Raw genomic sequence first — 57,671 nt, forward strand, 5'->3', positions numbered from 1 at the left:
TCGAATTATTCGAATTCGTATTGCCATTGGATTGGGTTGAATTATTCGAGTTATTCGAATTCCGCGACGAAGTGCCGCCGGAGCCCGTCTTCGACCCATCGATCCTGGTGACGGTGCCGCTGGATGCGGTGTACTTGCTGGAAGGCTGTCCGTAGTTGTTGTCGATCGGCAGCTGCTTTTTGGCGGCGTAGGCGTTCATGAAATTACGCCATGCCGGCGCGGCGATCGTGCTGCCGTCCCAGTAGGAGTGGTATTCGCCGTTGATCGCGATGTTGGCGATCGGATTGCCGACCGGGTTCTGCACGTCGCCGACCAGAACGAAGGTGGCGATTGCGTTCGGAATGAAACCGCCGGTGGTCACCAGCTGGTCTTCATGCGTACCGGTTTTGGCGAAGGTCTTGCGGCCGCCGTCGAGCTGGGCCGTGCCGCCCGCGCCGTCGGGACGGACCACGCCCTGATTCAGCGTGTAGGCAAGCGTTTGGATGATCTCCGGATCGATGGCCTGATGGCAATTGGCCGACGGCACTTCCAGATCATTGCCGTTCTTATCGGTCACCTGAGTCATGGCGACCGGATCGCATTGCACGCCGTTGGACGCGTACACCGCGAAGATGCTGGCCATGGTCAGCGGGGAGACGTTGACGTTGCCCACCAGCATGGCGGGCACGAAGGAGGACGGGGACTGGTCCAGCGTCGCTCCCGTGTAGGCGTCGTGATATCCGAGCTTCGTGGCGGTGTCGGCGATCGCGCACAATCCGATGATGGCGCCCATCGACGCCTGCGTGGTGTTGTGGGAGCGGACCAGACCGAGGAACGGGCTTTCCGGATTGACCGTGCCGTTGGTCAACGCGTTGGTGACGTTCCACACCTCGGTGCCGCCGGTATACCTGTCGCAGCTGAATTCGCTGGTCGGGTAGCGTGTGGTGGTCTGCAGATTCTCGTTGATGGAATGCCCGGCCTCCATCCATGAAATCAGATTGACCGGCTTCCATGAGGAGCCGATGGAGAAGCCCTGGCCGCCGCCGTCCACATAGTCCACGGCATAATTCATCGAATCAAGCGTCTGATCGGTTTTCGCCGCATCGGTCACATCGTAGGTACGGTTGATGCCGAAGCCAAGCACCTTTCCGGTGCCGGGCTCGACGGATGCCATGACGATTTCCATGCCGCTGGGGTCGGTGGGCGGGATGGTGTTGCGCGCGGTCTCATTGAGCAGCGTGTTGGCGTCGATATCAAGCGTGGTGACGATCTTCAGGCCGCCTTCCCTCAGCAAGGCGTTGCGTTCTTCCGCGGTATCGCCGAATTCTTCGGAATTCTGAATCTTGTGCACCACATAGTCGCAGAAATAGCCGGCATCATATTCGGCGGCCATGCAGCCGCTGGCCACCGATTGAACGTTCAGCGTATCCACCAGCGGCGTATTGACCGCATCCTGATATTCCTGTTCGGTTTCGATATAGCCCTGCTCATACATCAATTGCAATACGATATTGCGCTGCTTTTCGGCCTCGGGCTGATTCGCCTCAACGGAAGGATCGAAATTTTCCGGATTCTTCGTGATGGCCGCGATCGTGGCCGCCTGCACCACGTTCAATTCGGATGCGGGAACATTGAAATACCGTTCCGCCGCGGCTTCCACGCCGTACAGGTTATTGCGGCCGAACTGTGCGATATTCAGGTATCCCTGCAGGATTTCGGGCTTGGAATACACCTTTTCCATCTGCACCGCGATCAGCATTTCCCTGATCTTACGGGCGATGGTGTCTTCGGAGGCATGGTATTGGGCGATCGGATCGTTGTCTTCCTCGGCCTGCATGATCAGCACGTTCTTCACATACTGCTGGGTCAGGGAAGAGCCGCCCTGCTGGTCTTCCTTCATCATGTACGTCATGATGAACGCGCGCATCACGCCCTGCACGTCCACGCCGGAATGCTGCCAGAAACGCTTGTCCTCTCGCGCGACGACGGCCTGCTGCATCGGTTCGGAAATATCCTTCAGCGGCACCACGGTGCGATTCTGTTCATAGAATTCCGCGATGACGGTCGTGCCGTCGCTTGCATACATCGTTGATTTCTGCGGCAGGCTGGTGACGTCGAAATCGATGCCTTCGACCTGCAACGATGGAAGCACCGCCTGAGCGACGTTATTGACGCCGACTATGGCCGGCAGCAGGAAGAAGCTGCTTACGACGCCGCCTCCGACGCACAACGTCAGGTAGGCTACCGTCAGCGCAAGCACGCGTCGGACCGTCATCTTCTTCTTCCGGCTCGCGGGATCCCCGGGCAAAGAACTGTTAGGCATGATGTTGTTGGGCATGAGGTCATTCTATGGTGGCGGGTCTACTTCACCGCGATTCGAGGCCAACCATCACGATTTCACCTCATAGACGATCCATATCTTGAAAAGCGCTGGAAAGCCGCCGAAAACATTCATCGCGTCAGCGGCGAGAACGTCGAATCAGCATGCCCGGCTGGTAGATGATGATGGAACGGCCTTCGCGTGCGATCCATCCTCGATTGGCGAACTCCATCAGCGCCTTGTTCACCGTTTCACGGGAGGACCCGACCAGTTGCGCCATTTCCTCCTGCGTCAGGTCATGCGGCACCTTCAGGCCCGCCTCCACAGGCTCGCCGAATCTGGTGGCCAGATTCAGCAGGGTTTTGGCCAATCGCGCCGGAACATCCATGAACACCATGTCGGAGATGCGCTCGTTATTGTCGCGCATGCGATGCGCCAACACCTGAAGCATGTCCACGGCCACACGCGGGTATCTGTCGAGCCATGCGAAAAGCGCGTCATGCTCCAGCCACACCACGCGCGTGCCGTTGGTCATCGCGATGGCGCTGGCCGTACGGGGACCGCCGTGCGGGTCGAATACCGGAATCTCGCCGAGCAGTTCGCCGTGCGCATGGATACTGAGCAGCTGTATGCGCCGGTCACGCGATTCACGAATCAGCTTGACCTTACCCTCTTCCAGCACATACATGCGATGGTCGGTGTCCCCCTCACGGAAGATCGCCTCGCCCTTCTCATACACGGCATGCTGCAGAAAAGGCAGAAGTTCCTTCGCCTGGTCGGGAGACACCTGCTTGAACAACGCGGTCTGAAGCAGCGTATTGTCCTCATCGTAAAACGCATTCGGCGTATTCGAGCCCATCACACCTCCAAGACTCACATCACGTTCAATCGCAGTCGAATCGTCCTCGATCACCGCGTCATATTGTAACGCGTTTTGCCGCCTCCAATAAATGATCGACGACTTCTTCGCGACTCATCGCGATCTGACGGTTCAGCGAATCGACGTATTTGCGCACGGATTTGACGGCCTTATCGGACATTTTCTCGTCGGAAATCCTCAGAATGCGTTCCATCATCCGAGGATTGGCCTCATAGGAAACCGTCGTATGATGCAACACCGATCCCGGTCCCCTGTCGACGGACGCGAAGCGGCGCTGTGCGGAACCCGCGATCTTCCCCTGCGATGAAACGATATCGTTCATGCCGCTGAAATACACGTCCGCGCCCAGCTCGCGCAAGGCTTCGACCATCCAAAAATCACACAGCCGGTATGTGGCCTCAACGCTCAATCCGTCAACGAACGAGTACGGGGCGGTGATCGAATAGGTGATGACGTTGCCCGGCTGCACATATATGGCGCCGCCGCCGGTGCAACGGCGGACGATTTCGAAACCGGCGCGACGGGCGTTCTCCGTATTCACCTCGTTGTCGACGGTCTGGAACCGGCCGATCGCCACCGCGTCGGAAGACCACTCCCATATGCGCAGCGTCGCAGGCCTTGCCCCTGCGGCGACCTCCTTCGCCCACAGCTCGTCGACGTCCATCTGTTCCTGCGCGGCACGCGGATGGTCATGCATGATGGTCCAATCCTGCGCATGCCAACGCCGAAGATACTCCTCGCGTTCGGCGTCGGTGATCAGATTCTGGCGCGTCGGCTTGCAGGTCCGTGGCGTCGCCTCATCATCGGCAACGCCGTTGCGGGAATTCCACGCACGCTTCCAGGCTGTTGCGATCGCGGCCGCGTCGGTGCCGATGAAACGCACATCAGGATGTCCCTCCATCGCCATCGCGATGGTGTCTTCATACCGTTCGCTACGAATCCGGCGCGCCAGCAGCTGATCGATCTGGCTGATCACCGCGCGGCATTCGGTTTCGGCTCCTTCAACGAAGAAATCGCCGTCCAGCTTGCCGCTCACGACATGACCGTCATCGTCGAACAGCAGCGTGACGCCGACGAGCTTGCCGCCGGGGATCTTGCATTCTCCGCGCGCCCGGTCCGGCTTGGCGTTCGCCGCCTGGCCCGGCGCCAGGTTCGACGTCTGATCCTGCGGATGATTCATCGTCTCGCTCATCAATCGACGAGCTCCACGCCGTGCGCGTCCTGATGCCAGCTGCTGTACTGATTGGAGCACAGGATCAGGATGCCTTCGATGAATCCCCATATCATGGCGATCAGGGGGCCAAGCCCGAACAGAATCCAGCCGATCAGGGTCAGCAGCAGCTGCGCCACCGCTTTGCCCGTGTATCCCAGATAGAAATTGTGGACGCCGAATCCGCCGAGGACAATGCCGAGAAGTCCCGCAACCAGCTTCTTGCGCGGCACATAGCCATACGGCACGCCCTGCGGCGACTGGCCATACTGCGGCTGCCCATACGGTTGGCCGTACTGCTGGCCGTAATTCGGCTGGCCGTAGTTCGGCTGGCCATACTGGCCCTGTTGTTGGCCATACTGCTGGCCATACTGCGCGTACTGCGTTGAATCGTACGGCTGCTGATATTGGTATCGGTTCTGCGGCTGGCTTTGCGGCTGCCCGAACATGTATTGGGGAGCCTGCCGCTGAGACGCCTGCTCTTGGGGCGTGCCCTGCTGCGTATAAGGAGTCTGCCGATATGCGGACTGCGCATCCGGCTGCGACTGCAGGGACGGCCATTGTCCCTGCTGGTCAGCGGACCATTGCGTGTTATCGTTCTTTTCTTCCATGAGTCCAAGATAGCGTATTGCGCGTCTGAAACACGACGGATGCGCGCGAACACGCACCGTACCGACCCAAAACCGTAAAGACCACGGAGTTTTACGGTTTTGGGGCATCCGGCCGCAAGGCCGCAAACGCGGTTTTCTGCAGGCCGGATACGGACGGCGGCTCGGACGTCACATGCGGGCGAGGACGTCGCGGCCGACTTCGTCGGTGCTGCGTCTGGTCGCGCCCAGTTCTTCGATGTCGGCCTCCACCGCGGCGTCGATGCGGGCGGCGGCCTCGTCGAATCCGAGGTGACGCAGCAGCATGGCGGCCGACAGGATCGCGGCGGTCGGATTGGCGACGCCCTGGCCTGCGATATCGGGCGCGGATCCGTGGATCGGCTCGAACATCGACGGGTATTCGTTGGATGCGTTGATGCAGCCGGATGCGGAGTATCCGACGCCGCCGACGACCGCGCCCGCTTCGTCGGTGAGGATGTCGCCGAACAGGTTGTCCGTCAGGATCACGTCGAAACGGGACGGGTCGGAGACCATGTAGATCGTGGCCGCGTCGATATGGCAGTAGTCGTGGGAGACTTCCGGATATTCCTTGCCGACCTTGTCGACCAGACGCTGCCACATGTCGCCGGCGTTGACGAGCACGTTCTTCTTATGCACCAGCGTGACGTGCCTGCGACGCTTCATGGCCAGTTCGAAGGCGTAGCGGACGACGCGTTCCACGCCATAGGCGGTGTTGATGGACACTTCGGTGGCGACTTCGGCCGGAGTGTCGCGGCGGACGGCGCCGCCCGCACCGCAGTACAGGCCTTCCGTGCCTTCGCGCACGACGACGAAGTCGATCTCACCCGGATCGGCGAGCGGCGATTCGACGCCCTTATACAGCTTGGAGGGACGCAGGTTCACATACTGGTCCAGATCGAAACGAAGCTTCAGCAGCAGGCCGCGTTCCAGAATGCCGGCCTTGATGCGCGGATCGCCGACGGCGCCCAGCAGGATCGCGTCGGTCTTCTTGATGCGTTCCTCTTCGTCTTCCGGCAGGATCGCCCCGTCGCGCAGATAACGCTCCGCACCCAGGTCGAACGGCTCGTATTCGAACTCGGCCACGCCTTCGGCGGCCTTTTCCAAAGCCTTCTGGGCCCACGGGGTGACTTCCTTGCCGATGCCATCGCCTGGAATGACCGCGATGGTGTACTTCTTCGTTGTTTCGCTCATAGCGGCGAGACTACTCGCGCCCGACTGAAGCGAGCGCGAGGCTTTCACCAGATGGACATGCGTTTCACATGGTGGACAGCTCGCGGCGTCAGACGCCCGCCACCCCCATGACGTTCAGACACCATGCGTTCTCGTAGGAGATTTCCTCCCACTGCTTGTAGCGCCCGGAGGTGCCGCCATGGCCTGCTTCGACTTCGATCTTCGCCACCGCGTCCACGCCGGCGGCCTGCAGTCGGGCCAGCCATTTCATCGGTTCGACGTACAGCACGCGGGTGTCGTTCATCGACGTGGTGATGAAGATCTTCGGGAACACCGCGACGCGTTCGTCGTCGGCGGTTTCCGGCGCGTTCTCATACGGCGTATACGATTTCATATACGCGTACACGTCGGCGTCATGCAGCGGGTCGCCCCATTCGTCCCATTCGGTGACGGTCAACGGCAATGACGGATCCAGGATCGACGTCAACGCGTCGACGAACGGCACGTCCGCCTCGACGCCCGCATAGCATTCCGGCGCCATATTGGCGATCGCGCCCATCAGCAGGCCTCCGGCGGAGCCTCCGTCGGCGACCGTCCGCGCGGGATCGGCCAGACCGGCATGCTGCAACGCTTTGGTGGCGTCCACGAAATCCTCGAAGGAATGCTTCTTGTTCAGACGGCGCCCCTGCTCATACCAGGCGCGCCCCATTTCGCCGCCGCCGCGGATGTGCGGCACCGCATAGAGCACGCCGCGGTCGAGCATACTCAGTCTCGCCACGGAGAAGCCCGGATCGGAACTGATCTCGTAGGCGCCGTATCCGGTGATGAACATCGCGCAATCGCAGGTCGGCACATCGCGACGCCATACCAGCGACACCGGAATGCGTTCGCCGTCGCGCGCGGCGATCCATACGCGGCGTTCCATGTAATCGCGCGGGTCGAATCCGCCCAAAACCTTGGCGCGCTTCAGCAGGCGGTCCTCGCCGGTTGCCGGATCGTATTCATGCAGTTCGCCGGGCCTCGTGTAGCTGGAGAAGGAGTAGCGCATACGCGGCGCATCATAGGAGGGGTTTCCTCCCGTGCCGATCGTGTACAGTCGCCGCGTCTCCCCCGGCAAGGCGTCGGCGGTGGCGCCGTCCGACATGTCGACCGATGCGATGCCGGATGCGGCATGCGGGCCCGCGGTATCGTCATCGGTCGTCCAATTCGATGCGCCAGCATTATCGGAGGTGACGTTATCGGAGACGGCATTATCGAAAGCCGCATTACCGGAGGCATCATCGTCGGAGGCATCATCGATATCCGGCACATCCCAATCATCCTCCAATGACGGCGGCGTCAATTCGACGAAACGCCATGGCCGGGAGGCCAGAAAATCTTCGGCGGCGTCCTTTTTCGTCATCACCGCAAGATGATTCATGCCGTCGGCGCGATACGACAGGGCCACATAATGACGGTGCAATGCGATGCCCTCGATGCCGAGACCGTGCGCACCCTGCAAAATGGCGGGATTCGCGGCATTGAAATAGGCCGTGCCGACAGGAAGCAGCGATGCGCCCGGCATGACGCGGTCGCCTTCCTCACAGCCATACGGCGAGCCGGAGGCGACGCATACGCCTTCGCCAAGCCGATACGGCGGCTCATGCATCCGCATATCGATCACGTTGATTTCGAAATTCGGATTGTATGCGTTGTGGTACACGACGGCCAGCGGAATGTCCCCGCCGTTCTCGCCGGCGCCTTCGAAACAGGCGAAGCTCACATCATATTCCACATCGGGCTCGCGCCTGATGAACGGCTTGAAATCGCCTTCCGGCGTTGCCGCAGGCAGCATCAGCACTTCCGTCGACGTTTTCGAACCGGTGCCGATCACGATGTTGCGCTCGTCGAACGACAGGCCCACGCCGACCCAGAAGCGCTCATCCTGTTCGCAGAACACTTCGATATCCGACTCGACCGGCGTGCCGACCCTGTGCCGGCGCACCGCGTACGGACGCCACGCATCGTCCAGCACCGAATAGAACACCCACTGCGCATCCGGCGTGAAACATGCCCCCGCGATGCCCTCAAGCGTTTCCGGCAGCTCCTCGCCGGTTTCAAGGTTGCGGATACGGAAATCGTAGCGTTCGTCGCCGCTGTAGTCCACGCCGTACAGCAGCCAGCGGCCGTCCTTGCTGATATCCATGCCGCCGATGCGGAAGAATTCATGGCCTTCCGCCTCGCTGTTCGCATCGAATACGACCTGCTCGCCCGGCATCGCGCCCGGAGCGTCCATCGCGTCGACCGCGGGCGGATCCCAATCGTCCTCGCCGCGGATCGGCAGACGGCATTGCGCCGCATACTGGCGGCCCTGCCGGGTGCGCGTGAAATACCAGTAGCCGTCCATGCGCGTCGGCACCGACATGTCGGTCTCCTGCACATGCGACTTCAACTCGTCGAACAACGTCTGGCGCAACCCCGCCAAATGCGCCATGCGCGACTCGCAGTACGCGTTCTGCGCCGCCACGAAACCGCGCACATCCGCGGAATCCTTATCGCGCAGCCACTCGTACCGGTCGACGAACACGTCGCCATGAAAACGCCGTTCCTTCGGCACACGCTTGGCAACCGGCGTCTCCGCCTTTTCACTCACTGTCATGCACGCGATTATATTGCCAGGCGAAAACTATAATTCCTCAGTAATGTCGTGCCCTGAAACGCGGAAGCATTCACCAACAAGCGCTTGAGTGATCTGCGGCACATCCGTCCATGGCGCATAATTCGATCTCCGCGTTACCGCTGGATGCCGTTCCCGTAATCGCCGTTGCCCAGCATCACGCATATGCCTGTCGGCATTCCTTACCGCCTTCGCATATCTGCCTTGAATTTTCTCGGTAATCAAATGCTTGTTCTTATGGCCTCTGACGTTCCCCAACAATCCCCGCTCTCTGGCATATCGCTGGCATTCCGCGGTCTCTTTATACGATTCAGGACAACTTACATCATGGTCGATTATCCACACTTCAAAACAGGGATTGGAGATAATAAGGCGTACCTTGCCGGCAGTGGCGTCGACTTCGGATTGCGCCAATTGGATTTTCTCTCCGAAATCATCGACATCGGTTACAGCCCAAACCACTTCGAACGGCTCGTATTGTTCCTTTCTGGCATCCTTGGCGTCACGCCGAGACAAAGCAACCGCGTCTTCCGCCAATGTCAGCGGGTCGACGCCTTCCGACTCAAGCCGTATGTCACGACGCACCTCCCAGCCAACGCCTTGATTGGAGCAGCGGTTTCCGATCACGGATCTGACGTATTCGAAATATTCCATTTCGGTGACTTCTCCGCCGCAAAGAATCAAAAACCGCTTTCCACGGCGAGAGCTTTTCTTCGAACGACCATGCGCCGGTGGACGGACCATTGCAATCACCTGTCTTTCGTCGCCTGTGCGGATTGCGAGCAGATCCGAGCGACGGTTTCATGCAGAGACGGACGAGGCACCGGTGCATAGATGTTGTGCTGATAGTTTTTCCCGAAATTCACATTACGGTTTTCCCACTCGGTCAACGGATGCAATGACGACTCTCCGTACTGGTTTTTGGAAACCAGCCAAATCTGATCGCGATCCAGCGGCCGATCCTCCACACCGGAATGGCTGATCAGACTGAGGTCGTGCGTGGTGAAAATCAACTGCGACTGATACGGGTTCGTATGCGGGTCGCGATACAGTTCCACAATTTCAGACACCAATTCCGCGCTCAGACTGGTATCGATTTCATCAATCAGCAGAACGGAATGCTCAGTCAAAGATTGGATGACCCACAGCAACAGCAGCAAGGCGTTACGAGTACCCTCCGACTCCCACTGCTCCGAAAATTTTCGAGTCACGCCGCGCCCGTCATGTGAGAACAGTATGTGAGGCACGCTGAAACGCAGTGCGTCGCCTGCTTCCGCCCCGTTTTCCGATTGCCCTTCAGGACCTTCACCGTTAAGGGCGTTCAACGCCGCAGCAAGCGATGCAAGCTGCTGCGAGCGTTCGGAGGGCACGTCCTGCTCTCTGAAATCCACTCCGGAGATGCCTAAATCCGCATATCTGACCAATTCGGCGATCTGCCCGGCCAATTCCGTATCCTGCTGCAACAGGTGAGTCATCGCCGCGAAGTATTCGTCGAAATTCACCGTGCCACGACGTTTGATGACACGAGTGATTTCCCCATAAGCAGGCAGTACCGCTTCTACGCCGGAGGCCGCTGCCGCAGACAGCAGCAGAGCATTGTCACGGGTTATGCGTTCGACTATTTTTCCCGTCGATCCCATAACCGTTCCAAATTTGACGGGTTTTCCCGCTTCGCGTTCGAATACCACGCTTTTACGATTCGTATCGGATCGGAATAGCCATAGGACTTCTTCCACGACCTGCGTGCGCGTCAATGTGAACCAATACTGGTAACGGTTACCGTCCGGAGCGATGAATTCCGAAAACAACGTGGAAGGTTTGCCTTCCGATTCATTATCCAGCAAGAACGGAATCGAACCCGTTGCGGAAGAGGAATCCCCCGCACGGAAGCTGTTGTCCACAAAATTTGCGAAAAATCTTATGCACCGCAGAAAATTCGTTTTCCCTGATGCATTGCCTCCATACAATGCCGCCAGCGTAGACACTTTGGGATGTTCCCATGTATTTTCATCCGATACATGACCGAGTCGCCGCATTGAGAACTGCTGCGCATCTCGAAAACTCAGCAGGTTTTCCACTGTGAAATCCAACAACATATGCCGCTGCCTCTCTGCTGACGACAACTTCGTCAGCATCGATAATACATTACAGAAAATAAGAAATTGTAATCTTCAAAGGATATTTTGCAATTATTATACAAAATTCCATATGAAATCTTATATCCCCGATTTTCCACAAGCGTTAACGGATGAGGTGGGACAGGTAGGGGAGCATCGTCTTCATCAGGTTGGAACCGGTGGTGCCGGTGAAGACGGGGACGTCGGTGACCGGCGTGGGCTGGGTTGCGGTGCGGCCGCCCATCACACCCAAGCCGCCCGACGCCTCACGCGGCGACAATTGCCGGATGCCGATCGCCAGCACTCGGCCCGGATAACGGCGGGCGATCGTCGCATACGTGGTCGGATCCTTCTGGCCGTCGTCGCCGATCAGGATGAATTTCATATCGGGGAAATCGGCCATCAGCTGTTCGACGTATTCCAGCTTGTGCTGCACGCCGGACGGAACGAAGGTTTTCGGGCGCGGATCAAGGTCGCGCAGCAGCAGCGGCCCTTCCGGATAGCCGTGGTAGGTGATGAAATGCCGGATGGAGCTCTCCACGTTCCACGGCGACGTCGACAGGTAGAAGAACGGGGCGTCCGGAAACATATCCTGCAATTTCGAAAACAGCACGCTCATGCCCGGCACGGGAGCGCGCTTCTTCGGATCGAGCAGCAGCAGATTGTAGGCGGCCTTCCAGAATGTGGGCGCCTGCGTGACCATGATGGTGTCGTCCACATCGGAGATGATGCCGACGCGGCTGCTTTTCGGAATGGTGAACAGATTCGCCGTAATCGGGCGACGATGCTTGACGTAATAGCCGACGCGATGGATGCCCGGTTCCAGATGGTGTTCGGCGACGAGATCGAGATATCCGGCGGAATCGGAAACCGCATATCTGCTGTTGCGCACCTGCGAAGGGTCGACTTTGTCGTAGGCCTCCAGCTCCCCCACCTGCACGGTCTGCAGCGGCGTGCCGTCGATGGCGATGCGCACGCGCACACGCGGCGAGGGCACCGCGAGCATGCCGTAGATGCCGCGACGCCACTGCGCGGGCATCTGCTTCACGGGACCGTAGACGGTGCGGCAGATCAAACGCGAATAGTCCTCATTGCCATACCCCACATAGGGTTCGACCTGGGAGAACCAGCCCAGCCGATGCGCCAGATCCGTGGAAAGGCGCACCCACAGGCCGAACGTGCGCGTGATGACGCGACGCGTCAGACGCACCATCAGGGGCTTGCGCTCGATGCGCTCATGGCGGGACGCGGAATCGAACGTCGTGACAGCGGGATGCGCCGGAATCGGAACGGTCGGCATATCAGCCGTCGTGGTGTTCATTCGTTCAACTGGGTTGCTCATACCCCAACTATAGAAGCACCATGCAACCCAGTTGCGTTAACGCCTGTAGGCGAAACGCCGATCATGCACGCCGCCCGCGGCACGGCAGGCGGCATTGTGGGCGGCGCCGCGGGCGACGGCGCTTGCGGCACCGACGGAAACCTCATCTTTGGCCATCTGCACACAGCTTCGCGCTGCAGACGGCGGCGCTTGCGGCGTCGCAGGGCGATACCGCAGGCGGCGTAATCGACGTCAGCCGACGTCCCCGGCGCGTCACTGCGCGATCTTGGCGTATTCTTCGGCGCTGAGCAGTTCCGGCTCGTCGTCGTCAAGTTCGATCTTGAGGATCCATCCTTCGCCGTACGGATCGTTGTTCACGACGCTCGGATCGTCGGCGGCCTCACGATTCACGTAGCGAATCGTGCCGGACACCGGGCTGACCAGCGGGGAGACCGCCTTGGAGGATTCCAGTTCCATGATTTCGTCGCCGGCCTGCACATGCGTGTCGGCTTCCGGCATGTCCAGGTAGACGAGATCGCCCAGCTGACCGGCCGCATATTCGGTGATGCCGATGACGGCCGGGGAGACGGAGGCGTCCACCCATACATGCTCTTCGGAATATTCCAGATGTTCGGGGACGGACAGGTTCATATTGTCATTTGCTTCGCTCATGAAACCAGTGTACGGCATGACGGGCAAAGCCGGGTGCGACGTGACGGGGCGGGACTGGGCGGGAACGGCTTACGGCAGCTCGTGCCCCAGCCACTCCTCGATCATGTAGCGCGCGATCGTCGCCTTGCCCGGCGCCTGCATACGCCCCGCCGTCAATTCGGCCATATACTCGTCGCGTGTGGCCCATCGGGCGCTCAACGTCTCCGAACCGTCGACGCGGATATCGTTGTCCAGCGCGTGCGCCTTGAACGCGATCATCAGAGACGCGGGGAACGGCCACGGCTGCGAACCGAGATATTTCATCTCGCCCAGCGTGATGCCGACTTCCTCCTTGGCTTCCCTTCGGGCCGCATGTTCCAGGTTTTCGCCGGCTTCCACGAATCCCGCGGACACCGAATACAGCCCCGGATCGTTCCATGCGCTGTTGTGTTGCAGCAGAATGCGGTCCTGCGAGTCCACGATCACGGTGATGACGGCCGGTTCGATGCGCGGGAACAGCAGGCGATGCCCGTCGTCCGACGACGTGCAACGCTGCGCCCATCCGCTCATCGCAGCCTCCACGGGAGCGCCGCAGGTCGGGCAGCAACGCTGCCTGGTGTGCCAGATGCTCAGCGAAATGGCGGTGGTGGCCTGCCCTGTTTCGCGGGCGGAGGCATGCGGCGCGAACACGCGCAGGTCGACCCAGTCGAAGCGGCGAATGGCGGATTGCAGCAACGTCGGCTTCGTTCTTGTGCGGTTCATGGTCAGTCCGGTGCTTTCGTCGAAGGCGTCGTCCGCGCCTTCGCCCGCGGCGTCCGGCACCGCGCCGACCGCTTCGCTTTCGTTTTCCACGCGCGTGATGTCGACTGCTATGACATGCTCGTCGCGCCCGCCGCCGTAGGAGCCCAGGAACATGGCGACCGCTTCCGGGTGCGCGCGCAGCGATTCCAGCACGTATGCGCCCGGCAGCGTGGCAAGCCGCATCGTAACGTTGGCGAAGCCGACATTGCCCTGCCCATGCGGCACCGCGACCTTGCCTCCGCGCGTCAGGATCACTTTCGTCTGCGGTTCCTGCAGCAGCGACGGGACCAGTGCCGGATCGGCGCGCCGTTCCGACTCGTAATCGATGTCACCCTGGGCCAGCGGCAGGAACGGCAGCGCCTGCGTTAGCGATAGTGGCGAGAAAAATCCCATATTCATGCCTCCTCATGGAACGCCGACCGAACATCGGCTTCACAACATACGCATTTTGCGATTGCGTGTACGTCTCCTCCGCACCGGCCGTTTTCGCGGATCACGCGCGTCTCACGGATTGCCTACGCATTCGCGGAAAATCATTGGAATTCCAACGTTTCTGAAGCTTTCCGCATCACGGACAGCAGCGCCTCGGCAACCCGATCGGGATGCTCGTACGCACTGAAGTGCCCACAATCGTCAATTACCGTTTTTTCGACGCCGGTTTTGACCATCCGCTCAGCGAGCGCACTCATTGCGGCCGGCGGGCTGGAAGGGTCGAGGTCGCCGCAGATCACCGCCGCGGGCGCGGTGATCAATGGCAGCTGGTCGTTGAGGTCGGGTCTGCCTGCGGCCATGCGTTCACGCCACGCGATGCCTTCGGCCGGCTGTTCGTTGATCCACGTTGTGAATTGGTCGATGTACCGCTGCGATTGCTTGACCGTGGAATCGGTATCGGGATTGGCCTGGGCGAAATGCATGACGGGTTCACGGCTTCCGGTGCTTTCGCAGATTTCCGCGATGCGCACGCGATTGGCGCGCGCCTGCGGCGAGTCGGCGTCGCCTTTGGTGTCGCACAAGGCGATGCCGGCGATGGCTTCTGGGTGCAGCCGCTGAACGTCGAGCACCAGATAGCCGCCCATCGAAAGGCCCGCCCATACGGCTTTCTCATACCCATGCCGTCGGAGCAGCTCAACGTATGCGTCGGCCATGCGGTCGAGGCCGTATTCGTAGACGCCGTCTTCGCTCATTCCGCCGCTTGCCTCCTCGCCTGGGATCGGCCCTTCGCCGGCTCCGGGCATGTCAGGCGCCCAAATCGGGAACGGCTTCATGCCTGCGGCGTCGCTCAGACCGATGATTCCCCGCGCGCAGCGATCCCACATCCTGTGGTCCACCGGGAACCCATGCACAAGAATCAACGGCATGCCCTCGCCGTCGCGATATACATTGTTATGCAACTCAATCGTCATATTGCAATCCTATTTTCTACGATTTTCAAAAATCTTATATTTTCGCAATCGTCGAATTCAGAGTTTACCCATTCTGTTTTGATATCCGAGTCCCGTTAGGCACCGCATATCAGCATCGCCTGCCGTACGATGGCGTCCTCGCCGTTGCTCATCTGGTTGAGGAAGGTTTCGAAAAGCTTGTCATCCGGCGAGATCCATTCGACGTCCAAGGTTTCGTCCTGCGGCTTGCAGTCGCCTGCGATGGGCACGACATAGCACAGCGCGATCGCATGCTGACGCGGGTCGAAATAACGGCACAGGCCCGGCGTCGGGAAATATTCGGCGACGGTGAATGGCTGCAATACCGCCGGCAGCTGCGGCAAAGCGATATCGCCCAGATCCTTTGCGACATTGCGGGCGATGGCTTCGCGGATCGATTCATGGTACAGAACACGGCCCGCGATCAGCGTGCGTTCGATCGAGCCGTCGTCGGAGGCGCGCAGAAGCGAGCCGACCTGAACGACGCGACCCAATTCGTCGGCGCGCACCGGCACGACGCAGACGTATGCGATGGGCATGCGATGGCGCATATCGTTGATTTCGCCGCTGCTGAGCCATCCGGGAGGGTTGCCGTGGCCGGAGCCCCTGATGAAGTCTTCGGGCGTGATGTCGTCGAATTCGCCACGCTTACGGCCGGCGTCAAAATCGTCGTCGTCGGGCACTTCATCATGTAACAGTCGCATGCATTCCATTATCACCGTTCATCGCTGAACCTTCCGTATACGCCGCTGAAACACTCCGCAAATTCGTCTGTTGGCTGATTGTTCGACGTGTCGGGAATGTCGGGGGCCGCTTCGTGGTTGTATCGGTCATAGCAGCCATGCCCGGTTCTTTTCGCAGCGACCGACTGCGGGCTTCCACAAGAAGCGCAAGCGGTACAGCGGATGGACACACCCAATGACGGGCGCGGATAACGCGGAAAAACAGACGGACGACCCCTTGCGCGACTTCGATTGCGTAAATGATATAAGGAGTATTTATGGCAACGCATGCAGTGACTTCCAAGGATTTCGAACAGGTCATCACCGGCAACGATCTGGTGTTCGTGGACTTCTGGGCGACGTGGTGCGGCCCGTGCCGCGCGTTCGGCCCGACCTTCGAGCAGGCCAGCGAGAAGAATCCGGACGTGTATTTCGCCAAGGTCGACATCGACCAGAATCAGGATCTGGCTGCGGCCGCCCACGTGCAGGCCGTGCCGACTCTGATGGTGGTCAAGCAGGGCAATGTGATCTTCCAGCAGGCCGGCGCCCTGCGCGCCTCCGACCTGGACGACCTGATCGCCCAGGCCAAGGCGCTCGACCTGAGCAAGGTCGAAGGCGCGAAAGCGGAATAAGTTTCCGCTCAATCAAACGCCAGACGCAAGCGGCAAGGCGGCGGTTCCCACAAGGGGATCGCCGCCTTGCCGCTTGTTTGCCGCTTGCTTGCCGCTTACGGGGGTGAGCGAAAGACCGCCGTCTGGTATAGACTGAGCAGCGTATGTGCGTTCCGGCGGAACTTTGGGAAGTGCACATCGCAAGACGAGACAAAGCGGCCATTGACGCATCCGGCCGCAGCAGAACGCCCATCTTGCCGAATCCGCCGAGGAACTGTAGTCGTCCCGAGGAGCATAATGGCTAGCCATCGCAGGAAGCGCAGCATATTGCGAACCCTGTCCATGCCGACCAAGCGTCAATGGACCATGATCGGAGCATCCGTCGCACTGGTCGGACTGCTCGCCACCGGCGGCGTGCTGTCCCAGAACATGTATGGCACCGTCAAAGCCGACGAACAGCCGCAGGCAACAACATATTCCGCCACAGACCCCGACGCGTCCCAGGCGGCTTCCCGTGGCAACGCCCGCGACGCTTTGTCCGGCGACACCTCGTATGTCACCGTCAAGATCAACGGCAAATCGCGCGTGATCCTCGGCACCGGTTTCACGACGGTGAAGTCCGTGCTTGATGCCGGCGAGATCACGCTTGAACCGAACGACACGGTCTCCCCCGCGCTGGACGAGAAGGTCACCGAGAAAACCGTCATCACCATCGAACGCGCCGGCGCCGAATTGGAAACCTCCGAACAGCCGATCGCCTTCAACACGGTGAAGAAGGAGACCGACGAGCTGCCCGCCGGCACCGAAAAGGTGGAATCCGAAGGCGAGGAAGGCGTGATGGAGACCACGAGCCTGGTCACGCGCTCCGGAGACACCGTGATCTCCTCCAACGTGTTCGCGTCATATGTGAAGAAGGCCCCGGTCGACCGCGTGATCCTCGTAGGCACCGGCTCCACAAGCAGCTCCAGCACTTCAAGCAGCTCAAACGGCTCCAGCCTCGGCACCACCATTCCGGCGAGCGAAATGCAGTCCTGGGCGCATGACTATCTGATTTCCAACGGCTACAGCGAAGCCGATTTCTCTGCCGCCGTGTACATCATCAATCATGAGTCCGGCTGGAATCCGACCGCCACGAATCCTTCCTCCGGCGCATACGGATTGGCGCAGGCGCTGCCCGGCAGCAAGATGGCTTCCGCCGGCGCGGATTGGGCCACGAACTACCAGACGCAGTTCAAGTGGTTCGTCGGCTACTGCAACGGCCGTTACGGATCCCTGCAAGGCGCCTATAATTTCTGGATCGCCAACGGCTGGTATTAAACAAAGCCGATTAAATAAACCCAAACCTCATATCATTACAAAACCGCCCGATGCTGTGGAAGCATCAGGCGGTTTTATTTTGGCTTACGGATTTACCATATGAAGCACCGTATGCATATGGGGAAGATCAGGCCTTCTTGCGGCCGCGCTTCTTCATGGTGCCGGCAGTGGCATTGTCGGCGTTGAAGACGACGACCTTTTCGTCACGGTATACGGTGCCGGTGATCGACTGGAAGGCGATTTCGGTTTCGCCGGCCTGCGGGAACGTGAAGAATTCCTGCACTGCGGCCAGCACGGTCGGCTCCTTGACGCTGACGGACGCGGTCTGCTTGCCTTCCGGCTTGCTGAATTTGATGGCGTTGCCGTCACGACCGGTGCATGCCTGCACGGCGATTTGACGGGTCTTCTCATTGACGAGCATCTTCACATATGCCGGGTAGCCGAGGGCCGCTGCGGTGGCTTTATTGAAACGAATGACTGATTCGGTGATGGTGACGACGACCTTGCCGATCGGGGCGACGGTTTTGATTTCTTCAAATCCCTGCAGTACGGACATGAGATGCTCCTTTGTTATCAAAATTATAAGACGTATACTAATATTTTTAATTAATTCAAAATATTATACATAGAATTTACTCCGAATTTTATGCACCGTCTTTATTTTAAAATCTTGTTGCTTACACGAAAAAATCAGGTCTCACATCCGGCACCGCATTTACACCACTGTCACGCGCAACAACTACAATGAGGGCGTTCAGCCTTCCGGAAGAGGAAGACGCGAATCGGATTCCGCAGAATTGGGTCTGCCTACTTTGAACGAGGAGGAAAAAGCGATGAAGAATGCGCTCAAAAGAATCATGGCTGCGCTCGCCAGTGTCGTGGCTATGCTTGGCTTCGCTGTTGCAGCTAATACCGCAATGGCCGACGAAGCCAACACGTATCGTCCCACCATCAACACGAATGGCATCACATACAACGCACAGACCGGCACCTTGTCCGTACCTGTAAGCGCCGACAAAGCTGTGGAAGCCGGCTACAAGCATGTCTCCGTCCACTACAATTCCCAGCAGATCGCCGATGTCGTGCTGGCAGCCAATATGGATACGTTCAAGTATCTGGGCACTGTCGACTCCGATAATTTCACACTCGATCTGAAGCTGACGGATCAAGCCAAGGCCGAGGCGTCCTCCGTGCAGATTCAGGTATTTATGTCCAAGACGGAAGTGAGCAGCTATGACGAGCTGTCCTCTTCCGACTATGTCTCCGTGCTCGCCGTTGACGCTAACGGCAACGAGAGCTCGTACCTGACTTATAGCGTTCCTGCGACCGGCGCCGTTTCCAGCTCTCAGACGACCGCTGACACCGGCGCGTCAGTGGCACCGTATGCCGTAGCCGTGTTGCTTTTTGTAATCGCAGGTATTGCAGTATTCGTTGTTCGCCGCAACGCCCATAACCGTTGAACCGACAGACGCCAGACACAAGGGCGTTGATGTTATCGATATGAATAAGGACCTCGGGATTAATACTGAGGTCCTTTTTTACGCATTGATATGAGGGGGAAATCAATGCAAATACTGCTGGTCTGCCACGGCAACATCTGCCGTTCCGCATATGGCGAATATATTCTTCGAGAAGATCTACGACAAATGCACGTCACAGGCGTCACAGTGTTCAGCCGCGGATTGCTGTCTTTACGGAATGCGCCCATGTCGCAGCGGTATGCGTCACGCCTTGCGACCAATGGAATCGACTCCTCCAGACATCGTTCACGCCCCGTCACCGACGAGTCGATACGACATGCCGACCTTATTCTTACTTTCACGCAGTCGCAATCAGATGAAATCATCGATCGTGATATCAACGCGTTCGGCAAAGTATTCGTGATTGACGACTTCGCCAATCTTTGCAACGCGTATGTTCACGGTATGGGATCAGACAGCCCGTCGAATCCGGAGGACCGTCTACACTACATCATAGATTCAGAACCCTTCATACGACCTTCCATGCCAATATTCCATGATATTGAAGACCCGTACCGATGCGAAGATGCGGTATATGACGCCGTCGCCCATGATATAGAACGTTGTTCCCATGCCATCGCCGCCGCCTTATCTGGCATTCGATGAGGTATGATGCGTCAATATCCGACATCGCTGAGTGCTGATCAACCCCATGACATCCGGGATTACGTTATGTACGCCGCTCTCGCTCTACTGCCTGTGGACGGCCTGACGTTTGGTTTTCAGATGCCGTACTGGTCGCCTCTTTCTCCGTTGCTGTTCTTGGCATACGCGTGCCTGCATTGGAAACAATCGTGTAAGGCTTTGCGCATCTTTCCTTCCACCCTCCCTTTTCTATTCGCAATGTTTTGCGTCAGCGTATTGGATTGGACAGCGTTGGGCAGCAATGCGACGTACCTTGTACGAACGGCAATAGCCCTTCTCTGCGCCGCCGCAACGCCGTGTGCCTTTTACGTAGCCTTTACGATAGGACGTTTGCACACAGGCACAGCAATAAAAATCATCGTCGTCGCCTACTGGATAGCGTTCGCCGTTGGCGTGTTCACTTGGCTAGGGCAGCCAAATCATCTGCATTTCTCATGGTCGTACCAGACGTTGTCGGACTGGTATCTACGCCAGTATTTCATATCGCGCCCGCAGTTTCTGTTCGCGGAACCCAGTTACATCGGAATGCATGTTTTCGGCGTTCTGCTTCCTGCATATTGGCTTTCCCGAGACAAACGCCTGATCGTTTTGATCGTCACATTCGCGGCGAGCTCGATTCTTATGGGTGCAGGTGTCCGTATTCTGCTGGATACCGCCGTCGCGGCAACGCTGTGTGCGATCGTGTTTGTTCCCTGGCGGCGGATCATGCGTTCCCGAAAAGTGCTGTTCGGCACGATTTCGGCGGCTCTCGCGCTGTGTGTGGGAGGCACGCTGATGATTGCCGCGAACCCCCGCATGCAATCGCTCATACAGCATGGCTTATTGGCGGGCGATTCTTCGATGTCGGCACGCGTGTTCCGTTCCCTGGCCCCATTGATAGCGCTGTTTCAGGATGGATGGCGTGCCGTTCTGGGATTCGGCGCGGGCAATCTCGGCACAGCCATCGCCGCAGGATATGACCGAGCATTGGAACTCTACACGGATTGGGGCGGTACCATGACCTCGGAAATAGCGGAACTACAGGATCCGTTCGGAGCGACCCTCAACCGGGCCGGCAATGTGTTTACGATGAACGCGTATGTTTCGTTCGCGACAGAATTCGGTCTACCGATGCTGCTGGCCGGCATAGTATTGGTGCTTCGACATATTTCCAAGCATCATGCGTGGAACAAGACCACGATCTGCTGGCTGATACTGCTGACCTACCTGTATCTCCAGTTCGAAGCGTACGCGTTCTATGCGCTACCGTTGTTCATCTGGGCGACGGCATGGAAGGAACAAGCGAAACGCTCACCGATGAGATGAACGTCTCTCGATCCCGTATTTCCACAATGAACCTAATGCAACATTCATCAGTCCAATAACAAACCATGGCAGCTAGAGATCGAGCACGAATAGAGTTCGGGGACAACACCGGTGAGCAGAATGAAATCACCACTGTCGTGTACCTGCATGAATCTAGCTTCGTCATAGAATTCGAAGACCTCGAAATGACTAAAGAAACGAACCAAGATGAGGCTTTCGTAATAGCCTGACCTGTTTATGCGGCCGTATGTGCTTGATAGTCTGTATCGCCACGAAATGCCGACCTCCATACTACCGTTCAACTTACCGCCCACGCTCTGTTCCCAAGAATCCGTCTAAAAATAGAAACGCGGCTATCGATTCCGGTCTGGCATATTCCTCAAAGCAGAGAATGATTGCTTTTTCACCGTTCCCGACATTGGTTAGCGCATCCAACAAGCATGACCGACCCGGAATCACTTTTACTCCCTGCAACTTTGATGACGCTAAGCGATTCTTTCAAAACAACATATATTTCTTTAAAATTTATAGACCGGTAAATGGTGTAGGAGTGATGCCGTATACCTGAAACCATCAACAGTACCATCGAACTGATTTGCGATACCAATCCAACCGGCTGCCGGCGCAAACCGTGCTCACTACTCAATCAGAATTAGGCGAATCAGTCATATCATTTCCTCACTGGGAAAATGATTACCTCAGAGAATACTTAGGGCAGAGTCGTTTAGTTCATTTTTGCATAAGCGTCCCCTCGGGGAAAAGGATGTCTTCAGGAAGTACGCGATCTCCTATGCCGAAGACTCTCCAACCCTGCTCCTGAGAAAAAGTCAAAGTAACCACTGCCGCTGCATGAAGTGTCAGTCCTCTACCTTCAGCCTTCTTGCCTTGAAGTGACTCATCAGCGACAAGTAAAATGCTCGCAACGTAGGGAGCTGGGAAACGAACATTGGAGGTCGGGACACAGTTCCCATAATCGTGCTTGAGCTCATCCCAATCCACCGTTTTCCAGCCAAGCGCCTGTGGAGAAATCAACTCCTGCATGGTTTCTCCATGTGGATCTTTGTTAAGCGTGCTGAGAAACATCAGGCAAACAGCCATAGGATTGAACGGAGTAAAGTCCGCTTCTTTTACAGGTAACTCGTCTAACTCGTCATCTTGCTGATCTACCCAATGAGGTTTTTCTTTACTGCAGTCTCTTAATTTCCCGTCAATATTACGCTCCCATACCCTCCCATTGGGGTCGACAAAGGTGCAAGCAACTTGCGGCGTATCTATATGTCGGTAACCAAGCATCGGAATCGTGATATCGAATTGCAGCTCTCGATGAGCTGGAAGAACCGGTATTAGGTCAGGTGCAGAGAGTGGCCCAAGCCAGTGCTTTCCATTGTCAAGCGTCGTATTCACCTCAACGTCATAAACTGGTTCGTCGCTCTCGTTATTTATATGGATAATGGCTATGCGAACATACGCGGTGCCATTAGCGTTTGGTTCGTTATCTTCAGAAATCCAAGAGGATACTACTTTGGCCACTGACCGTCGTCTTTCTCTGACCTCTTGAATATTTAGGCCAAATAGCGCAACAATGGTAGCGCCAATGGTGCCAATCGCTTCTAGGCAAGTCCAAAATCCCCATTTCCAATCGATAGAAATTGAAAATTGTTTGACAGAGACGATTCCGACGAGCATGAGCGTTGCAAACGTAAGAATCCCAATGAGTATCAGACATGCGGTTATAACAATTAGTCTATAACGATTCTTGTCTTTCATGGTAGCGCTCCGGAATCTTGCGCACATTCGGTTGCGCTCCGCAGTCGGCGACAGTCTCAAATCGTTGATCTCACAGTATCTGCGCTTTAAATGATCATTTCCATATAGGGAGTGTGTCGGGAATCTCATCCAGATTTCCGACACACTCCCTATACGTATTATTTAACGAATCTTCTCACAAGATATTTCACTGCCGCTGCTCTACCTTTTTCTACAATTAAAGGACGAAAAGAAGGGCATCCGCCAACGATGCGATCCATTTTCGTCTGAAGTCCCGGCCAGGAGCTTTTAACTTTGCCCGATTGCAAAAAGCGGACAACTTCAGCAGATAATCCTTGCTTGATAGTCATTAAACTTGATTGCTTAATTCCTGTAACAGCAAGCACCTTCGAATTATCGATTATACAATCGAGCATCCAATCTGATACACTCCACCGACGAGTTCTAACGAACGTCACAACTCATGGCACGGCAGAAAAGCCAGACACGGCGTACGTGTTCGACCGGAAGAGCTATGACAAACTCGCCGACATGAGGAAAACAAGCGAGACGAACACCCCGAACTGCTCGAAGATGGCGAGCTGGCCTGAAGATCGATCAACAATGAAGATGTTACAGTCATTATTAGAACTCGCTCTAGGCAATCGTCCAGAAGACCAACGACACTTCGATAAAGATCCGCACTCACCGAACGCGCAACGAGGTTTGGCTGGAGATGAGATTCAACGGCTATCATCGAAGACCGACCGTATGGAAGCCGGCGTTACACTTACAGATTGAATCCGGCGGCATAATAATCAGGGAATGGGTATAGTAACATCGATTTGAAACGGCGTCTGGAATTCGTGCATTCCCGCTACGGATGATTCCAAATATAAATGTGAAGGTCTCTGGACGCCATTTCAATCGGTAATCGATGAGAGAAGAGCTAAGGGAATTTCATGTCAACTCATACCCCCCCCCCGACACCAAGCCGCTCAGAAACAACGTAATTCGAATGTGGAGATACTACGCATCATCGCTATGTATCTTATTATCTGGACACACTTAGGTCCCGGCGATGCAATCTATTCAACGCAATATCCTCTTCTTGCAAAATTGCTGCCGTATGGCGGTGGCGGAATCGGAGATGTTCTTTTCTTCAGCATTTCAGCATGGTTCCTGTGCACAAGTCGGACACCGGATTTACGTTCAACACTCCGACGCATTTGGAAGCTTGAGAAGCAACTGCTGTTCTACTCATTAGGAATGTTCCTCATCTGTTCAGCGGTCTGGTGGTTTACCGATTATCCGATGCTGCGTTCCCTGTTTGATTGGATACATTTGGGCGTGGTATCCGCTGCCCCTACATTATTCGGACTGTGGTGGTACCCCACTGCCTACATTATGTTTCTGCTGCTGCTCCCCTTGTTAAATTCCGGATTGCAGAACCTTGGAAAGCGTTTTCACGCAGTTCTCGCTCTCGCAATGCTTGCATTATTTGGCGTGATTCCGTATTTCAACAATAATATGTGCCTCGGCGTTTTTCTGTTCGTATACCAATACATTCTGATTTCCTATGTTCGCTGGTATCTGCCTCGTATCGAGCGCTCAACACAATGGGCATGGGGCTTATTCCTGGGAGGTATGCTGCTTATCGTTGCAAGTTTTGCCACGCAGCAGATTCTTCCGTCATTTGATTACGGAAGTAAGCCATGGAATATTCCAGCCATGTCTGCGGCGTTTGGGCTGTTGCTGATTGCCAATCAAGCACGCGCACATTATTGGCATGGTATTAATGCCATTGCGGCTTCCACGCTTTCAGTGTATTTAGTGCATTTGTACTGGCCTGTCACCATGTGGCTACAGTTCGTGATGGGAACCGTGTTCCGACTTATGAACCCAGCCGATCCATGGATCACGTTCATGATTCATGCGATCATGCTCGCGCTGATTTTCGCGGCAGTAATCATCATTGATCTGATTCGACGCAAAATCTTCTCACTGATTGACCGGCATGATCCAATCCAACGAAAGCTTGCCGCACAACGATAGCAGAACAAAAAATGGGCTGTTCGAAGGAGATTTCGAACAGCCCACGATTTTTATATACTCCTTTTCCTGCCGAGCAGTTCCGGCAGAAATCTGTTCACCAACGACGCAACAATCGAGCAGACAATCAGATTAACCACCAGAGACGCGACCACCCACAGCATGCGGCCCACGGAAGTCGGAACATCCAGTCCGGACAGAACCCACGGAATAAGCACCGGATAGATAAGACCGTTCACGCAGTAGATGACCAGCGTATTCCTGCCAAGATACGACAAGGGGCGACGAATGACGGCGTCCAAAGGCTTCACACGTTCAATGGTGCGGCACAAAGCGCATATCATCCAGATTCCGCTCACCGCACCGACAATAAAACACGCATAGTTCCCATACCTGTTCAGATACGCGTTCACCGCTTCGCCACCGCCGCATAGGTATACATTCAAAAACGCCGATGTTACGAACAGAACTGCGGATGGAAGAATCATAACGGGTTTCAGCATCCTGCCGACGGCATCATCACCCAACCGTTTTGCAATCATGCCAAGAAGGAAGAAACAGAACAGGGACATGGCGACATCGCCAGACCATGGCAAGGCTTTGTGGATCAACACACTGTAGCCATATCCGATGAGAGAGGTCAATACTGCAAGCCCCGCCAACATCGCTATGTCATGATCACGGGAACCGATGACGCGCAACACCACGTATGCGCCGATCTCCATCACGAACAGGCAAGCCAGAAACCAAGGGATTTCAGCGAGCCCTCCACCGCGCAGATTTACGGCAAGACCAAGCAGCCAACGCACTGCGTTATTGGGCAAATCAGTGTACATAGCAGGAGAAAAATTCAACACCCACTGCAACGGCAACGCGAGAAAACCAAAAGCAAGTCCAGGAATCACCAACGTTCGCACACGACTCCACAGGAAAGGAACGAAACCAGCATACTTTTTTATCGAAAACACATACCCGGACAACGCGAAGAACAGCATCATGTCGAACGCGCCAATGCCATATCCCAAACCTTCAATGAGATGTCCCTCGGTATGCAACAGCAATACGCCGAGAATGGCGATTCCCTTAGCATAATCAACCCATACGATACGTCGGCTCATTTTTAATCGCCTCTCAATCGATCCTAAATCTGGCGTTTCATCAACCCGTTACATTATCAAAACGTACACCGGCCAGACCGATTCTCGCCCTGATTCTGGAAACGGTGGCATACGATAGATCCAGGAATCTGCACAAATTCAATTTTTGGATACCGTCCGATTCCTTACGTTCTCGTTTAGCATCCAAATGCAGGAAAACATGATATGCCGAGGCCATGTCCGATAGAACGCACAGGTGACTTTTCAAACCATCGGACGCACCCCGATCACGCTTCTCTCATGCTTGACGCGAAACAAAAACACACAAGAATCAGATATTCCCTATCAACAAAATAGTCGGCAGTTAAACAGGCAGGAGACAAGCTTGCTTTTTTTGTCTGGCAAAGCCACAATCACTGAAACGACAGCGCAACACATTACACCAAATAAGAAGGCTTCCGTATAGCTAAACCGATTGTCTAATAGGCTCACGTCTCTGTCACCGCAAATGACATACACAAAAGCCAGAATAATATACATACACACAAGATAAAAAGACCGCAATTACAGAACATAAAGTCTGAGAAAACGAGAGAATGGGTGATCTCACGAGAGAGACAGCGAACATGAAAATCACCGAAGCCGGAATCGCTCTGCAGAGCGATGCGGCAAACACACTGATAAATGGATTCGAAAATTGCGCAACAAAACCGAAACTGCAAATACCGCTACAATTCCCGCAGAAAAATTAATCTTTTAAACAGCTAAAATAATAAGTTTGGTATTTATCCACAATCAACATATCAACAAAGAGATAAAGCAAAGCTTGAAAGAGCAGTCTCGGAGAGGCGAAAATCACTTTATACGACGTAACGTTTTTCAATAAGAGTCGGAAAATCCGATACAACTGTTATAGACCGCAAGAACTCAATACATCATTCAGCAACGAACATTATCGAGCCGACGATCAACAACTGCTTCCTACTGAAACCACGGGACGGCAGAGGATGAATGACGAATAGCCTATGACCATCGCGAGTAAAACCATAACTGCCGCTCACCGACAGATACAATCTTATATATACCAAGGAATTGCGCTCCAATCCAAATGTTCTTCCATACCAAACATATATTTGGAATACGGCAAGTGTATATGCCAGTCCAAGCAATACAAAGCCGCAAAACAGAAGTCGCTGATTTTCAAATGCGGAATATTTTGGTTTTCAAGTCGTCATTAGCACGATAAAAGCAAAACCTGAGACAATGAAAAAACAGGAATCGCTAAACCAGTAACGGTGCCTGCAGCTTTCAACGCAATCCCATGGTCCTGAAATATAGCCGCTAGCACGGACGTATGGCTTGCGACCGCAATAAGCACGGCGATGAATTTTAATACATCAATATCCACAAAGCATTCTTTGACACGAGAAACCTTTATTAAGACCTCCTCTTTAGGTACTGCCGACAAGATAGCACAGCCATCGCACAAAGCAATATCCAGTAATTTGCAAAAATTTATCAACTCACACATCCCCGTATCGGTTCAAGCAATCACAACATGAAAAATGTTCCGTGAACTTTAAAAGGATGAATGGAAAGAAATTTAAAAACTGGGTTTGCGTAACGATATCAACAGATTAATCCGCAGCACCGATTCAGCTGACTACCAATATCACCGCTCCGATATTCAGCCGCAAGCACCAGAAACAACGAAACAGTAGCGCATCAGAGCAATAAATACAGAAGGCAATGTTGCATATGTAAGATCAATCCCGAAGTTTAGAACTCATCAGCATAAAGAGGTATTCTACCAGTGGAAGAGAAGTACGGTAGCCCCAGCCTTACAGCCGGATTAATGACTGGTTCCACGGACAGGGACAGAAGGGAAAGGTAATGTGGTGAAATCATTCATCCCCCGACACAGTGCAGGCATGGCAAGTTCTAATGAACGCCGCCTAGCAATAGGAAAACAAGCCTTCGTCCTAACCAACGCAGCGATTCTGCTCATGATTCTGGCATTTCTAGACCCTCTCAGCCCATTTGCTCCTGCACACCTGCAGAACACCACACACGACGACTCCGATATCTTCCTGCTCGCAGGTAAGGTATGGGCCGAAGGAGGCATACCCTACCTGGACTACTGGGATCACAAAGGACCGCTGATTTTCTTCACAAACATGATCGGCTGGCTAATAACTGAGACCATCAACGGAGCGTTCTTCGTCGATGCCGCGCTCCTGCTGATCACAATGCTTTTCACCTGGTGGACCATCAAAATTCTGTTCCCCCAAGAACATCGGATTCTTCGCTCGCTGACCTTATGGGCCGTCATGGTTTTCACCATTTCGCTCATGTACCCATACTTCGACATGACCGAGACCGTATGTCTACCATTCCAGGCATGCGCGCTGTGGATCATCATTAAAAACGTAAAAGACTGCGAAGAATCGAACACACTCAAGATCTGGAAGTCAACCGCCTACCTGCAGGGTTTCGGATTCGCGGCCATGTTCCTGACTCGAGTGACGAACGCGATCACCATCTGCGCGTTCACCTTAGTACTCATCGCCATGCTCATCGTGCACAAGCAGTGGAAGAGCCTGGCCGTGAACGCCGGCATGTTCATCGCAGGCTTCCTTACCCTGTTCGCACCTTTCGCAGCCTATTTCACGATGCATAGCGCATTCGGCGAATTCATGTACGGAACATTAACCTACAACTTGAGCTATGCAGAGGATACTGGACGAACTCTGGCCTCATTATCCTTTTCCGATGTTCCTTCCCTCGTTCGTATATATATATCATACCCGTTGCCGCACTCTTGTGTCCGATACTTCACTATGTTAAAACGCACCACTTCAATCCTTTGGCAGCAGGATTGTTCCTTTCCGGCATCACGGCGACGATGCTCTCGGCGAACTCGGAATTGTACGTACATTACGCAGGGTCATACATCGTCTTGATTCCACTTATCATCGATCTGGCTCAAACATTCATACGGCGACAACGCGTTATCGCCATCATACTTTGTCTGGGAATTCTAATGATGGCTACATTCACCGCAGTGAACTATCACCGCCATTACAGCGACTTAGTTTTGAACAGTGCAACAATAGGTAAGTACGCAAAACTCTCCGATGGGTCGTTAGCGTTGTACAACATCAACACCGGAATGTACTTGCGCTATGACCTGACACCGGTATACCCGTATGCAAGTCTGCAGGACTGGCAGGCGTCTCATAGCGAAGAGCAGAAACATCGTGTGTTGAAAACATATGAGACAGCAGAAGCCGAATACATCATCCTTCCGAAGTCATCAGAAGCGCCCACGATCCAGCCCGTGTTGGACGAAAAGTACCGTCTCGTTGAGACCGTCGACGAGGAGAACAACGGCACGCTCTACGTGTACCAGCGTCTCGACTCAGTGAAAGAAGGCAACCAATGACCTTAATCAGCGCGGTCGTGCCCTGCTACAACGAACAGGAAAGCTTGCCCCTTTTCCTCAAGGAATTCGACCGGGTCGTCACGTTCATGAAAGGACGGCACCAGGGCCTGGAGTTCGAACTCGTGCTCGTCAACGACGGCTCCACCGACAATACGCTCCGGCTCATGCACGAGGCCGGGGACAGGAGTGGCTACTCGTTCAGGGTGCGCTGGCTGTCGTTCTCCCGCAACTTCGGCAAGGAGGCGGCCCTCTACGCCGGACTCGAGAAAGCCAAGGGCGACTTCGTGGCCACGATGGACGCGGACATGCAGGACCCACCCTCGCTCCTGCCGGACATGTACGACATCCTCCTGACCGGCGAGTACGACAACGTCGCCACCAGGAGGAAGGACCGCAGGGGCGAACCGCCCGTGCGGTCCTGGTTCGCGCGCCGCTTCTACGCGCTCATCAACCGCATCTCGAAGACGGACATCATGGACGGCGCCCGGGACTTCCGTCTCATGTCACGGCCCATGGTCGACGCGATCCTGTCCATGAAGGAGGTCAACCGGTTCTCCAAGGGCATCTACGGATGGGTCGGCTTCCGCACCAAATGGATCTCCTACGAGAACGTCGACAGGGTCGCCGGCAGCACGAAATGGAACTTCCTGAAACTGTTCGCGTACGCGCTCGACGGGATCGTCGCGTTCTCCACCGCGCCCCTCGTGATCGCGTCCATCGCGGGGCTGTTGTTCTGCCTGCTCGCGTTCCTGCTCGTCGTCGTGATCGCGGTGCGCACGCTCGCGTTCGGCGACCCGGTCGCGGGCTGGACCTCGACGATCTGCGTAATCATGCTCATCGGCGGCATCCAGCTCATGTGCGTCGGCATCCTCGGCCAGTACCTCGCCAAGACCTATCTCGAGACCAAACAGCGCCCCATCTACATCATTCAGGAAGAAAGCAAGGACTAACCGAGCTGAAACGGCCGCACGAAGCGAAACGACATCCAAAGGGAAAACAAGGACTGACACCAGGATGCTGCGTTCGCATTCTGTCTGCCATAAATCACATTTTCTGATGGGCCGCGTTCGATTGTTGCGCTAATCATCCGCCTGCACCCATCGCTGTCGGCACATCAGGCTTCTTCTACGCCTCGACGCCGGAGAAGAATGCACAAAAACTGACGTTATCTTCGTGACTTTGACTATGACCGATGCCGTCATATTGATTCACGCGGCCTGAAAATGATTCGAGAATCTGTAAAAGATGAGGACAGGATGCATGGCAATACCGGCAAATTGATTCATGGGATCAACACAGTTGATTGTTAGTACCACCGCTGTTTGTTGTTTCATTTGCGATTACTGCATATACGATGACTTCCACTGAAGATGCGGCACCACTGATTTCCCGGGGACAAACTCTGCCTTTTGACAGACGTGTGGCCGGAGGCTCGTCAACATTACGAGTTATTCTCCCCAGAGGTAAGAGATAGGAAGAGTCCAATCAATAGCCGGATTAAAACCAATTCCGCAGGCGAGGGCATTGATTTGATTTACTGTGGGATGTACTTGAAACTTCTCGGCAGCACCATTTGTGTTTTTAATTCTAACTTTGTTTTTCTAATCAAAAACACACGGTGCGGGGATCCACAAAAATCCAAATGGGGTGAATTAATAAATTTGGAATGTAGCAGACTCCTAAAACGTCTTCAGGAAAGCAAAATTGCAGACGATAAAGAAATCGTTTCATTATTCGATTCTTTACGTAAAAAACGAAATCGGATTGTACACAGCTTTCAAATCACAAATAGGAATGGGTTACAATCTTTAGCCACATGAGACAAAGAGGGTGAACAATTCGAAATAACGAAAGAATACTTAATGGACTTTATTAAAGACAATGAACGCTTGTCAACGTTGCTTTATAAACATCGAGGATGAGCAGCGAGGACGCATGGCACCGACAGACAGCATAGTTAACACCATGAATCAGCTGGACTAGTATCAGCATTCACCTCCTTGTACAAAAATATATACCGCGACGTTTCCCGTCCCGTAAAATTTACGGGACGGTCGTCTAACGCGGAATGGCTTGCCCTACAAAAGGAACAACGTCCGATTTTTGCGCGCTTTCGTTCGGCCGCCAAATATGGGAAAAGACATGATCTGCTACCAATGCACGTTTCATTCGTCGAAATAAAACACTACGAAGGAAAAGGCAAACCCCGCCCAATCAAAGGCAAGAACATGCTCGCGACCCAGATCAACCACTTCACCCATAAAAGCAAAGAACCGCTAAGCGTGATATTTGACGCGATGCTCGCTATTCAATCTTCAAAAGCGAATACACCGCCAAATCCATCAAAGGGGAATATCCGGCTTCTTCTGAAGATAATCGGCACATTCACAGAATCTGAGCTCGGCCTCGTCCGTGGATAATATCAGATCATTGATAGACCGCAATATTTCAGGATTCACTGATGCTCTATCAAAAGTATGCATACCATCGCACTCACATATAACGCACAAACGGGAAGATAGGGGGAACAAGATTCGCACAGGCTTTGGCGAGTAATCCACACGGGGAGCGGAAACTCCGATAAACGGATAATCCTCACTCGTGATCAGAAAGGTAAAACTGCAATCTTTAAAGAAATCGACTGCCCTGCCCATAGACGATTCCATCGGATCCGGTAATGCAGCGGGAACAGTCTCAGCCACGATGGCAAAATGCTCGGCCATCTGCTCGGGTGTAATTTTAGAAGGGTCCAGACATTCCCTGGTTGCCTTGAAAAGAGCGTCTGCAATATCTTGGGGTGAGTTGATACCCTTTCGACGCATCGCGTTTAAGAAATCAGGTGCGGATCTTTTTGCCATCTCAATTGATTCCGGTGTCCTGACGATTAGCGATGCCATGAGCATAGCAACGGCTACTACAACCCTGCTTCTCTCATCATTAGTCAGGACACGATTTAGCCCACCATTTACAAGAAGAGAATGGACTTCACGCAACCCTCTACTCAGAGACATTTCCATTTCACCCAAGCAGTGTTCAACGCTGTTGGGAAACACGACCTGGATACCTCCGTCTTCAGAAGGAACGATAGTCTCATACAGATCACGTTTCTGCAGCACATCCTTCACAGCAGCCGGATTAGAGTTCCCATCTTTGCGAAGGATGAAAAAAGTTTTCCCATCCGAGGTAAAACCTTTCAGAAAAAATTGAGGGACGTAATGCTGCTTCCGCGTTTTCGGCCTGCCAATTACATCTACCATGACATCGCTCATGGTCACAATATACCTGGAAACCGCCATTTTCCCATTTGAACATAACACTGAAAACAACCAAAACACAGTGATTACGCCCGACAGTTTGCGAAAAGTAAAAACACCGCACACTCAACTGAACGAGAATACGTCATTCCTTCACATAGAATGGTCAACAAAAAACATGCGACAGCTTATGCTCATGCGCGCACTGACGTGAGCGAGACCACAGTGATCATCAACCACACCGTGTACCACGACAGGATAATCAAGTTCGAGGGCGGGTCCTGGCATAAGACACATTTCCTCATACGACAACAGAAAAAACGAGTGCAGCCGGCTGATTCCGAGCCTTCATTATGAAATGGCCTAAAACTAACTGGTCACATGGCCAGAAAAAGATGATACTTTGGTCGGAAAACTTGACAAAACACACATTGCATTTTTCTCTGTCAATAAAGCCGATAAGCGTCAAGAAGATGGGATAGAACTCAGACTTGCGTCTAGATGCTTTAAAGACTAACTGGTCGCATTCGGTAATTACGCAAATTTTCAAATACGACCAGTCCGGATACATCACAATAAGCGTACTTATTTCACGAATCTACGCACCAGATACTTGACCGCCGCCGACACTCCTTTTTCCTCCGTAAGAAGCCGAAGAGACGGACACCCTCCCCCGATACGATCCATTTTCGCGTGAACCCCCGGCCCGGAACACCTAACCGTGCCTCGCCTTAAGAAACATGTAAGCTCGGATGTCAATCCAAGTTCAAGGGATGTCAAATCCGACTGTTCGAGCCCTGTCACCGCAAGAACCTTGGAATTATCGACCACACGGTCGAACATCCGGTCGTAGCGAATCTGATACACACCTCCCCGTTCGCGCTCGAACGCCGATAGCTCGCAAGGAACCATTTCAAGGCTCGACACCACCCGCTTGTAGATCTCGGCGATCTCGGCCCACGTGCAATGTTCCGAAGTGGAAACGGTGAATGTCTCGCCCAAAGCCGACTTGTTGCCGACCAGCCCGGCAATCATACGGGCGACGTCGCCACCCCATGTCATGGTCGTCTGCTTGGACAACATGGGCTCTGGCAACGGCACGGGAATCCCATGCAATGCACGCCATAGCCATACATCGGATTCATGCACGCCGAGCTGGAATCTGCCGGTGCCGTCATACGTAATCGCGGGACGGACGATAGTCCAATTATCCTGGCCACTTGACCTGAGCAAATCTTCACAGCGGGCTTTAGCCAACGCATACTCATCCGTAGACAAATATTCGTCGTCCCTGCACACATCGAGCAGTCGGGGCGAGTCCTCGGTGATGACCGGAGAATTGGCGTACACACGGTACGAGGAAAGGAACACGTACTGGCCTGCAGACGCAAGGAACAACCGGCAACGTTGGCGAAACTCCCCCGTAGTCCACACCATGAAGTCGATGACGGCGTCCCAATGTTCGGCAAGAAGGCCTTCCAAGAACAAGAGGTCTTTCGAATCTCCTCGGACGAACGTGACGTTCCCTTCCGAGGAGTGCGCGCCGCGGCTGGTGACAATGACCTCATGACCTGCGTCCGCCAGCAGTTTCGTGACGTGCACGCCCATGGCGCCTGTACCTCCCAGAATCAGGATTCGCATGCCCTTGCTCACCTGCCTAGGATCTTCTTCGCGACGGCGACGCCCTTGTTTCCAAGCAGGTTCTTCACGGCCTGTTTCGCCGCTCCCTTCGCGTCAATATCGATCTCGCACATCATCTTGAGAGCGTCGCTTTCGTCTTGACTGTCGGTGAAGACCTCCAACAGTATCGGCCGCTCGTGCGGGTTCGGGTCGGTGAACCGTTCGGCCACGGCGAGCAGCTCGTCCTTATTCTGCGCGGAGAGGTACTCGAACCCCAAGTCAGTCGCGTAATGCCGCAACAGGTCGCGCGACTGGCGTCCGTAATGGCCACGCGCCGCGACATAGGCATCCGCTTCTTCTCCGAGGAGCGCAGCCCTGTGGCTGTAGTTCTTGAACTCGGTGCCCACGCCGTTGTTCACGACTATCAGACGTATGTTCGCGCCGATGTGACGATTGCCGATGGAGTTCAGGTCGTAGAACATCGCGAGATCGCCCACAACCCCGAAGAACAGTTTGTCCGGACTGGCAAGGGAGGCACCGACCATCGAAGACACGCATCCATCGATGCCGAAACCGCCCGTGTTGCAGAAACAGCTGACAGACGGATCGGTTTCGAAGAAGTTCCAGCTGCGCAGACTGTTCAGGATGCCGATATGCAACGAGGACCCCTTGGGCAGCATGGGTGCCAAATGCTGGGCGACCCACAGGTTGGAGAACGGCAGTTCCGGAATCCGTTTGCGAAGCGATTCGTCGGCGGCATGCCAGGCCTTAAGATAGGCGTCGTTGTCGGAAGAAGTTTCTGAAGTCTGCGCGACGGCGTACGTTTCGAAGAAATCAGTCTCTTTCATCTCGAACACATAGCGGAGTTTCCTGAATGAATCACGCGGCACACCATCCGGATCGACCCGCCAGACCTCCTTGCATGAGAACCCAATATAAGCACCGGACATCTCGCCGATGTGCACCATGACGTCGCACGTCCTGACATCAGCCGTACTGTACGTCTGCGAGCACACCAACGCGGCGTCCACCCGGTAGGGGCCGTGGTAATTGGACGTACGGTCGCAGATTACGACTGCATCATAGCGTGCGCAGAATAGGTCTACAGCATGCAGAAGGCGCTCATCCCATGCACGATGTGCACCCACATAAATAATGACCCTCTTGCCGTCCAAAGACGGCATCTCGTCGCTAGCTTCGACACGATCAACGCATCGAACCGAGGGAAGTTCTTTAACGTCGAAGTTATTACTATACGTGGTGACCAAGTTGATATGTACCGGCCCCCCACCATCATGAGTCAGTTCTAGGAGCGCTCGATTCAGCGCAGCCTCACACGCCCATCGGTCGTCATCGGAATGGACGGTCGGACACTGCACACTTAGGCGACACACATCATTGAGCTCATTGGTACGGTCAAGAACCTGAGGAACAAGATTATCGATACGGCCAAGATGCTGAGTCGCCGTAATAGCAAGAACAGGCAGCTTACGGTAGTAAGCCTCAGTGAGGCCTGGCAGATAGTTGCGTGATGCCGTTGCACCTGTGCATGAAAGCGCAACTGACTTTCCGCTCTCAGCAGCGATACCACACGCGATATACGCAGCTGATCTCTCATCGACAGCTGACCACACCGTGAAAAAAGAATCGCGTTGTAAGCAAGCGACCAACGACACATTCGTCGCGCCAGGACTGACAACGACTTGAGAAATCCCATGATGCTTCATCAATGCAACTAGAATCTGAATGTTTACCTCGTCGGTGTAACCCCCTCCGACGTCATTTACCATTATGTTCCCTCCACCAATTAATTAGAGTATCCAGTACTACTTAAGATTAGCAGAACACAAAATTTATGTTGAACAGCATAACGGGATAATTCAGTACAGCGTGTTTCTCTAAATTCACACTTGTTTTGTTCCGCTACAGTATTCCTATTTTTTACGAAAATGAAAAGCAAACTTTTATGAGTTTCACATCGTCACAGCACAGAAAAGATCCGGACAAGGCATACAAGTCCAACGGGAACAGTCACAACGAATTTCAACATAGGAGACGCCGAACGAAGAAGCATTTGAGCCGCTGGTCAAAGACAGGCATGGACCACGCCGCGGGACTCGCAGAATCGCCTTGAACCGCTCGGTGTGAATCAATCAAGCAATGAAGACCTGGACACGCACCAGGCTGCATACATACATGAGGTAAAATCAAGTCTCGCACATTCAGCCCGAAAAGGCCAGTTACGGTAGAGCCTTCTAAAGGCGCCAAATCGACGATAATGACAGATATCACATTCATATACATATGAGCCGGCGGCTGGTTCTTCTATACGGCATCCGCAACCGACGCGTCCGCCTGTCATACCACGTGCCGAGCGCGCACGATAATACATAAGCGCTAACGAGATCCCGCAACAGACCATTGAAACAACATTACATGGACTGGCAAGTATGATGTGACACGAAGACTCATACACCACTCCGATCATGGCATACAGCATATCCGTCCGATCTCACACCATGCGAATCAACAAATACAGTACACGCTCGTACATCAGCAATAGGCGACTCTACGATATCAATAGCCGAATCCACAAACGGCGTATGCAGAATCGAACTGGTACGGCAGCACAAACTGCATTCCAGAGCCCACAAGACTTGGGAATAAACATGTTCCGAATCGTCCACGGCAGGTACCAAACGACTGCATGCGAGCTTGGACACGGAACGCTACGACAGATGGAACCGGATGCTATATGCACATCAGGCAGTATCAACCGTATCTATAAGGCAGGGATAAAAATCGGGCCAGTTCATACTGCGCGCAAATATGCTCGATTTGGACCGGATGCGATACTCGTCGATACACATAACCATCAATGATGCGGGTTCCAAGCCTCGCCGCAAAATATCGATGTTGTCGTAGGAATCTCGTTGGCCTGACGTAATTCCATGGCCTCGCATCGCAAACACGCCAACTTGTCCAACGTAGCCTGACAATTTTGTGAAAAGCGCACCGCGATACTCTGATCAGCTTGACTAGACCAGCGACGCAATGCTTTCGAGGCAACAACCAAATCCTTGCAGACCTACGTCAACACGCTTGCCTCTGAGGAATACAAATTTCATGCCGCATTAGCAGACGCATGACCTTGGCCCTGAGCTCATCTAAATAATACATGCTCTTACCTATTACCCAACTTTTCTCAACAGATGAGAAGAATCAAAAACTACCAAGACTCTTTCAAGTCGACATTTTATAGTCTATAACACCTCGTTCAAGGCCAAATCACCGACCCCAATACATATGAAAAACTAAAGAATTATTTTAGTTCCCATTCATTCATATCTGAGGCCAACACACATCAGAAACGTAAAAGCCTTCGCTTCAGCAAGTTGATCAAAATACGATGTTCTGCACGTCCAAGCAGGAGAAGAACATTCACGACGGCCGAGATCAGAGCATAGACGCAGCACATGGCGAGCATGGGAAGCCATCCCATGTTGTCCGACACGAAACGAGAAACCATAAAACAAATGCCAATAGACACTACGGTAGAGATGAAGTAACGAATATAGACAGTATAGAATGTATACCATTTCGCACCAATGATATGCGACGCATACAACGGCACGAATGTAATGTTCGCCAACGCCTCGGACATTGCCGGAATGGAAGCAATGAGGAATACTCCCCAAGCGGGAAGTATCTTCACCAGTCCGACGAGCAATATAGCGGAGAAAATACTGTAGATAAGCCAAGCCAGTGAACTCCACTTCAGGCGATTGACTATCAAGGGCAGATTTTGCAACGCGACGGATATACCAGAAACATATAAGCTGCATAGGCATAGCAACATCAGCCAATACAACAGTTCCGTGTCCTGCCCAGGTTGCCACAAACGGAGAAACACAGGACCAATTGAAATCAGAGTGACGACGATGATGTTCGTGAAGAATCCAGAGATTTTCATTCCGGATCGCAGTTCAGATAGCAGAGCATCCTTATTGTTCTGTGCATAATACTGCGTCTGTTTTGGGAAAAACAGACTTGAGATGTTATACACCATTCCGCTGATTTGGTTGGGGATTGTCTGTGCGATTGAAAGCATACCCATTAGATACGGGCTCACCATCAGATTGGCGACAAGCAACTGGATACCAAACATAAGAATCTGCTGGGCCTTGACAAGGATGTTCCATGCTCCAGCGGAAATCATTTCAAATATGTAACGCCATGCAATATCCTTCTTACGGAATTTGAATTCCGGAAGAAGTCTGCGTGAGTTGATGTGGTTGATATTTGTCATCACAGCATTGCCGAGACACACCGCAATGCCCACATAAAAGACTTTGGGCGGCAATAGACCAAACATCAGTACCATGACAATCACTCGCGTAAGACCATACGCCATGTTTGCTAGGCTAGTCAGATATAGCTTATTCTTCACAAAGGCAGCCACAGTCCACACATTGGAGATGGTGGTGATAACAAAATTCAGGAAGATAAAGAAGAACAACGCCTTGACATCCCCGACCAGATGCGGGGAGATGTTTATGAGCTTATCGAGAAACGTCACTACGGGTATGCCGATCACCATGAGTATGGCGACCATGCATCCGTTGGCGGCCAATGTGGAAGAGTAATACCGATTCGCGCGCGTATGGTCTCCCTGGTGATACGCCACGGTGATGAATCGACCCGCAACGGAATTCAGGGCGATGGTGAGCAACTGCGCATAGGTGATCATGTTATTGGCAAGACCGACGAAACCATACGCCTCTGCGCCGATGTTGGCTACGATATACGGCGTAAGTAACAGACCGATACCGACGTTGATGGCAAAACTGACAAGGCTGCACACCATGTTCAGGGCCAACTGCTTGTGCTTTCCCATAATTCCAGCTTTCATTTGCTTTGATACCGTCCCTACCCATGTCAGAGCGGCATCTCATACGGATTCCGGTAAGTCATCCGTCATATGAGGTAATGTATTTTTCCCAAAGGCACTGTCTGTTTACCAACATCAGTGCTTTGAGGATACGCGACAAACCGGCGTGGGGCAGTCCCCGCACCATATGGTGCCGATACGTCGATTCCGACGTCATGGACATGATGTCTTGAATCCTCTGATCGATTGGGACATCATGAGCTCCGGCAATTTGCGGAATGACCCATCCTATATCGTTGGCGATGTGATGATCCAAACTTCGTAGGCCTGCCTTTCCCAGACGATCTTCGAAGAACCGTAGTTTGACGCGATTCGCTGCGATGACGTTTGCGACCTTCTTTTGCGAATACACTGTTGCCATGCCCGAATCCATGTGCCTGTACCGATATAACGCCTCCGCCATGGCATAGACGCGAGGACGCGTCGCCAGTACCCTAAGATTGAAATCCAGGTCCTCTTCGTATACCATCGATTCGTTGAAACGCAGCCCATCGATGACGGATCGCCTGAATATCTTGCCCCATGGCGGGTTGAGGTAGTCATGGTCTAGCAGATACGCGAGATCGTCATCATAAGATTCTCCATCACAGACCATGTCATGGTCGATGACGGATGTCCGTTGCACGACATCCATTTCATCGATGTACCGTTTCCCGAAGATAACTACGGAGCTGCCGGTCGCACACATCGCAACAAGTGCCCGCTCCACAGTCCGGGGATCGAGGGTGTCATCACTGTCTACAAACATCACACCCCCCCCGTGCCATGTTCAGGCCAATATTACGCGCAGCCGACGCGCCCCCTCCGGCAGTATGTGCAACGCGTATGCGATTGTCCTTTAACGCCCACGCATCGCACAACGCTGGGCAAGAATCCGGAGATGCATCGTCCACAAGTATGACGTCCAGCGCTTGATACGTCTGCTCAGCCAAGGACGCGACGCACGCGTCCAGGAACCGTTCAGCACGGTACACCGGAACGATGATGCTGACTAAAGACCCGTCCGTACATTCTGTCATAGTTTTCTCCCTCCATGCGTCAGATAGAACTCCTGCAGACTGGCGGCCACATCGGCCATCTCATAACCCGCGGCACGGATTGGCGCGACCCGATCGGTACGGGGTCCGACTGCGGCAAGTTTCCGGTCGATAAGGCGTGCCCAGCTCTCCGCACCACTTTCTTTAGGCACGAAAGTCATGAGATCGCTGGCTGCGACCTCAGGAGGCACGTTCCCTTCCGGCGCGAAGGAGGGAAGCCCGGAACACTGTGCCTCGATGTAGACGATGCCCAGTCCCTCGAATCGTGAGGGCAGTACAAAGGCATCCATCGCCTGGTAGAGATCGGCGACATCCGAACGTTGTCCCAGCATCAGGACAGCGTCTCCCAGTCCAATTTCAACAATGCGCTGCTCGACCAGGTCTCGCAACACGCCATCGCCAACGATAAGTAGCTTCGAGTCAGGTTTCAGCTGATGGTACTGATCAAAAATATCAAGCAAGAACAACGGGTCCTTCTGACTGCGAAGGTTTCCGCAGAAACCAAGCACCGTCGTCGTCTCGGCAATGTTAAGCCCACGCCGAAGTCTCTCACGTACATCTGGATCGAAAGCAAAACCTGCCGTGTCTATACCGTTGCGAATCCAGGTGAAGGGCTTATCGGGGAACATGAACTCCGCGGCCTGTGCCGAACACGCAAAATAATGCGTGGGAAGAGTGGCAATGTCGCGTTTGACGCTCCGCGTACGAATTTCCCAAGCGAGCTCATGCAGAGGATCACTATGTACATGTGATTCTGAAATATTGTGCGAGTGCAGGACACGAAGACCGATGCCGGCGCGCCTGGCATATCGCAGGGGGAACGCGTAACGGAAGTTGGAATTGACATGTACTCCGGCAAACTCACGATGCTCAGCGAAAAATTCCGCAAGACATCTCCGTGATTGAACAAAGGATTCCCGCTGCGGAACCATGACCCGGTATATTCGTCCGCCCATATCGAGAATTTCGTCCTCGAACACCAAACGACCTTCGTCATGAGCCTGAAGAAAATCAAATTGAACAAGAGATTTGTCGATATGGCGGTACACCCCCATAAGAAAGGTCTCCAGCCCGCCAAGTCCTGTGGTCATGCCCCATTGCAGGATACGCACGGGCTTATGCTGGTCGCTCATTGGTAACCGAACTCCTTACCGGATTATATATAATATTAGGCTTTGCACGGTTGGGCAGGTATTCCAGTCAGCACTTCCCCCTGACGAAGGCAAGATTTGACAACTACCGCCCCCGCACCAACAGTCACGCCGTCGACAAGAGTGATACCACCAATGGCTGTGGCCCCCATGCCGAATTCGACGTTATCCCCAATGGTCGGAGTCGCCCAGTTCTTTTTGTCGTCCATTCCGGTCATGCCACGGTTTCCGATGCAGTTTCTCCCATGAAGGTGAAGGTTCTTACCGATTCGCGCATGCCCGTTGATAATGATACCTTCATGATAGATTCGCAGTCCGATATCGCAGCAATTCTCCGCAATGCTAATTCCCAATCTCGCACCCATACTGTTCTTCCGACGAAGTTTCCAGAGAAACATCATGTAATGCAAGAACGAACGATGCCGATTGTTAAACCAGTACTCACTGACACGCAACCGCTTTTGGAAACGCCAAAACTGAGTTTGGATATCGCATACCAAATATTGGTACAAACGATCGCGTCTATTCTGAGAAATATAAAACACCCGCTCAGTATCAAGAAATCGACGTAAATCAGATCTAGTGACAATTTTAAAATCGCCATTATTTATCATATATAATCACCTGCAGTAATCAGCTACACACACTCAACGACATACACAGCTAGACACAAAGACACTGCATTTTGTCTGCATTTCCAGTCGAAACCAGTCTAGTTCACACCGTGCCATACAACTATGAGATACCGTCATAGTTCTCTAACAATATTTTACTTTTCTTAAATAAATTATTCTAAGTTCCTATTATTTTTTTGAAATACCCATTTCCATCATCGTCTCATTCAGCCATGTGCGCGATTCTTCTCGATATCGATCAAGTAACCGTTGAACAACTTCATAATCAATCTCCGGAGAAATGCCTTCATCACAAACTCCATCATCGAGTTCAAACAAACGAAATAGCGTTTCCATACGAGAGTTCATATTTCGCTCTCCGGTTCGGTCAGACCGTGAGAACACGGTAAATTGCCTATGAAATATTAAAGAAAAGCAACATGCATGATAAGAGTCAGTAAATACATATTGCGCTTTAGAGAACAACTCAACAAAATCACGAACACCAGCGACATAGGTATTGATATCTGAATAATCCACCAGACGACGAATTTTACAGTCACGCTCACGGGCGTATTCCTGTATTGTTTGTTCTTGTTCTGGCGAGGGCTTACCCAAAAAATATGTCAGTATATAGTTTTCACCTGAAGACACAAAATTACGCGTAATCTTACGCCACTGATTGTCTGTAAGCATAAGGGTCGGATCTAAGACTACTGTCGAATCCTTCCCAGACAATTCGCGGACAAGCTCTTTACCCTGATCTTCACGAACCGATATACGACTTAATCGCGGAAGATACTTGGCAAAAACTTCTCTTGCCGGACCTGAGACCCGTGACACCCCAAAACTAGCGGCATATGTACAACATGGTATTTGATCGGATACCAGAGAGCCAAGACGCAAAGCTAAATCTTCGTTCGTAACGACATGGTAATTCCATATCTGATCAGAACCAAGTACTACTGCATCAAGTTTGCTTCCTCCCTGCAACCCGCCATACACCGTCATAGTGAAGACATTGTTAGGAACACATTCCTTTGTAAAACGGACATTTGACAATATTCTACGACCCTGCAAAGCAGAATTTCCACCTTGCAATTGACCGAGCCAAGATTTAACTATTTCACGAAGATTACGAACTTTTGACTTAATGAAGGAGAACCGGGTCAACGCCCCCGGCCGCATATCCACCGTAGTAACAGTTCCGTAATCAAGCAGAAGTTGTTGCAAAGCATAGTTCTGCAGCCGATTACCATAATTTGTATTATCGTTAATTGTAATAATCCCGATGTTTTGAATCATATTCGCCTTTCACTACATTACGTCGTTATATTCAAAACTACATGAAATGTTTGACCCAGTTCCAAATCCTACAAAATATAGAATCATTAGTATATGCTAGCAGCATTCTTATACGCGTTTTCCAAGGATATTCGTTTTTCAAAATTCGATAGTCTGACCGATATCGTCGGATATTCTTTCGACAAATAGATATCAGTTTCTCATCATGACAATCATAGGCTCCATAAAGAAGTTCCATGCTCAATACAGCATACTGAGCTGCGCAATACCGCACGGCATCGCCGTGCACAATATTTAGCATACGATCAAACGCTTGTATTAACGTACTCGTTTTATGGTTCATGCTATGTATCGCAGAACCTGACCGATCAGCATATTCATAACAATACTCATTTATGGAATAAATTCTTTGAGATCGAACCTCGGCTTGCACTAAAAAAAGCAAATCTTCACAAAAATGAATGTCTTCGGAGAATCTGATACACGGATGATGCTCCAACAGAGCTCTTTTAAATATTTTATTCCAGACATAGCCTTTTCCTTTAGTTGGAGAAAAAGCATATTTCAATGCCTGCTGAATATTCATATCTCCTTCAGGTATCGGAGGGGCCAGCGCAGATTCTTTGGCACTTTCCGTCTTTACTCTATAATTAAACAGCACGATGTCAGGCTGATAATTAGTTATACAAGATACCAACTTTTCAAAAGCAAGAGGAGTAAACATATCATCACTATCAAGAAAAACAATGTAATCGCCCTTTGCGACATCCAGCGCATTATTCCTCGCAATAGATACCCCAGCATTGGTCTGATGCAAAACAGCGACTCTTGAATCACTGTCGGATAATTCATCACATAAATGCGACGAGCCATCCGTAGACCCATCGTCCACAAGTATGATCTCACAATTATCATTTGTCTGGTTCAGTACACTTTCGACACACTGCCTTAGATAAGAAGCCGAATTATAAACAGGTACGATGACACTGATTAGTATCTTTTTCACAGTACTATTCCCCCAATAATCATCGGCCATTCATTATTCTGTAAATAACGCTAGGAAAGAACGCAACGACAAACAACTTCACTTTAAGAAGCAAACCAACGCCGTTGTCAAATATTACAGGGCATAACTTTAATCTCAGCTCATGTGCTATCTTCCGTAAGTCACTCTTATCAGCCCTCTTACCAAACAGCGACAATAAAACATCTACACGACTTTGCATAATAAAAAAGTTCAAAGCATGCTTGTTCTGATAGTTCATAGACTCTAAGTAATCTACACATAAATCTGCAACTTTTATTTCGTCAAAAGTATGAGCATTAACTTCTGAAGTAGTGCAAATTGATCCAGCTCTTACACAATAATGATATAGTCTATCCGACATTGCATAAATTTCACTCATACAACTATATACCTGCACCAACACGTAATAATCTTCACTATTCAATCCTTCATAGAATCTGACACCATTTTTCCCAACAAAAAATTTTGCGTCAAACATTTTCCCCCATACGGCACCCCTAAATGCACGATGGTACAAAAAATATTCTAGGGCAACATTGCCGTCAGTAATACCTTCTGGGTTCTTTTGTTTACCAGCCTGAGAGAACCCATTTTCATAATCAATATACCCACTAGCTACAGCAACTTCTGCCGGTGTATCGAAAAGTTTTTGCAGTAATGTTGAGATGTAATTGGGCTCAATCCAATCATCACTATCAACAAAAGTAACAGCATCCCCAGTAATCACGTCCAAACCAGCATTCCTCGCGGAAGCTAACCCCCCATTAGTCTTATGTATGACAACGATGCGATCATCCTTTCTGGCCCATCTATCACACATTTCTGGACAATGATCTGGAGACCCGTCATCTACAAGTATTATTTCCAGGTTTTGATAATCCTGCTTTACCACGCTTTGCACGCATCTATCTAAATAGTCCTCTACCTTGTACACTGGAATGACGACCGACACCAAAGCATCTTGAGAAATCATTTCATTGCCCCAATCAACGTTTTCCACTGCTGCACAACACTAGGCAAATCAAAAACCATAGCGTTGTCTAATGCATGCTTCGAATATTGCTTCCTACGTTCCGATTCATCCAACAGACAGAATATTCTCTGCACCATCTGATCAATCTGTTCTGCTGATACTAAATCACCATCTACGCCGGCAATTACAATTTCAGCAGGTCCCGTTTCACAATCAAAGCTCACAATAGGTAGCTTATAAGCCTTAGCTTCCAGCAATACCATGGGCAGACCTTCGAACCGTGAAGTCATTACGAACATGGCAGCCTTACGGTAATATTCATCCATATTATCGACGCGGCCTTTAAGAATCAGCTGGCTGCCGACACCTGCTTCAGCGATTTTCTTCTCCAGCATCGGGCGGTCCTCACCTTCGCCGAGAATCCACCACTGCCAGTCAGGATGAGCCGGCAGCACTTGAGCCGCCACATCCACCAGCATGTCGAAGCCTTTCTGATACGTCAAACGCCCTGAACTGATGATGATATGGGAATCCACATCATAAACAGGTTCAGGATCCGGCATCTGCATAGGGTTCGGAATCGCAACCACCGGGCAATGCAGATGCAAATGTCGCTCATATAATTGCTTATCAGCCCTGGTGAGGGTGACAATGGCATCCGCCTTCCGTGCGGCCCATCGACGTGTCAGCTTACGATACGGTACACCGGGATTCTGGTTGTAATTGAAATGTTCCCAGGAAATGACCTTCACACCCGTAGCACGTTTCAGCGGCAATGAATACATGTCAAGAATGCCATCGATATCCACAAGAATCTCGATATGATGTTGTATCACCAATCGTTTCAATCTTGAGACGGTATCAAAATAATGTTGAATGCCGTGCGTGGGAACGGAATATACCGTATACCTGTTGATTCGATCATCGATATCGAAAAACGGCGTATTCGATTCTTCAAACAAACTGATAAAAGAAATAATGAACGAATCTTCTTTCACCAGTTCATTAGCAATCATAATCGAAACATTTTCCGTACCGCCTGACCGCGTAATATCGCCGGAAAAGAATGCAATGGATGTCCTCTGGGATTTCATACCAGTCCTTCCGTCAAACGGCGTTCTTCCTGCGTAAGAGGAATACGCTGGTATGTATTCAACACCAGTAAATGCAGCACCGGAAATGTGGCGGTTTCATGCCTTACCCATGAGCCGAAATCCGGTTCGAAGATGAACGATGCCAACGCATAGCCCAAATACACGCATAATGCCAGAAACAACACCGGTTCATTGATACGGTTCAGTTGTCTGATCAGATGAACCATATACAAGGTCACCATCAACTGAAAAATAAAAAACGGCCAATAATAAACGCCACGCAATGCCAACTCAATAGGAATCATCATGCGGAATGCGTTAATGACATAATTGACCATGAATATCGGCAAGCCGTCGCCCGGAATCCAATTCAAAATAATAGTGGCCGAATCGGAGCTATCACCAAAAGCAGTATCGTATCCTGCGCGCAGTCCTAACATCTGATTGTATTCATCCGGCATCAGAATCTGAGCGGACAGCATGGCAGCATAGATCACCGCAAACAGCAGAACCCCGATAGCCAGCAAGGAGCCCAAACCGATACGACCGCGCTTTTTGAACCACGACAGAACCACATACACCGCCAGAATCAACGCGGCGATCAGAATGTAGTATTCACGGAAAAACGTGCTCTCAAAATACAGAATGCCGGCGCTGCCAAGAATCTTGAGCAGTGTGTTGTCGAACGGCAGCATCAGAACGATGTATACTGCAAAGAAGAAAGCGAATTGGATGATATCCTTGCCGATGGTGAAAATGTAGATGTTCAGCAACCCCACCGCAGCCAAAATGAATATCGACTGGAACAGGTCCGGGGCATCGGCGCGAATCATCATGAACATCAGCAGGAACGTGAATAATACGCCCAAGCATAGCGACCATGACAATATGGTATCCAATTTGCCGATATTGATACTGGCGAACAAATCGGAAGCGACGCGATAACTGCCCTCCCATTCATCCATGGTAGAGACCTCGGCAAGGCCGAGCGTGACATTGGTCATGCCCAGAATACGATTGTTGTCGTAAAAATACTTTGCCGGCAAAAAGAATGCGACCATAAGCTTCGCGATCACCATGACCGGCAATATCAGTACAAGCAGCGCGCTCTTGTTGCGGACGTCCATCGCATGACGTCTGACCCGCAACGCCCTGCGGGTCAACGGTACGGCAGGTTTTCTTCGCATGGCAATCATGCAAAGGCCTTTCCGCCATCATTTCCGGACCGTTTCAACACTTCCAGATAAAAGTTCTGCAGCCACTGCGCATTAGCCGTAATATCAAAGCCCGCATTGGTAACAGACTCCAGGCCAAGGGCACGGTCACGGGACGCGAATTTCTGTACATGGCGCAGCACGGCGGCAGCCCACTGATCCGGCGAATCATTCAATGCAACCATCTGCACGGTACCGGTCACATCGCATTGCGAAGGAACACGATCGGAAATCACGCACGGCAGGCCGGACGCCTGTGCTTCAATCATCGTTACCGGCAGTCCCTCGTATAGGCTAGGCAGCACGAAACAATCCATGCCCTGCATGATGCGGTTCACGTCCGAACGCACGCCGAAGAAACGAACCGCGTCGTGCAGCCCCAGCTGATCGACCTTCTCACGAATCTGGTTCTTCAGTTCGTCGTTCAGTTCGCCGCCGCCGACCAGCCACAGTACGCTATTCGGCTGCCGCTTATGCAGCGCGGCGAAAATATCAATCAGGAACGTGTGGTTCTTCTGCGGGAAGAAACGGCCGACATGGCCTACGACCAGCGTATTCGGGTCGGTCACGCCGAATTCCGCGCGCACGGCGGCAGCGGTTTCGGCATCATAGCGGTACAGTGCCGTATCAATCGCATTACGCTGCTGAATCACACGGGAATGGTTCTTCCTGCCGAACAGCCAATCGCCGGCCTCTTCGCCGCATGCGAACATATGCGTCGTATACTTCGGCAAACGCAGACGGAAATACTCGCGGAAAACGGACTTCAAGTCGAAGCCCACCGGTCGGTTATGCGCATGGGCAATGCGCACGGGCACGCCCATCTCCTTCGCCACACGCAAACCGAAATAGCTACGTTCCTCCAGATTCGAATGAATGATCCGATACTCAGGATGGTGCTGCAAAAAAGCCTTGAATTCCTTCTTGTACCGGCTGAAATACTGCGGGTACATCGGGCACATACGGTAAATGCGACCGCCCAACTGCTCGATTTCATCCTCATATGCGGCCCTGTAGTCACGGTTTACCAGGAAATCATAGGTGACTTTCGATCGGTCCATATGGCGCAGATAGTTCATCATCATGGTTTCCGCACCGCCCCGGTCCATCACCGTATCAAGCACCAGCACGCGTTCCGGCATGCCAGTGGACGAAGATGATGCCGCGGCGTTGGAACAGTTCATCGGGGATTCCTTTCGTGTAATCGGGGTGATGGACAGCCCATTGCCCGGGCGAACCACGGAATCCGACGGAATGTCACCGCTGATCACACATCCCGCACCGATGACGGTATTGTCTCCGATGTAGCTGCCTTTCAGGATGGTCACATTGCTCCCGATCCAGCAATGAGCGCCGATAGACACCGGAGCCTCACTATAGCCTTGATCTTTTATGGCGCGGGTCGGGTCGGCGAAACGATGGTTATGGTCGTAGACATGCACGTTCTCACCGAAAATGGTCTCGTCGCCTATGCTGATACGCTTACGGGCGTGCAGCGCACAGCCGTTATTGAAGAAGACATTGTTTCCCAATACAATGCTGCCGCCGTTCTCCACCGTGGCTTGGAACCCCTTGCGCATGTGGAAGCCTTTGCCCCAAGTCATATGCCGGCCATATATCACCTTGTACACGATTTTCAGCAATAGGCCTGTGAATCGGTACCATAACTTGATCGCCAACATCAGGTCTTTCCCTTCTAGATAGTTCGCTGGTACAAAGCCGTGATATGCTCCAGCATGTCATTAACGGTGAAACGTTCCGCATATGTATCATGAACTTTTTCCAACGGCATCGGATTATGCAACAATCCCAATACTGCTTCCGTTCCGGCTTCCACATCGCGGCAGGGAAACAGAACACCGTTCCTGCCCGGCTGCACGACTTCATCATTTCCCGCAACGTCCGTGGCAGCTATAGGTACACCGGCCCGCAGCGACTCGACCAGTGAATATGGCATACCTTCATATAGAGACGTCAGCAGGTACACATCAAAAGCCGACACAATCATATCCGCATCGGCACGGTACCCAAGAAAATGCACATTGTTGGATATTCCTTCATGCGCACAGTAGGATTCCATCTGCGTCTTGAAAGGCCCGTCACCGACATACACCATGTGTGCGGATGGTTCCGCTTTGATGATTTCAGCGGCAATCGCCACCGAGGTCATGGGATCCTTCTGCTCGACCAAGCGTGCGGCGACTCCAACCACATACGAATCCGGAGGCAGACCCAGAGCATGACGCGACTGTTCTTTTGATGGCAGCGGTGTATCAGCAATACCGTTATAGACTACTTTAAATTTCCGCTCATCATCAAGATGTTCAGCAAGAGCCGCTTCACGTTCCCCCCGCGACACATTGAACGTAAGCGTCGTACAATATCGGCTCAGCCAACGTTCCACCGCCGAAAAAACGACACGTTTCTTCCCGCTGAATTCCGGAGCTTGGAACGAATACGCGTGAGGCGTATAGAAAATACGTTTCACACCACGACGTTTCGCGGCGATTCGACCGATGACTCCCGCCTTCGAACTGTGGCAGTGCACAATATCGGGGTTAATTTCCCGGATAAGACGCGACATCATTCTATAGGCCCTTATTTCATGTCGCGGGCTGATTTCACGCACAAGGTCAGGGCAGGGAATCAATCGTGCTCGACGTGCCATTTCCGGCAGCTTCGCACGATAATAATCATCGATGCGCGATGTACCGTACACCACGGTGATATCGAACTGGTTTGGATCCAGTCCTAAGACCAGATCGGACACATGTCGTCCGCACCCTCCCATGGCCTCCTGTATCAGCAACAGGCGTGTCTTACGCATCAGACCGCCCCGCAGCCTCTTGGGGGGTTTCTGAGACAGGCTGTTCCGATTTCGTTGACTGCGCTGCACGCCGTTCAGATTTCGACTCCGAATAATAGTAATAATAGGGGTCTTTTTTCAGATGCCTTCTGTGATGTTCCAGATTAAGCACCGCAGCCGCGGGCTCGACGTCAATCATGTCGAACTCGAGTCGGGCTTCCTTCAAATCCTTCTTCACCGCAATGTTCTGCCCAGCGACCATAAGCAGCGTCGCGCCTTGATGAGCAAACACCGCGGCATCGTTCGCGACTTTCATGGGGGTCGTGTCAATGATCACCGTGTCATAGTTGCCGGCTGCAGCCTCCAAAAAAACCTTCATTGCGTTCGAATTAATCAGAATGGAAGGATTGGTTCGCTGATCGCCGGCGGGAAGCACATGAAAATTCGGCTTCCAATACTTCTGGATCGCCTTGTTCAGCTCAACTTGCCCGGTCAACACATGAGCCAAGCCAACCTTGCCATTGATTCCCAAACGTTTCGCCACGGACGGTTTACGCAGATCCGTATCAATCAGCAAAACGTGTCCGCCTTTTTCCGCAATGGCAGCAGCAAGATTCACAGCAAGCGTCGTTTTGCCCTCGGCAGGTCCGCTCGACGAAACGACGATGATATTGGAAGTGCTTGTACGGTCAGGTGAGATGAACGCCAGGTTCAATGCCAAGCGGCGCAGCGTTTCGGCAACACGACTATTCGGATTGGAGATGATAACGGAACCGTTCTCTTTAAAGGCATCGTTACGCGCTATAGAAGCCAACACCGGAACTCGCAGCAATCGCTGTACGTCTTCTACACTACGGACGCGTTTATCACACACTTCACAAAGCGCAATAACGATTACGGCCGTGAATAAGCCGGCGATCAATCCCATGAACCACATTTTTTGATAGTTCGGAGAAGATGGGGATGCCGGTGCCTGAGCCGCCTCCACAGTGTAAAGATGCAGAGAATCCAACAGCCCGCTCTTACTGCTGCTATAAGTGTCATTGGTGATCTGTTTGTTCAAGCTGGCAAAAACGGAATTGGCGATGTCCGCGGCCACGCGGGGATCCGGATTAGTTGCTGAAATATTCAGGAATCCATCACTGGTCGTGGCGACCGAAAGAAATTTCGTCAACCCACTGACCGTGGTGTCAAGCCCAAGATCGTCGATAACAGGCTGCAACACCGATGAAGTAGTAACAAGACGGGAGGCAATCGACAGCTGGTTCGAAGTCGTGCCGGAAGCGGCCTCTCCTGCAGAGTTACTCAGTGACACATGCGTCGCGGTATATTCCGGTGTAGCGGTCTGTGTCAGGTATGCAGTGACTCCCAAAACAGCGAGCAACACGACAAAACCGGCAATCGCATGTTTTTTCAACATGCGAAGGGCATCAGCAATAGTCACGTCCTTCTCCAATCCTATTGAACGAATCGATTTATTGTACGTTATTCTACGGTTCCCGTACCAATATTATGGATGCGATACACCACATACCCTCATCAAAAAACATCCCTGCACCGCATCCTCTCATTCTTTTAACAATGGAGTCTGTCTGACCTGAAGTGCGGACTGAACTGGCGCCGCAGCCGTCTGCACCGTGACATGGATGGACAACGATTGCCCGGGCTGAAGCACAATGCGTTTGGCCCCGACCGTCAATCCGTCATGCGTAGTCAGCAAATCAAAATCACTGTCGTCCTGGAACGTCCATTCAACCAGACGGCCGCGATATGGCGCATATAAATACATATTCACCGCAAGCTCCCCCGACTGCAGTCCGTCCACGCCATCCCCCAATACATACGCAGGCAACGACGAGACATCCTGTTCCGACAGCATATTTGACAATTCAATATCCACGTCGTACAGACGGGATCCGTCCGCCTGCTCACTCTGCAACGTCGCGGTGACGTTTCTATTCAGATACCAGTCCATCTTCGACTGCCCGGCATCATTGAAGTAGACCCCCACTGCAGGAAGTGATTCGCTGGCGCTCAGCGTACCGGAAATTGTTGCGCCTTCCAGTTCGTTTTGTATGGACGACGATTCATGCCAGATTTTAAAATGCCCATTCTCAACTGAGGCCGCTGTCTGACGAATCATCTGCATCAAATCAAGCTTCGACGTATGCGTGATTTTATCGAAAACGGACCGGGCCGTTTCGGCAAAAAATTCATTTTGCCAATCAGTATCGTCAGATTCGAAATACACGTCATGCAGAAGGGTTTGCACGGTATTGGAACCGTCCAAAATTCTTCCATCAGACAAAGTCACGTTGCCGGTCACTTGCAGCAAGTCCTGTAAAAAAACCGGATCCAGCGCAATCACACCATCAACAGCACGCTCCGGATAGCTGGTTTCCCATAAGGCCTTCGCGGCTTGGGCAGCTCGCGGAAAATCAGGGGTGATGTTCACATCATGTGGAATACGCCCCATCTCATCGCCATAAAGATTCACTTCTTCGGAAGTCAACGAAATCACAGATTCATCTTGGATGCTAACAGACGTATCCGGCACAAAATCCGACAGGGAAAGCACTCCACCGGCAACAGTCAGAGTACCCCAAGCACCAGGAAGCCCGCCCGTGGCGCGTAATTCAGAATTGTTTTCCGCCAGAACCAAATAAGTCTGCGGCTGTTCGCCGTTCAAGTCCAGCATCGATGGGGCTGTTTGCGCGAAGCGTGTTACAAGATCAACGCCTTCGGCCAGACTGTTCACTTGTGTTTTGATGCTCGACAGGGCTTCGTCCAATCGTCCGATATGCGTTTCTTCAACCAGCTGAAGCTCCGTATCGGCATCAGTCATCGCCGAATCGGCCATATCCAAATAGACGGATGCATCGCCTAGGCCAGGTAGCCGGACGACCCCATCTGAAATGCCGAAGTCCGTATAGTCCATGCAAGACAGGGCATTACGGAGCTGAGGAAGTGCGTTATCGCCGATATCGTCAAGTATTCTCACCGTATCCCGGACGGATTTCACATCATGCCCGTAATACGGGAGCCATTCCAACACAGCCCACCCCGGACTCTCAGTCTGATCTTGTATCGAGGCGACATGCTCCGACAACGTGTCCAAAGAGGATTTCAGCTCCTCTTTTGCAGAAACATCAGTAAAGGAATCCTGCAGCTGGCGCGGTATATCGTTTGCAACCGCCAGCGCCTCCGCCGCTTCCCGCTTGATGATCAATGCTGACGCGCACATGTACACCGTGTAACACAGCAGGAACAGACACAATGCCAAAACCACATTGCGGATCCGGTGAGATGACCGCCGTGCTCCATGACCGCGTTTATGTGAAGCCCGCCGCATGCCGCCGACGTGCTTCCCCGAGCGCCCGTTCTTTGAACCGAAGAATGAGGCGGAGTCCGCAACAGCATCGGGAACGATGGGATTCACCGTCTCGGAATGCGCAACATCATGCAGTCCATCCGATATCACGGATGCGGCATCATGCTTCCCGCCGTGGAAAGACCGTGCACCCGCAAGCCCATGAATCTCATCGCTCATTGTCAGTAGGCTCCCCTATGGCTCAGCACCGCACCCACTGTACGGAGCATAAGAACGATATCGCCTAGAATAGACCAGTTTTGCACGTATGAAACGTCCAACGATTCGCTTTCCTCGGCGCTCAAATCGCTTCTGCCCGAAACCTGCCAGGGACCGGTGATGCCAGGCTTGACCAGCATGCGTGTAGCGTACAGCGGATTATAACGGGCATATTCCTCCGGCAGAGGCGGACGAGGACCCACCACCGACATGTCGCCCTTGATCACATTCAGAAATTGCGGCAATTCGTCGATAGAGAATCGACGAATGAACTTGCCGACCTTCGTGACGCGCGGATCGTCCTTCATCTTGAAAATGAACCGATCCTCCTGGCCCGTCTGCTGTGCCAGTTTCGCTTTCAGCTCGTCCGCATTGACTACCATGGAACGAAATTTGATCATACGGAACGGCTTACCACGCAGACCGATACGCTCCTGCGTGTAGAAGACGGGGCCGCCGTCGGTCAGCTTGATCGCGATGGCCACCGGAACCGTGACGATCAACGACACCATGACCGCCAGAATCGATATGACAAGGTCGAACACACGTTTTATGAAACGAATATGCGGAGTGTACTGCGGTAGCCGCAGGGTGAGAACGGTGGTGCCTTGAATGGTCCGCACGGTGGTCTCATGTCCTCCCGTATCCGCGGCTGACGTAATCAGGGCGATCTCCATGCCCAACGATTCCATTCTTACCGAAAAAGCGTTGAAATTGTCGGAAAAGCGGTGCAGAACATCAGCCACCATCACAGTCTGAGCGCCGCAAGCCACCATTTTCCCGGCCAACTGCGTATCCTTATAACGCAGGATATCCAGATCGGCCCCTCCGTTTGCGGCAAGCTGCCTTCTGACCTCATCCATATTCGTCACCGCTGCGACATGCCCGGAGGAATTCAAGCGTATCGGGCACACCGCGATGGGGCGATAGTTCAGCTGCGCCCGCTTATATAGGAAACGCAGGGTTCGTCCGATGCCTTCAGGAGAACCCACGATAACGGTCCCATAGGAATATGCGCCTTTGCGACGTCCCCGAGTTATGAAGGCGCGGACTACGACGCGCTCGAGCATCGTACAGATCCAGTTCAACACGACCGCCAAAGACAACGTTTCCAGAGAAAAGTCCAATGCCAGAACGAAATTCAGTGCGCAAAGCGCCACCCATCCCTGAACGGATCCTTTGAATAGCAGCATGTTCAGCTGATATCCGTCACCCATCACATGTCGATGGTACACGCCCGCGAAGCGCAGACAAAAGATGAACAAAATGGCCGCAATCACCAAATACAAGGCCGGATTCACAGTGAAACCGAAGCCGGACTCGATACCGGGCATGTTCTGATGCCGAACGAGAAATACAGCCGCGCCGCATATGACAAACACGACTGCATCACATAGCATCAACGTCAGATTCACGAAAAAACGCCAATATTGCGCATGACTCAACCGGCTCTGATACAACTCCGCGAATCGCGCAGACGCCGACGAGGACGACGGCCCATCCGCCCGGCGCATGGTCCGTTGTGATTCACGTCCGCCCATTTCCCGCCTTCCCGTTGCAAAAACATTCATAACCCATCTCCACCAGCAAGACAGGCCGTCACATTTTCTCCTCTTGTATATCGTAGAAGACCGAAAGACAATATATAGGGAACAATCACGTTTCGATTCCCGCATTCAACACGGAAAACACGCAGGTACATCTCACCATTGCCGGGAGTACCATATATAGGTTGCTCAAAATCGTAGGAACGACAACGCGGAAGAAGGCGTAATCGGTGAAGCAGAACGCACAAAGAAGGAAAGACAAGACGATCAGGACAACTACCGCCACAGGCCTCTCCCACGCGCTCACCCGTGAGGAATCATATAAGGACGGCCATCTGACGCATGCCGCGTTCGTCTCGATCGCCATCCTCACGTTCATCACCTTCGTCGGAAACTTCACCCAGCTCCAGCTGAGCGCCGCACTGCCGACCATCGTCTCCGAATTCGGCATCTCCGTGACCACCGGCCAGTGGCTCACCTCGGTCTTCCAGCTCGTCATGGGAGTCATGGTGCCGTTGACCGCCTATCTCACCCGACGGTTCTCCACCAGGCAGATCGTCATTACCTCGATGCTTGTGTTCACCATCGGATCCGTGCTCGCATGGCTCAGCCCGTCGTTCATCCTCGTGCTGCTTGGTCGTACGCTCGAGGCCATGGGCACCGGCGTGATGTGGCCGGTTCTGCAGATCACCGTGTTCTCCATCTACCCGCTCTCCCGTCGAGGCATGGCCATGGGCACCGTGGGCATGGCCATGAGCGTCGCGCCCGCCATCGGTCCGACGCTGGGTGGCTTGCAGACCGATCTGAACGGATGGCGCTCCATCTTCCTGACCCTGACCGTCGTCGGCATGATCGGACTCGTGCTGGCGGCGTTCGGACTGCGCAACTTCGGCGCGAACGACCCCGACGCGAAGGCCGATTTCTTCTCCGTGGGCCTGTCCGTGTTCGGTTTCGGCGGCCTTATGTTCGGCTTCACCAACATCGAATCGTATGCGTTCACGCACCCGATGGTGTGGGTGCCGATGCTCATCGGCCTGATCGGCATCATCTGGTTCGTGCTGCGGCAGGTTCACGGGGAGCGGAAGTTCGAGGCTGTAAACAGCGAGGCCGGCGAGGCCAGCGAGGCTGGCGCCGTGGCCAATGGTAAGGCGGCCAATAGCAGGGCCGTCAAGGCTGGCAATGGCAAAGCTGTCAGCGGCAGGGCCGCGCAGCCGCCGCTGCTCAATCTCATGGTATTGCGCAACCGCAGCTTCACCATCGGCACGGTAACGGCGGCGCTCTCCTTCTTCGCATTCAGCTCCATCACCGTCATCATGCCGCTGTATATTCAAGACTGCCGCGGCTATTCGGCCACAATCAGCGGCCTGGTCATGCTGCCGGGCGCGCTCGGCCAATGCATCGCCCAGTTCTTCGGCGGCAAAGTGCTCGACAAATTCGGCGCGCGGCCCGTCGCGCTGGCCGGCACCATCACCTTGCTGTTCGGCACCATCATGATGAGCCTCATTTCGATGACGTCCTGGATCTGGTGGGTGTCGATCTGGCAGTTCACGCGTCAGATCGGCATGGGCTTCGTGCTGATGCCGATCACCACATGGTCGCTCAATTGCCTGGAACCGCGCGACGTGTCCGCCGGATCAGCCGTCACCAATACCGTGCGTCAGATTGCAGGCGCCGTCGGCGCGCCAATTCTGGTGATCCTGATGGAAACGTTCACCCAGCTGCGTCAGGCGTATCTCGGCGGCGGGGCCGACGTGGCAATCGCGGCCAACGTGTTCGGCATCCAGTGGGCGCTGCGCGTGAGCGCCGTCATCTGCTTCGGCATGGTGCTCACCGTGTTCTTCGGAGTGAAAGGCCAAGGTGCGGGATCCTCGCAC

At 53.1% G+C, this 57,671-nt stretch carries 45 protein-coding genes and 1 pseudogene (2 of these 46 cut by a window edge); 10 read left to right on the top strand and 36 right to left on the bottom strand.

From position 1 onward, the window contains the following. The 13 genes from AC1AX7_RS07085 to AC1AX7_RS07145 form a co-directional block, all read right to left on the bottom strand. Nucleotides 1-2,254, bottom strand: partial view of a transglycosylase domain-containing protein gene (locus AC1AX7_RS07085; protein ID WP_476509383.1) — the 5' portion only. 62 nt of this gene lie to the left of the window's left edge; the window shows 2,254 of its 2,316 coding nt (coding positions 1-2,254); the start codon lies at nucleotides 2,252-2,254; the stop codon falls past the left edge of the window. A gap of 184 nt (nucleotides 2,255-2,438) precedes the next feature. After that, the gene (locus tag AC1AX7_RS07090) at nucleotides 2,439-3,158 is read right to left on the bottom strand and encodes a Crp/Fnr family transcriptional regulator (protein ID WP_476509437.1); all 720 of its coding nucleotides are present in this window, start codon (nucleotides 3,156-3,158) and stop codon (nucleotides 2,439-2,441) included. A gap of 58 nt (nucleotides 3,159-3,216) precedes the next feature. Beyond that, entirely contained in the window at nucleotides 3,217-4,371 is a 1,155-nt protein-coding gene (locus AC1AX7_RS07095) for a lipoate--protein ligase family protein (protein WP_476509384.1), read from the bottom strand. Continuing rightward, nucleotides 4,371-5,000 (bottom strand): TM2 domain-containing protein, encoded by a 630-nt coding sequence (locus tag AC1AX7_RS07100; RefSeq protein WP_476509385.1) that lies wholly within the window; start codon nucleotides 4,998-5,000, stop codon nucleotides 4,371-4,373. The genes AC1AX7_RS07095 and AC1AX7_RS07100 overlap by 1 nt, the downstream gene beginning before the upstream one ends. Nucleotides 5,001-5,168: 168 nt before the next feature. Next, complete coding sequence (locus AC1AX7_RS07105) at nucleotides 5,169-6,209, bottom strand: 3-isopropylmalate dehydrogenase (protein ID WP_476509386.1); 1,041 nt, start codon at nucleotides 6,207-6,209, stop codon at nucleotides 5,169-5,171. A gap of 88 nt (nucleotides 6,210-6,297) precedes the next feature. Then, nucleotides 6,298-8,826, bottom strand: coding sequence for a S9 family peptidase (locus AC1AX7_RS07110; RefSeq protein WP_476509387.1), 2,529 nt, complete (start codon nucleotides 8,824-8,826; stop codon nucleotides 6,298-6,300). 27 nt (nucleotides 8,827-8,853) lie between these two features. Next, the gene (locus AC1AX7_RS07115) at nucleotides 8,854-9,588 is read right to left on the bottom strand and encodes an RloB family protein (protein WP_476509388.1); all 735 of its coding nucleotides are present in this window, start codon (nucleotides 9,586-9,588) and stop codon (nucleotides 8,854-8,856) included. A gap of 5 nt (nucleotides 9,589-9,593) precedes the next feature. Further along, nucleotides 9,594-10,940 carry an AAA family ATPase gene (locus tag AC1AX7_RS07120; RefSeq protein WP_476509389.1) on the bottom strand — a complete coding sequence of 449 codons (1,347 nt, stop codon included), beginning with the start codon at nucleotides 10,938-10,940 and terminating at the stop codon, nucleotides 9,594-9,596. Nucleotides 10,941-11,085: 145 nt separating this feature from the next. Continuing rightward, nucleotides 11,086-12,303, bottom strand: coding sequence for an App1 family protein (locus tag AC1AX7_RS07125; RefSeq protein WP_476509390.1), 1,218 nt, complete (start codon nucleotides 12,301-12,303; stop codon nucleotides 11,086-11,088). A gap of 252 nt (nucleotides 12,304-12,555) precedes the next feature. Next, complete coding sequence (gene gcvH, locus AC1AX7_RS07130) at nucleotides 12,556-12,954, bottom strand: glycine cleavage system protein GcvH (RefSeq protein ID WP_476509391.1); 399 nt, start codon at nucleotides 12,952-12,954, stop codon at nucleotides 12,556-12,558. A gap of 69 nt (nucleotides 12,955-13,023) precedes the next feature. After that, the gene (nudC, locus tag AC1AX7_RS07135) at nucleotides 13,024-14,127 is read right to left on the bottom strand and encodes an NAD(+) diphosphatase (protein WP_476509438.1); all 1,104 of its coding nucleotides are present in this window, start codon (nucleotides 14,125-14,127) and stop codon (nucleotides 13,024-13,026) included. A 140-nt stretch (nucleotides 14,128-14,267) separates the two neighbouring features. Then, entirely contained in the window at nucleotides 14,268-15,137 is an 870-nt protein-coding gene (locus AC1AX7_RS07140) for an alpha/beta fold hydrolase (protein WP_476509392.1), read from the bottom strand. Between the two features lie 95 nt (nucleotides 15,138-15,232). Next, nucleotides 15,233-15,859, bottom strand: coding sequence for an NUDIX hydrolase family protein (locus AC1AX7_RS07145; RefSeq protein WP_476509393.1), 627 nt, complete (start codon nucleotides 15,857-15,859; stop codon nucleotides 15,233-15,235). 296 nt (nucleotides 15,860-16,155) lie between these two features. Here AC1AX7_RS07145 and trxA point away from each other — a divergent pair, with 296 nt between their 5' ends. Next, complete coding sequence (gene trxA, locus AC1AX7_RS07150) at nucleotides 16,156-16,509, top strand: thioredoxin (protein ID WP_476509394.1); 354 nt, start codon at nucleotides 16,156-16,158, stop codon at nucleotides 16,507-16,509. 276 nt (nucleotides 16,510-16,785) lie between these two features. Next, nucleotides 16,786-17,805 carry an aggregation-promoting factor C-terminal-like domain-containing protein gene (locus tag AC1AX7_RS07155; RefSeq protein WP_476509395.1) on the top strand — a complete coding sequence of 340 codons (1,020 nt, stop codon included), beginning with the start codon at nucleotides 16,786-16,788 and terminating at the stop codon, nucleotides 17,803-17,805. A gap of 127 nt (nucleotides 17,806-17,932) precedes the next feature. Here the strand turns inward: AC1AX7_RS07155 and AC1AX7_RS07160 are convergent, their stop codons facing one another. After that, nucleotides 17,933-18,361 carry a hypothetical protein gene (locus AC1AX7_RS07160; protein WP_476509396.1) on the bottom strand — a complete coding sequence of 143 codons (429 nt, stop codon included), beginning with the start codon at nucleotides 18,359-18,361 and terminating at the stop codon, nucleotides 17,933-17,935. A gap of 277 nt (nucleotides 18,362-18,638) precedes the next feature. Here AC1AX7_RS07160 and AC1AX7_RS07165 point away from each other — a divergent pair, with 277 nt between their 5' ends. The 3 genes from AC1AX7_RS07165 to AC1AX7_RS07175 all read left to right on the top strand — a co-directional run bounded on the left by AC1AX7_RS07165 (nucleotide 18,639) and on the right by AC1AX7_RS07175 (nucleotide 21,275). After that, complete coding sequence (locus AC1AX7_RS07165) at nucleotides 18,639-19,265, top strand: hypothetical protein (RefSeq protein ID WP_476509397.1); 627 nt, start codon at nucleotides 18,639-18,641, stop codon at nucleotides 19,263-19,265. Between the two features lie 105 nt (nucleotides 19,266-19,370). Further along, nucleotides 19,371-19,931: an arsenate reductase/protein-tyrosine-phosphatase family protein gene (locus tag AC1AX7_RS07170; RefSeq protein WP_476509398.1), complete on the top strand. Its 561-nt coding sequence runs from the start codon at nucleotides 19,371-19,373 to the stop codon at nucleotides 19,929-19,931. A 3-nt stretch (nucleotides 19,932-19,934) separates the two neighbouring features. Next, nucleotides 19,935-21,275 (top strand): hypothetical protein, encoded by a 1,341-nt coding sequence (locus AC1AX7_RS07175; protein WP_476509399.1) that lies wholly within the window; start codon nucleotides 19,935-19,937, stop codon nucleotides 21,273-21,275. A gap of 729 nt (nucleotides 21,276-22,004) precedes the next feature. Here AC1AX7_RS07175 and AC1AX7_RS07180 read toward each other — a convergent pair. Beyond that, the gene (locus AC1AX7_RS07180) at nucleotides 22,005-23,042 is read right to left on the bottom strand and encodes a hypothetical protein (RefSeq protein WP_476509400.1); all 1,038 of its coding nucleotides are present in this window, start codon (nucleotides 23,040-23,042) and stop codon (nucleotides 22,005-22,007) included. Between the two features lie 158 nt (nucleotides 23,043-23,200). Then, a complete protein-coding gene (locus AC1AX7_RS07185) occupies nucleotides 23,201-23,392 on the bottom strand; it encodes a hypothetical protein (protein ID WP_476509401.1) in 192 nt (63 codons plus the stop codon). A gap of 649 nt (nucleotides 23,393-24,041) precedes the next feature. On the opposite strand from AC1AX7_RS07185, the gene AC1AX7_RS07190 reads away from it, so the two are divergent. Then, nucleotides 24,042-25,076, top strand: a complete 1,035-nt coding sequence (locus tag AC1AX7_RS07190; protein WP_476509402.1) for an acyltransferase family protein — start codon at nucleotides 24,042-24,044, stop codon at nucleotides 25,074-25,076. Between the two features lie 50 nt (nucleotides 25,077-25,126). Here the strand turns inward: AC1AX7_RS07190 and AC1AX7_RS07195 are convergent, their stop codons facing one another. Beyond that, complete coding sequence (locus AC1AX7_RS07195) at nucleotides 25,127-26,191, bottom strand: acyltransferase family protein (protein WP_476509403.1); 1,065 nt, start codon at nucleotides 26,189-26,191, stop codon at nucleotides 25,127-25,129. Nucleotides 26,192-28,068: 1,877 nt separating this feature from the next. Here AC1AX7_RS07195 and AC1AX7_RS07200 point away from each other — a divergent pair. From AC1AX7_RS07200 to AC1AX7_RS07210, 3 genes are all read left to right on the top strand, one after another. Next, nucleotides 28,069-29,133, top strand: coding sequence for a hypothetical protein (locus AC1AX7_RS07200; RefSeq protein ID WP_476509404.1), 1,065 nt, complete (start codon nucleotides 28,069-28,071; stop codon nucleotides 29,131-29,133). 83 nt (nucleotides 29,134-29,216) lie between these two features. Continuing rightward, nucleotides 29,217-29,615 carry a hypothetical protein gene (locus tag AC1AX7_RS07205; RefSeq protein ID WP_476509405.1) on the top strand — a complete coding sequence of 133 codons (399 nt, stop codon included), beginning with the start codon at nucleotides 29,217-29,219 and terminating at the stop codon, nucleotides 29,613-29,615. Next, the gene (locus AC1AX7_RS07210; RefSeq protein WP_476509406.1) at nucleotides 29,612-30,565 is read left to right on the top strand and encodes a glycosyltransferase family 2 protein; all 954 of its coding nucleotides are present in this window, start codon (nucleotides 29,612-29,614) and stop codon (nucleotides 30,563-30,565) included. The genes AC1AX7_RS07205 and AC1AX7_RS07210 overlap by 4 nt, the downstream gene beginning before the upstream one ends. Before the next feature lie 1,392 nt (nucleotides 30,566-31,957). Here the strand turns inward: AC1AX7_RS07210 and AC1AX7_RS07215 are convergent. The 19 genes and pseudogenes from AC1AX7_RS07215 to AC1AX7_RS07305 form a co-directional block, all read right to left on the bottom strand. Then, nucleotides 31,958-32,884: a DUF4238 domain-containing protein gene (locus AC1AX7_RS07215; protein ID WP_476509407.1), complete on the bottom strand. Its 927-nt coding sequence runs from the start codon at nucleotides 32,882-32,884 to the stop codon at nucleotides 31,958-31,960. Nucleotides 32,885-33,454: 570 nt separating this feature from the next. Continuing rightward, nucleotides 33,455-34,522: an NAD-dependent epimerase/dehydratase family protein gene (locus tag AC1AX7_RS07220; protein ID WP_476509408.1), complete on the bottom strand. Its 1,068-nt coding sequence runs from the start codon at nucleotides 34,520-34,522 to the stop codon at nucleotides 33,455-33,457. Beyond that, on the bottom strand, nucleotides 34,519-35,457 hold the full coding sequence (locus AC1AX7_RS07225) for a hypothetical protein (protein WP_476509440.1): 939 nt from the start codon (nucleotides 35,455-35,457) through the stop codon (nucleotides 34,519-34,521). Before AC1AX7_RS07225 ends, AC1AX7_RS07220 begins: the two co-directional genes overlap by 4 nt. Nucleotides 35,458-35,925: 468 nt before the next feature. Beyond that, nucleotides 35,926-36,279, bottom strand: a pseudogene (locus AC1AX7_RS07230) (thiamine pyrophosphate-binding protein); the annotation flags it as partial. Nucleotides 36,280-37,853: 1,574 nt separating this feature from the next. Then, nucleotides 37,854-39,386 carry a lipopolysaccharide biosynthesis protein gene (locus tag AC1AX7_RS07235; protein WP_476509409.1) on the bottom strand — a complete coding sequence of 511 codons (1,533 nt, stop codon included), beginning with the start codon at nucleotides 39,384-39,386 and terminating at the stop codon, nucleotides 37,854-37,856. 73 nt (nucleotides 39,387-39,459) lie between these two features. Continuing rightward, nucleotides 39,460-40,191, bottom strand: a complete 732-nt coding sequence (locus tag AC1AX7_RS07240) for a hypothetical protein (protein WP_476509410.1) — start codon at nucleotides 40,189-40,191, stop codon at nucleotides 39,460-39,462. Beyond that, nucleotides 40,172-40,459: a glycosyltransferase family 2 protein gene (locus tag AC1AX7_RS07245; RefSeq protein WP_476509411.1), complete on the bottom strand. Its 288-nt coding sequence runs from the start codon at nucleotides 40,457-40,459 to the stop codon at nucleotides 40,172-40,174. The genes AC1AX7_RS07240 and AC1AX7_RS07245 overlap by 20 nt, the downstream gene beginning before the upstream one ends. Then, a complete protein-coding gene (locus AC1AX7_RS07250; RefSeq protein ID WP_476509412.1) occupies nucleotides 40,456-41,610 on the bottom strand; it encodes a glycosyltransferase in 1,155 nt (384 codons plus the stop codon). Before AC1AX7_RS07250 ends, AC1AX7_RS07245 begins: the two co-directional genes overlap by 4 nt. A 35-nt stretch (nucleotides 41,611-41,645) precedes the next feature. Next, a complete protein-coding gene (locus AC1AX7_RS07255) occupies nucleotides 41,646-42,242 on the bottom strand; it encodes an LbetaH domain-containing protein (protein ID WP_476509413.1) in 597 nt (198 codons plus the stop codon). 189 nt (nucleotides 42,243-42,431) lie between these two features. Then, nucleotides 42,432-43,547: a polysaccharide pyruvyl transferase family protein gene (locus tag AC1AX7_RS07260; RefSeq protein WP_476509414.1), complete on the bottom strand. Its 1,116-nt coding sequence runs from the start codon at nucleotides 43,545-43,547 to the stop codon at nucleotides 42,432-42,434. Between the two features lie 37 nt (nucleotides 43,548-43,584). Next, nucleotides 43,585-44,583, bottom strand: coding sequence for a glycosyltransferase family 2 protein (locus tag AC1AX7_RS07265; protein WP_476509415.1), 999 nt, complete (start codon nucleotides 44,581-44,583; stop codon nucleotides 43,585-43,587). Next, entirely contained in the window at nucleotides 44,573-45,574 is a 1,002-nt protein-coding gene (locus AC1AX7_RS07270) for a glycosyltransferase family 2 protein (RefSeq protein WP_476509416.1), read from the bottom strand. The genes AC1AX7_RS07265 and AC1AX7_RS07270 overlap by 11 nt, the downstream gene beginning before the upstream one ends. Continuing rightward, nucleotides 45,544-46,641 (bottom strand): glycosyltransferase family 4 protein, encoded by a 1,098-nt coding sequence (locus tag AC1AX7_RS07275; RefSeq protein WP_476509417.1) that lies wholly within the window; start codon nucleotides 46,639-46,641, stop codon nucleotides 45,544-45,546. Before AC1AX7_RS07275 ends, AC1AX7_RS07270 begins: the two co-directional genes overlap by 31 nt. Further along, nucleotides 46,638-47,837, bottom strand: coding sequence for a hypothetical protein (locus tag AC1AX7_RS07280; protein WP_476509418.1), 1,200 nt, complete (start codon nucleotides 47,835-47,837; stop codon nucleotides 46,638-46,640). The genes AC1AX7_RS07275 and AC1AX7_RS07280 overlap by 4 nt, the downstream gene beginning before the upstream one ends. Next, the gene (locus AC1AX7_RS07285) at nucleotides 47,834-49,459 is read right to left on the bottom strand and encodes a glycosyltransferase (RefSeq protein ID WP_476509419.1); all 1,626 of its coding nucleotides are present in this window, start codon (nucleotides 49,457-49,459) and stop codon (nucleotides 47,834-47,836) included. The genes AC1AX7_RS07280 and AC1AX7_RS07285 overlap by 4 nt, the downstream gene beginning before the upstream one ends. Nucleotides 49,460-49,551: 92 nt before the next feature. Then, a complete protein-coding gene (locus tag AC1AX7_RS07290; protein WP_476509420.1) occupies nucleotides 49,552-50,682 on the bottom strand; it encodes a glycosyltransferase family 4 protein in 1,131 nt (376 codons plus the stop codon). Further along, a complete protein-coding gene (locus AC1AX7_RS07295) occupies nucleotides 50,675-52,105 on the bottom strand; it encodes a polysaccharide biosynthesis tyrosine autokinase (RefSeq protein WP_476509421.1) in 1,431 nt (476 codons plus the stop codon). Before AC1AX7_RS07295 ends, AC1AX7_RS07290 begins: the two co-directional genes overlap by 8 nt. Nucleotides 52,106-52,228: 123 nt before the next feature. Beyond that, on the bottom strand, nucleotides 52,229-54,211 hold the full coding sequence (locus AC1AX7_RS07300) for a DUF4012 domain-containing protein (protein ID WP_476509422.1): 1,983 nt from the start codon (nucleotides 54,209-54,211) through the stop codon (nucleotides 52,229-52,231). A 2-nt stretch (nucleotides 54,212-54,213) separates the two neighbouring features. Further along, a complete protein-coding gene (locus AC1AX7_RS07305; protein WP_476509423.1) occupies nucleotides 54,214-55,791 on the bottom strand; it encodes a sugar transferase in 1,578 nt (525 codons plus the stop codon). A gap of 272 nt (nucleotides 55,792-56,063) precedes the next feature. Here AC1AX7_RS07305 and AC1AX7_RS07310 point away from each other — a divergent pair, with 272 nt between their 5' ends. Next, nucleotides 56,064-57,671: the 5' portion of an MDR family MFS transporter gene (locus AC1AX7_RS07310; RefSeq protein WP_476509439.1), read on the top strand. The gene runs 75 nt beyond the window's last position; only the first 1,608 of its 1,683 coding nucleotides appear in the window; it begins with the start codon at nucleotides 56,064-56,066; the stop codon falls past the right edge of the window.

Source organism: Bifidobacterium sp. LH_449, assembly GCF_056356755.1.

Coding starts and splice junctions, on each gene's coding strand:
- AC1AX7_RS07090 (WP_476509437.1), bottom strand. CDS start 3,158: ATGGGCTCGAATACGCCGAATGCGTTTTACGATGAGGACAATACGCTG.
- AC1AX7_RS07095 (WP_476509384.1), bottom strand. CDS start 4,371: ATGAGCGAGACGATGAATCATCCGCAGGATCAGACGTCGAACCTGGCG.
- AC1AX7_RS07100 (WP_476509385.1), bottom strand. CDS start 5,000: ATGGAAGAAAAGAACGATAACACGCAATGGTCCGCTGACCAGCAGGGA.
- AC1AX7_RS07105 (WP_476509386.1), bottom strand. CDS start 6,209: ATGAGCGAAACAACGAAGAAGTACACCATCGCGGTCATTCCAGGCGAT.
- AC1AX7_RS07110 (WP_476509387.1), bottom strand. CDS start 8,826: ATGACAGTGAGTGAAAAGGCGGAGACGCCGGTTGCCAAGCGTGTGCCG.
- AC1AX7_RS07115 (WP_476509388.1), bottom strand. CDS start 9,588: ATGGTCCGTCCACCGGCGCATGGTCGTTCGAAGAAAAGCTCTCGCCGT.
- AC1AX7_RS07120 (WP_476509389.1), bottom strand. CDS start 10,940: ATGTTGTTGGATTTCACAGTGGAAAACCTGCTGAGTTTTCGAGATGCG.
- AC1AX7_RS07125 (WP_476509390.1), bottom strand. CDS start 12,303: ATGAGCAACCCAGTTGAACGAATGAACACCACGACGGCTGATATGCCG.
- gcvH (WP_476509391.1), bottom strand. CDS start 12,954: ATGAGCGAAGCAAATGACAATATGAACCTGTCCGTCCCCGAACATCTG.
- nudC (WP_476509438.1), bottom strand. CDS start 14,127: ATGGGATTTTTCTCGCCACTATCGCTAACGCAGGCGCTGCCGTTCCTG.
- AC1AX7_RS07140 (WP_476509392.1), bottom strand. CDS start 15,137: ATGACGATTGAGTTGCATAACAATGTATATCGCGACGGCGAGGGCATG.
- AC1AX7_RS07145 (WP_476509393.1), bottom strand. CDS start 15,859: ATGCGACTGTTACATGATGAAGTGCCCGACGACGACGATTTTGACGCC.
- trxA (WP_476509394.1), top strand. CDS start 16,156: ATGGCAACGCATGCAGTGACTTCCAAGGATTTCGAACAGGTCATCACC.
- AC1AX7_RS07155 (WP_476509395.1), top strand. CDS start 16,786: ATGGCTAGCCATCGCAGGAAGCGCAGCATATTGCGAACCCTGTCCATG.
- AC1AX7_RS07160 (WP_476509396.1), bottom strand. CDS start 18,361: ATGTCCGTACTGCAGGGATTTGAAGAAATCAAAACCGTCGCCCCGATC.
- AC1AX7_RS07165 (WP_476509397.1), top strand. CDS start 18,639: ATGAAGAATGCGCTCAAAAGAATCATGGCTGCGCTCGCCAGTGTCGTG.
- AC1AX7_RS07170 (WP_476509398.1), top strand. CDS start 19,371: ATGCAAATACTGCTGGTCTGCCACGGCAACATCTGCCGTTCCGCATAT.
- AC1AX7_RS07175 (WP_476509399.1), top strand. CDS start 19,935: ATGATGCGTCAATATCCGACATCGCTGAGTGCTGATCAACCCCATGAC.
- AC1AX7_RS07180 (WP_476509400.1), bottom strand. CDS start 23,042: ATGAAAGACAAGAATCGTTATAGACTAATTGTTATAACCGCATGTCTG.
- AC1AX7_RS07185 (WP_476509401.1), bottom strand. CDS start 23,392: ATGACTATCAAGCAAGGATTATCTGCTGAAGTTGTCCGCTTTTTGCAA.
- AC1AX7_RS07195 (WP_476509403.1), bottom strand. CDS start 26,191: ATGAGCCGACGTATCGTATGGGTTGATTATGCTAAGGGAATCGCCATT.
- AC1AX7_RS07205 (WP_476509405.1), top strand. CDS start 29,217: ATGGCTACATTCACCGCAGTGAACTATCACCGCCATTACAGCGACTTA.
- AC1AX7_RS07210 (WP_476509406.1), top strand. CDS start 29,612: ATGACCTTAATCAGCGCGGTCGTGCCCTGCTACAACGAACAGGAAAGC.
- AC1AX7_RS07215 (WP_476509407.1), bottom strand. CDS start 32,884: ATGAGCGATGTCATGGTAGATGTAATTGGCAGGCCGAAAACGCGGAAG.
- AC1AX7_RS07225 (WP_476509440.1), bottom strand. CDS start 35,457: ATGGTGCACATCGGCGAGATGTCCGGTGCTTATATTGGGTTCTCATGC.
- AC1AX7_RS07235 (WP_476509409.1), bottom strand. CDS start 39,386: ATGGGAAAGCACAAGCAGTTGGCCCTGAACATGGTGTGCAGCCTTGTC.
- AC1AX7_RS07245 (WP_476509411.1), bottom strand. CDS start 40,459: ATGACAGAATGTACGGACGGGTCTTTAGTCAGCATCATCGTTCCGGTG.
- AC1AX7_RS07250 (WP_476509412.1), bottom strand. CDS start 41,610: ATGAGCGACCAGCATAAGCCCGTGCGTATCCTGCAATGGGGCATGACC.
- AC1AX7_RS07255 (WP_476509413.1), bottom strand. CDS start 42,242: ATGATAAATAATGGCGATTTTAAAATTGTCACTAGATCTGATTTACGT.
- AC1AX7_RS07260 (WP_476509414.1), bottom strand. CDS start 43,547: ATGATTCAAAACATCGGGATTATTACAATTAACGATAATACAAATTAT.
- AC1AX7_RS07265 (WP_476509415.1), bottom strand. CDS start 44,583: ATGGCCGATGATTATTGGGGGAATAGTACTGTGAAAAAGATACTAATC.
- AC1AX7_RS07275 (WP_476509417.1), bottom strand. CDS start 46,641: ATGAAATCCCAGAGGACATCCATTGCATTCTTTTCCGGCGATATTACG.
- AC1AX7_RS07280 (WP_476509418.1), bottom strand. CDS start 47,837: ATGATTGCCATGCGAAGAAAACCTGCCGTACCGTTGACCCGCAGGGCG.
- AC1AX7_RS07285 (WP_476509419.1), bottom strand. CDS start 49,459: ATGACTTGGGGCAAAGGCTTCCACATGCGCAAGGGGTTCCAAGCCACG.
- AC1AX7_RS07290 (WP_476509420.1), bottom strand. CDS start 50,682: ATGCGTAAGACACGCCTGTTGCTGATACAGGAGGCCATGGGAGGGTGC.
- AC1AX7_RS07300 (WP_476509422.1), bottom strand. CDS start 54,211: ATGAGCGATGAGATTCATGGGCTTGCGGGTGCACGGTCTTTCCACGGC.
- AC1AX7_RS07305 (WP_476509423.1), bottom strand. CDS start 55,791: ATGGGCGGACGTGAATCACAACGGACCATGCGCCGGGCGGATGGGCCG.